47 protein-coding genes, 2 tRNA genes and 2 pseudogenes (1 of these 51 running past the window's edge) are annotated in these 57671 nt (G+C 39.1%); 18 read left to right on the top strand and 33 right to left on the bottom strand.

What is annotated here, in order from left to right; all coding sequences use genetic code 11:
* A protein-coding gene (locus H5058_RS01435) for a DNA internalization-related competence protein ComEC/Rec2 (protein ID WP_182676628.1) crosses the window boundary here: on the bottom strand, positions 1–1470 show its 5' portion. 798 nt of this gene lie to the left of the window's left edge; 1470 of the gene's 2268 nt are visible here — the first part of the coding sequence; its start codon is at positions 1468–1470; its stop codon lies beyond the left edge, outside the window.
* Between H5058_RS01435 and H5058_RS01430 the strand changes: the two genes are divergently transcribed.
* Positions 1450–1956, top strand: coding sequence for a DUF2062 domain-containing protein (locus H5058_RS01430; protein ID WP_011328341.1), 507 nt, complete (start codon positions 1450–1452; stop codon positions 1954–1956). The two genes, H5058_RS01435 and H5058_RS01430, sit on opposite strands and share 21 nt — an antisense overlap.
* Before the next feature lie 93 nt (positions 1957–2049).
* On the opposite strand, the gene H5058_RS01425 is transcribed toward H5058_RS01430, so the two are convergent.
* From H5058_RS01425 to H5058_RS01325, 21 genes are all read right to left on the bottom strand, one after another.
* Entirely contained in the window at positions 2050–3789 is a 1740-nt protein-coding gene (locus tag H5058_RS01425; protein ID WP_182676626.1) for a DUF3466 family protein, read from the bottom strand.
* Between the two features lie 11 nt (positions 3790–3800).
* The gene (locus H5058_RS01420; protein ID WP_011328343.1) at positions 3801–5717 is read right to left on the bottom strand and encodes an ABC transporter ATP-binding protein; all 1917 of its coding nucleotides are present in this window, start codon (positions 5715–5717) and stop codon (positions 3801–3803) included.
* Positions 5718–5732: 15 nt separating this feature from the next.
* The gene (locus H5058_RS01415; protein WP_041454446.1) at positions 5733–5972 is read right to left on the bottom strand and encodes a glutaredoxin family protein; all 240 of its coding nucleotides are present in this window, start codon (positions 5970–5972) and stop codon (positions 5733–5735) included.
* Complete coding sequence (gene rlmKL, locus H5058_RS01410) at positions 5965–8082, bottom strand: bifunctional 23S rRNA (guanine(2069)-N(7))-methyltransferase RlmK/23S rRNA (guanine(2445)-N(2))-methyltransferase RlmL (protein ID WP_182676624.1); 2118 nt, start codon at positions 8080–8082, stop codon at positions 5965–5967. The genes H5058_RS01415 and rlmKL overlap by 8 nt, the downstream gene beginning before the upstream one ends.
* Positions 8083–8172: 90 nt before the next feature.
* Positions 8173–8703 carry a cell division protein ZapC gene (locus H5058_RS01405; RefSeq protein ID WP_011328346.1) on the bottom strand — a complete coding sequence of 177 codons (531 nt, stop codon included), beginning with the start codon at positions 8701–8703 and terminating at the stop codon, positions 8173–8175.
* Between the two features lie 178 nt (positions 8704–8881).
* Positions 8882–9892 (bottom strand): quinone-dependent dihydroorotate dehydrogenase, encoded by a 1011-nt coding sequence (gene pyrD, locus H5058_RS01400; RefSeq protein ID WP_182676622.1) that lies wholly within the window; start codon positions 9890–9892, stop codon positions 8882–8884.
* A gap of 136 nt (positions 9893–10028) precedes the next feature.
* Entirely contained in the window at positions 10029–14858 is a 4830-nt protein-coding gene (locus H5058_RS01395) for an NAD-glutamate dehydrogenase (RefSeq protein ID WP_011328348.1), read from the bottom strand.
* A 210-nt stretch (positions 14859–15068) separates the two neighbouring features.
* Complete coding sequence (locus tag H5058_RS01390; RefSeq protein ID WP_182676620.1) at positions 15069–17390, bottom strand: RND family transporter; 2322 nt, start codon at positions 17388–17390, stop codon at positions 15069–15071.
* The gene (locus H5058_RS01385) at positions 17390–18385 is read right to left on the bottom strand and encodes a YCF48-related protein (RefSeq protein WP_182676618.1); all 996 of its coding nucleotides are present in this window, start codon (positions 18383–18385) and stop codon (positions 17390–17392) included. Before H5058_RS01385 ends, H5058_RS01390 begins: the two co-directional genes overlap by 1 nt.
* A 131-nt stretch (positions 18386–18516) precedes the next feature.
* Positions 18517–19881, bottom strand: coding sequence for a DUF1329 domain-containing protein (locus tag H5058_RS01380; protein WP_179807007.1), 1365 nt, complete (start codon positions 19879–19881; stop codon positions 18517–18519).
* A 13-nt stretch (positions 19882–19894) separates the two neighbouring features.
* A complete protein-coding gene (locus H5058_RS01375; protein ID WP_182676616.1) occupies positions 19895–21994 on the bottom strand; it encodes a DUF1302 domain-containing protein in 2100 nt (699 codons plus the stop codon).
* Positions 21995–22247: 253 nt separating this feature from the next.
* Positions 22248–22469: a DUF2835 domain-containing protein gene (locus H5058_RS01370; protein ID WP_080516811.1), complete on the bottom strand. Its 222-nt coding sequence runs from the start codon at positions 22467–22469 to the stop codon at positions 22248–22250.
* A 3-nt stretch (positions 22470–22472) separates the two neighbouring features.
* On the bottom strand, positions 22473–25067 hold the full coding sequence (gene pepN, locus H5058_RS01365) for an aminopeptidase N (protein ID WP_182676614.1): 2595 nt from the start codon (positions 25065–25067) through the stop codon (positions 22473–22475).
* Between the two features lie 48 nt (positions 25068–25115).
* A complete protein-coding gene (gene nhaC / locus H5058_RS01360; protein ID WP_011328355.1) occupies positions 25116–26600 on the bottom strand; it encodes a Na+/H+ antiporter NhaC in 1485 nt (494 codons plus the stop codon).
* A 159-nt stretch (positions 26601–26759) separates the two neighbouring features.
* Complete coding sequence (gene prc / locus H5058_RS01355) at positions 26760–28784, bottom strand: carboxy terminal-processing peptidase (protein ID WP_011328356.1); 2025 nt, start codon at positions 28782–28784, stop codon at positions 26760–26762.
* A gap of 26 nt (positions 28785–28810) precedes the next feature.
* A complete protein-coding gene (gene proQ, locus H5058_RS01350; RefSeq protein WP_086998613.1) occupies positions 28811–29449 on the bottom strand; it encodes an RNA chaperone ProQ in 639 nt (212 codons plus the stop codon).
* A 15-nt stretch (positions 29450–29464) separates the two neighbouring features.
* Complete coding sequence (locus tag H5058_RS01345) at positions 29465–29743, bottom strand: hypothetical protein (protein WP_011328358.1); 279 nt, start codon at positions 29741–29743, stop codon at positions 29465–29467.
* Positions 29743–30201: a GAF domain-containing protein gene (locus H5058_RS01340; RefSeq protein ID WP_011328359.1), complete on the bottom strand. Its 459-nt coding sequence runs from the start codon at positions 30199–30201 to the stop codon at positions 29743–29745. Before H5058_RS01340 ends, H5058_RS01345 begins: the two co-directional genes overlap by 1 nt.
* Before the next feature lie 128 nt (positions 30202–30329).
* On the bottom strand, positions 30330–30710 hold the full coding sequence (locus H5058_RS01335; RefSeq protein WP_182676611.1) for a hypothetical protein: 381 nt from the start codon (positions 30708–30710) through the stop codon (positions 30330–30332).
* Between the two features lie 167 nt (positions 30711–30877).
* Positions 30878–30968, bottom strand: a tRNA-Ser gene (locus H5058_RS01330).
* Positions 30969–31069: 101 nt separating this feature from the next.
* A tRNA-Ser gene (locus tag H5058_RS01325) sits at positions 31070–31160 on the bottom strand.
* 251 nt (positions 31161–31411) lie between these two features.
* Between H5058_RS01325 and H5058_RS01320 the strand changes: the two genes are divergently transcribed.
* The 6 genes from H5058_RS01320 to H5058_RS01295 are packed head-to-tail and all read left to right on the top strand — an operon-like array spanning position 31412 to position 34141.
* A complete protein-coding gene (locus tag H5058_RS01320; RefSeq protein WP_041454448.1) occupies positions 31412–32077 on the top strand; it encodes a Bax inhibitor-1/YccA family protein in 666 nt (221 codons plus the stop codon).
* Between the two features lie 54 nt (positions 32078–32131).
* Positions 32132–32485 carry a sulfurtransferase complex subunit TusD gene (tusD, locus tag H5058_RS01315; RefSeq protein ID WP_011328362.1) on the top strand — a complete coding sequence of 118 codons (354 nt, stop codon included), beginning with the start codon at positions 32132–32134 and terminating at the stop codon, positions 32483–32485.
* Positions 32482–32838: a sulfurtransferase complex subunit TusC gene (gene tusC / locus H5058_RS01310; protein ID WP_041454449.1), complete on the top strand. Its 357-nt coding sequence runs from the start codon at positions 32482–32484 to the stop codon at positions 32836–32838. Before tusD ends, tusC begins: the two co-directional genes overlap by 4 nt.
* Positions 32839–32858: 20 nt before the next feature.
* Complete coding sequence (tusB, locus tag H5058_RS01305; protein ID WP_041454715.1) at positions 32859–33125, top strand: sulfurtransferase complex subunit TusB; 267 nt, start codon at positions 32859–32861, stop codon at positions 33123–33125.
* A 3-nt stretch (positions 33126–33128) separates the two neighbouring features.
* Positions 33129–33458, top strand: coding sequence for a TusE/DsrC/DsvC family sulfur relay protein (locus H5058_RS01300; RefSeq protein ID WP_011328365.1), 330 nt, complete (start codon positions 33129–33131; stop codon positions 33456–33458).
* Positions 33458–34141: a pseudouridine synthase gene (locus tag H5058_RS01295; RefSeq protein ID WP_182676609.1), complete on the top strand. Its 684-nt coding sequence runs from the start codon at positions 33458–33460 to the stop codon at positions 34139–34141. Before H5058_RS01300 ends, H5058_RS01295 begins: the two co-directional genes overlap by 1 nt.
* Positions 34142–34206: 65 nt before the next feature.
* Here H5058_RS01295 and H5058_RS01290 read toward each other — a convergent pair whose 3' ends face one another.
* Positions 34207–35478 (bottom strand): sensor domain-containing diguanylate cyclase, encoded by a 1272-nt coding sequence (locus H5058_RS01290; protein WP_182676607.1) that lies wholly within the window; start codon positions 35476–35478, stop codon positions 34207–34209.
* Between the two features lie 298 nt (positions 35479–35776).
* On the opposite strand from H5058_RS01290, the gene mnmA reads away from it, so the two are divergent.
* From mnmA to H5058_RS01265, 5 genes are all read left to right on the top strand, one after another.
* Positions 35777–36877 carry a tRNA 2-thiouridine(34) synthase MnmA gene (mnmA, locus tag H5058_RS01285; protein ID WP_011328368.1) on the top strand — a complete coding sequence of 367 codons (1101 nt, stop codon included), beginning with the start codon at positions 35777–35779 and terminating at the stop codon, positions 36875–36877.
* Positions 36877–37479: a high frequency lysogenization protein HflD gene (hflD, locus tag H5058_RS01280; RefSeq protein WP_011328369.1), complete on the top strand. Its 603-nt coding sequence runs from the start codon at positions 36877–36879 to the stop codon at positions 37477–37479. The genes mnmA and hflD overlap by 1 nt, the downstream gene beginning before the upstream one ends.
* A 31-nt stretch (positions 37480–37510) precedes the next feature.
* Entirely contained in the window at positions 37511–38881 is a 1371-nt protein-coding gene (gene purB / locus H5058_RS01275) for an adenylosuccinate lyase (RefSeq protein WP_011328370.1), read from the top strand.
* A gap of 89 nt (positions 38882–38970) precedes the next feature.
* Entirely contained in the window at positions 38971–40116 is a 1146-nt protein-coding gene (locus H5058_RS01270; RefSeq protein ID WP_011328371.1) for a cupin domain-containing protein, read from the top strand.
* A gap of 9 nt (positions 40117–40125) precedes the next feature.
* Positions 40126–40593 (top strand): GNAT family N-acetyltransferase, encoded by a 468-nt coding sequence (locus H5058_RS01265; RefSeq protein ID WP_011328372.1) that lies wholly within the window; start codon positions 40126–40128, stop codon positions 40591–40593.
* Between the two features lie 61 nt (positions 40594–40654).
* Here the strand turns inward: H5058_RS01265 and H5058_RS01260 are convergent, their stop codons facing one another.
* The gene (locus tag H5058_RS01260; RefSeq protein WP_011328373.1) at positions 40655–41101 is read right to left on the bottom strand and encodes a DUF4826 family protein; all 447 of its coding nucleotides are present in this window, start codon (positions 41099–41101) and stop codon (positions 40655–40657) included.
* A 125-nt stretch (positions 41102–41226) separates the two neighbouring features.
* The gene (locus H5058_RS01255) at positions 41227–42645 is read right to left on the bottom strand and encodes a M28 family metallopeptidase (RefSeq protein ID WP_086998636.1); all 1419 of its coding nucleotides are present in this window, start codon (positions 42643–42645) and stop codon (positions 41227–41229) included.
* A gap of 200 nt (positions 42646–42845) precedes the next feature.
* On the opposite strand from H5058_RS01255, the gene H5058_RS01250 reads away from it, so the two are divergent.
* Entirely contained in the window at positions 42846–43643 is a 798-nt protein-coding gene (locus tag H5058_RS01250; RefSeq protein ID WP_179807002.1) for a spermidine synthase, read from the top strand.
* A 3-nt stretch (positions 43644–43646) separates the two neighbouring features.
* Here the strand turns inward: H5058_RS01250 and H5058_RS01245 are convergent, their stop codons facing one another.
* Positions 43647–44051, bottom strand: coding sequence for a GFA family protein (locus H5058_RS01245; protein ID WP_086998643.1), 405 nt, complete (start codon positions 44049–44051; stop codon positions 43647–43649).
* A gap of 189 nt (positions 44052–44240) precedes the next feature.
* On the opposite strand from H5058_RS01245, the gene H5058_RS01240 reads away from it, so the two are divergent.
* The gene (locus H5058_RS01240) at positions 44241–46088 is read left to right on the top strand and encodes an ABC transporter ATP-binding protein (protein ID WP_058373524.1); all 1848 of its coding nucleotides are present in this window, start codon (positions 44241–44243) and stop codon (positions 46086–46088) included.
* Positions 46089–46170: 82 nt separating this feature from the next.
* Here the strand turns inward: H5058_RS01240 and H5058_RS01235 are convergent, their stop codons facing one another.
* From H5058_RS01235 to H5058_RS01220, 4 genes are all read right to left on the bottom strand, one after another.
* Positions 46171–47547, bottom strand: coding sequence for an NAD(P)-binding domain-containing protein (locus H5058_RS01235; RefSeq protein ID WP_182676605.1), 1377 nt, complete (start codon positions 47545–47547; stop codon positions 46171–46173).
* A gap of 352 nt (positions 47548–47899) precedes the next feature.
* A complete protein-coding gene (gene nhaD, locus H5058_RS01230) occupies positions 47900–49336 on the bottom strand; it encodes a sodium:proton antiporter NhaD (protein WP_182676602.1) in 1437 nt (478 codons plus the stop codon).
* Between the two features lie 366 nt (positions 49337–49702).
* The gene (locus H5058_RS01225; protein ID WP_011328379.1) at positions 49703–50122 is read right to left on the bottom strand and encodes an MAPEG family protein; all 420 of its coding nucleotides are present in this window, start codon (positions 50120–50122) and stop codon (positions 49703–49705) included.
* Between the two features lie 240 nt (positions 50123–50362).
* Positions 50363–51445, bottom strand: coding sequence for an endonuclease/exonuclease/phosphatase family protein (locus H5058_RS01220; RefSeq protein ID WP_182676725.1), 1083 nt, complete (start codon positions 51443–51445; stop codon positions 50363–50365).
* A 532-nt stretch (positions 51446–51977) separates the two neighbouring features.
* On the opposite strand from H5058_RS01220, the gene H5058_RS01215 reads away from it, so the two are divergent.
* Both H5058_RS01215 and H5058_RS01210 read left to right on the top strand, forming a co-directional pair.
* A complete protein-coding gene (locus H5058_RS01215; protein ID WP_182676600.1) occupies positions 51978–53240 on the top strand; it encodes a valine--pyruvate transaminase in 1263 nt (420 codons plus the stop codon).
* Between the two features lie 301 nt (positions 53241–53541).
* A complete protein-coding gene (locus H5058_RS01210; protein WP_086998656.1) occupies positions 53542–54741 on the top strand; it encodes an Nramp family divalent metal transporter in 1200 nt (399 codons plus the stop codon).
* A gap of 105 nt (positions 54742–54846) precedes the next feature.
* Here H5058_RS01210 and H5058_RS01205 read toward each other — a convergent pair whose 3' ends face one another.
* Positions 54847–55287 carry a hypothetical protein gene (locus H5058_RS01205; RefSeq protein WP_058373532.1) on the bottom strand — a complete coding sequence of 147 codons (441 nt, stop codon included), beginning with the start codon at positions 55285–55287 and terminating at the stop codon, positions 54847–54849.
* Here H5058_RS01205 and H5058_RS01200 point away from each other — a divergent pair.
* Positions 55272–56462, top strand: a complete 1191-nt coding sequence (locus tag H5058_RS01200; protein ID WP_182676598.1) for a PQQ-dependent sugar dehydrogenase — start codon at positions 55272–55274, stop codon at positions 56460–56462. The two genes, H5058_RS01205 and H5058_RS01200, sit on opposite strands and share 16 nt — an antisense overlap.
* Before the next feature lie 246 nt (positions 56463–56708).
* Here H5058_RS01200 and H5058_RS01195 read toward each other — a convergent pair whose 3' ends face one another.
* Positions 56709–57143 (bottom strand): hypothetical protein, encoded by a 435-nt coding sequence (locus tag H5058_RS01195; protein ID WP_182676595.1) that lies wholly within the window; start codon positions 57141–57143, stop codon positions 56709–56711.
* A 111-nt stretch (positions 57144–57254) separates the two neighbouring features.
* Between H5058_RS01195 and H5058_RS18410 the strand changes: the two are divergent.
* A pseudogene (locus H5058_RS18410) lies at positions 57255–57389 on the top strand (IS110 family transposase); the annotation flags it as partial.
* A gap of 188 nt (positions 57390–57577) precedes the next feature.
* Here H5058_RS18410 and H5058_RS01190 read toward each other — a convergent pair.
* A pseudogene (locus H5058_RS01190) lies at positions 57578–57671 on the bottom strand (IS5/IS1182 family transposase); the annotation flags it as partial.

Genomic DNA, 57671 nt, shown 5'->3' with positions numbered 1-57671 from the left:
TTTAAATTTCACTAAATACAGTAGTAGCATGGTTACATAACTAAACATTACTATATCTAAAGTAATTGTTCCTACATTAAACCAACGCCAGCCTGGCGGTATTGCCATTAATTGTTGATACAAAAAATACAATACGGGGTCAAATAACGACACTATCAGGCTCATATCAATAACACTGCTCAATATCGCAACCACTAATAATAATGGCATAATGATAAAGGCGAGCAACGGAATAGCGATTAAGTTCAAGACTAACCCTGCCAAACTCACACCATTAAAAAAGTATAACGACAAAGGCAATAAGCCTATAAATAGTGCCCCTTGTATAGCACATAACATGCCTACTTTAGCGATAACAGAGGCTCCCTTAAAGGGTACTTTTGTAATAACAATAAAGATGATAACCACAGCTAAAAATGAAAAATACAAACCAGGATTTAATACATTAAAAGGGTTAATCATTAAAACTAAAACCAAGGCGTATAAAATACTGCGCCAACGTAGCGATTGTTTAGCTAGGTAATACAATAATAAGTAGCACCCTAACATTATTAAAGCCCGGGTCGCAGAGACAATAAAATCGCTTAAATATACATAAACAAAAGCCGCTATAAAGCCCATTAAGCTATAACAAGTTGCAAGGTTAATTGTTTGTTTTATTCTAATTCTGGCGTGGCTTACAAGTGAGCGTGTTACAAAAAAAGCAAAGCCAAAAACTAACGAAATATGCAACCCAGAAATTGCCAGTAAATGGCTTAACCCCAGCGTTTGCATGGTCAGCTTTTGTTCAAAGTTCATTAAGGACTTGTCGCCCGTCAGCAGCGTATAATAAAGCCAGTTAAGCTTAGACTCTTTAAATATGTGTTTAATATAGTGGCGATAAGCTATAACGTGTTGGTTTCTTTTTGTATCTGTAATAATTAAATTTTTATTGAGTACTTTGCCTTTAAAAAATATTTTTTGTGTAAATGCATAAAGTTGATTGTCAAAAACAGTAAAATTTTTTGTGCTTCTAAAGTTTTTTAAATGTGCGTGAGCACTGAAGGTTGCGCCTACTTCTAATATTTGCGCTGAATCAACACTTAACATAGCACTGGGGGCAGTAAAATAAGCGTAATCTTGCTCATCAAGCTTAATAATTTTTGCTTTTATATATTGCGGAGCATTAGCTGATACAACGTCTTCAACAACCAACTTTACTGAATATGCATACTTTTCACCCTGCGCTGGTAGCTCAAACGAGTAAAAAAGTGTGAAATGCACTAAGATAGCAAAAATAGCGCAAATAAAGCCTAACAAAACATTTGAAAACGGCTTAAAATAAGCGCTCGCAATTAGGATTGAAATTGTGATGAGTATAAATTCGAGGGTTTGAAAATAAAATACGGTTGCAATACTTCCGCACACAAATCCAAGACTAATCCACATTGATGTAAATGGTTGCTTTAAATGGCTAAAAAAACGATCCAACGATTTTTACCCGATCCAAATAAAATTAGGCATCACAAATCACTTAAAATATTTGGCCGTTTGTTACAAGACGCAAACCTTTGGCATTTAAATAGACGCTCTGCGCGTGGTGCATTTGCTGTCGGGTTATTTTTTGCGTTCATCCCTGTTCCTTTTCAAATGGTCCTAGCTGCAGCAACCGCTATAGTGTTTAGGGTAAACCTGCCCATTTCAGTGGCCTTAGTGTGGATAACTAACCCCGTTACCATGCCACCTATTTTTTACTGCTCTTATCTTATTGGCACCCTAGTACTAAACCAGCCAGAACAACATTTTTCCTTTGAAGCAAGCTGGCCTTGGTTTATCGAAAGCTTAACGACTATTGGTCCAGCATTTTTAGTTGGCTCCTTGGTGTCGGCATCAGTTGCCGCGATTATCGGCTATTTTGGAATAGATATTGTTTGGCGGCGTTCAGTTAGAAAAGCATGGTTAATACGTAACAAGTAGCCAATAGTTATAATGACTATAGACAAAAAAAGCCCAACTTAACAAGTTTGGGCTTTTTTAGTTTCTCGGCTTAAATTTTCGATTTAAATTCTATTAAAATCTAAATACTCGTCTAAACGCAATCAGTGGTAATAATAATAATCCATACCAAGAGAAGCTTGCAGAGCGACGCTCATACACTTCGGCATCAGGTGGTGCGCAATCCTCTATCGTGCCATTAGGTATTGGCGAAAGCTTTACTGCTACAGCAACACTTTCATATTCAGTTTTACCGTTAACATCGGTTACAACTTCACCTAATGAGTTACGCTTTTCAACAGTTTTAGTGGCCACACCAAATATTTCATTGTTTTCGTTAATCACTTTAGCTTCACTCATGCTATAGCCATAACTACTTGTACCGTCCATGTCGTAACACGGCAATAAGTCATTTAAATTAGTGATTTTATCATCACCTATTTTATAAATGAACGCAGCTGATCGACGTGAACTATCAGAAATACCAACCTCACCTTCGCCAACAATATAACCTTGATTATTTATACTGTTACCGTATGAGCTTGAGCTCGTAAAATAGCTATCTGGATAAACGGTAGTACCTGTTGCTATATCATGATAGAAAAACTTATTACGTAAGGCACCATCAACACGTCTTGTGGCATAACCTGTCACAATATTATTATCGTTAATTGCTAAAGATTTACCACCTTGCCAACCGTCTGGTTGATTTATAAATTCAACCGCTTTGCCATCTTTAAAATACACCGGCATGGTTATAATAGTAGTATCTTTATCATAATAACGCGTGTTCGATACACCTGCTGCAATACCGTTCTTATTAACCGCAAATGCATTACTAATAAACGCAAAGTCAACTTCGTCTTCATAAGGAGTAAAGGCTAAACCTAGTACCTCGGTAGACGTGATATTAAATGCGTTATCAAGCGTCCATTTAGTTGCTTGCTTATTAAATATCCCACGGGTTGTTTGATTATTAATAACTTCAATACAGGTTGAAAATGGCTGATATTTATCATCACAGTTATCAGTAATATTGGTTTGACGCGTTTGCGGTATACCAAGTGACATATTACCAACAACAATATAACCATCTGCGGTTTTTACAATATCAGAGGCTTGGCTAGTACCACCATATTCACTAAATTGGGGTACCAAAGGAACTTCCATACCGCTTTCAGATATAATAATACCGCGCTCTATAAAGTCACGAGTAAACCACGATGTAGGATCAGTTTCGTCCTCTATAGTAAACTCTATTTTATCAAATGGAGCACTGCCCCACCCAACTGTAGTGCCATCTTCTGCAACAGCGTTGTAAAAGTTAGTCACAGAGCGGGTAACGCCTGGGTAATCAGGCGTGTTTATATCAAACAAAGTTTGCTCAACAGCAGCGCCGCTATCATATTTTATTGCCGTTAGTGAGCTTAACTTTTGAAACTGATAATTAGCCGACACATTAGCTAAAAAACGAATCATGAAGCTATGCGCATCTGCATTTGTTGCTACAGCATTGTTTTTTTCTATGTCTTCTAACGTAAAAGTAATCTCTTTATCACTAAGCTCAAATGCATTAACTTCATTAGTGTAAGCGTTTTGAATTAAACTCAGTGAAAAATCAATATGCTCAATATCTACAGGTAAATTATATAAGCCATTAGCTATACCTATAATATGACCACTTTCACTTACATCGGTAACATAAGAATATTTCGCGCCTTCAAGTGCACCCAATTCCGTTAATTGATAAGTCGCACTTAATGCTGAAGTACTCATTGTTGCTAAAATACTGGCAGCGAGTAATTTATATTTCATTTTAGTCCTTACTACTGATTTTTTAATTCTTCAAGTTCTTCCCAGCGCGAAAACGCGGCCTCAAGGTCTGACTCAAGTTTTGCCAAATGGTTCAATGCCTTAGCCGTTATATCACTGTCTTGCTTAAAAAAATCAACATCACTAACTATGGCTTGTTGAATTTCAACATCGGCTTCGAGTTGTTCCATTTTATTAGGCAGTTGCTCTAATTCAAGTTTTAATTTGTAAGAGAGTTTATTACCTTTAGCCTCTGCTTTAACTACTGGCGCAGCAGGTGCTTTTTCAACTTTTTTAGTTGCTTGCTGTGGTTGATTTTTTTGTTGCTCTGCTAAGTAATTAACATAGGCTTCGTAATCACTGTAGCCGCCAACAATATCAGTAATCTTGCCATTACCTTCAAATGCCCAAACACTAGAGCAGGTATTATCAATAAACTCACGGTCATGGCTTACTATTAATACTGTGCCTTGATACTGGTTAATAATATCTTCCAAAAGCTCTAATGTTTCTATATCCAAATCATTAGTTGGCTCATCGAGTACCAATATGTTTGACGGTTTTAAAAACAGTTTCGCCAATAACAAGCGGTTTTTTTCACCACCCGAAAGCGCTTTAACTGGTGTACGGGCACGTGCTGGCGGGAACAAAAAGTCTTGTAAGTAACCTAATACATGGCGCGAGCGACCACCCATCATTACTTCTTGCTTACCTTCAGCAACGTTGTCTTGTACTGTTGCTTCTTCATCTAATTTTTCACGGTATTGGTCAAAGTAAGCAAATTCTAAATTAACACCTTGCTTAGTTTCACCGCTATCTGGGGCTAGGCTACCAAACATTAATTTTAATAACGTTGTTTTACCAATGCCATTAGGACCAACTAAACCAATACGATCGCCGCGCATAACCAAGGTTGAAAAATCATCTGCAATCACTTTATCTTTAAATGCATGACAAAGATGCTTAGCTTCAAATACCAATTTACCCGAACGATCTGCGGTTTCAATATTAAAGTCTGTTTTACCTACTTGGTCAACACGTTGTTTACGCTCGTTACGTAGTTGCTTAAGTTCACGTACGCGCCCTTCATTACGGGTTCTTCGTGCTTTAACACCTTGGCGTATCCACGTTTCTTCTTCGGCTAAACGCTTATCAAATAAAGCATTTTGGCTTTCTTCAACTTTTAAGTCGTGGGCTTTTTGCTCTAAATAAGTAGCATAGTCGCCAGGGTATGATATTAATTTACCACGGTCTAAATCTAAAATACGCGTTGCAACAGCACGAATAAAGGCACGGTCATGCGATATAAATACAATGCCGCCTTTAAATTCTTTTAAAAATTGCTCAAGCCACATAACACTTGCCATATCTAAGTGGTTAGTAGGCTCATCGAGTAATAATAAGTCTGGCTCACTAACCAGTGCACGAGCAAGTGCAACTTTACGTAACCAACCACCTGAAAGTGACTCAAGCTTAGCATCAGGTGTTAACTCTAATTGGGTTAAAACAACTTGAATGCGACTGTCAAAACGCCAGCCATCAACCGCTTCTAATTGGTTTGATAAACGCTCAAGTTTATTTAATAACTTATCGGTACATACGGTTTGTAGCTCTGTACTCACATGATGAAAATCAATCAGTAAGTTGGCAATTTCAGGCATACCTTGAGCAACATAATCAAATACAGTGCCGCTTGCGCCTTTTGGTGGATCTTGTTCTAAACGAGAAATTCTTATACCGCCAAGCTGGTTTATTTCGCCATCATCTAATAAAACCTCACCATCGAGTACTTTTAATAACGTTGACTTACCAGCACCATTTCGACCTACAACACACACACGCTCGCCACTTTCAATCACTGCATCTGCTTTATTAAGCAATGCATGAGTACCAAAGGCCAGTTGTGCTTTTAAAATTCTAATTAAATCCATAATTCTTCTTTGCTCTTATTCTGCTTGCGCTAAAAATTCACGCACGTCTAGTGCAGTAAAAGGCCAAAATAATTGTTGGCCTTGCTCACTTTTAAATACCGGAATACTAACCTGATAATCAGCAATAAGCTGATCATCAGTCATAATATCTACTAGCAATAATTCATTGTGGCTATTAACTAATCCCTTAATTAATTGCTCAGCTTGTTCACACAAATGACAACCATCTGTGTGATATAAAATCCACTTAGCCATGGGTAATTAACCAGCTATTATGAATTTTTTTATTACGCTTAAAATCAGGCGATAAGGTTTTGTCAGAAATATTAACCGCTTTTAAGCCCAAGCCAATTAAACCCACTTCATCCATAACAAAGCCACGTTTATTATTAGAAAAAATAAGCGTACCCGACGGGCTTAATATTTTTTTAACCCAAGTTAATAACTTAATATGATCGCTCTGCACATCAAATGCATCTTTCATACGCTTAGAGTTTGAAAACGTCGGGGGATCTAAAAAGATTAAATCGTACTGCGCCGTCGCATGCTCTAGCCACTTTAAGCAATCTGCTTGCTCAAAACGGTAGCGAGTATTACTAATATTATTTAAATCAAAGTTGTCTTGGCCCCATTTTAAATAGGTTTTTGACAAGTCAACCGTGGTAATTGCTTTAGCGCCACCAAGTGCTGCATGTACTGACGCTGTACCTGTGTAGGCAAATAAGTTTAAAAAGCGCTTATCTTTGGCGTTTTCTTGAATATAACGACGCATTAAACGGTGATCTAAAAACAAGCCTGTGTCTAAGTAATCAAATAAATTCACTTTAAACTTAGCGCCAAACTCTTCAACCACCATAGTGCGGTTTTGTTTAGCCATTGGCGTGTATTGCTCTTCGCCTTTTTGCTTTTTACGTACTTTTACAGCAATATTCTCTGGTGCTATTTTGAGTTGTTCAGCGGTTAAGCTGATCACATCTTGTAAGCGTTTTTCAGACGTTTTTTCATCAATTTCTTTCGGGGCTGCGTATTCAAAAATAACCGCTGAGTCACCGTAAATATCTACAGCAACGTTGTACTCAGGAATATCAGCTTCGTATACACGGTATGCTGTAATTTCGTTTTGCTTAAGCCAGTTTTTTAAACCCTGCTTGTTCTTTTTCAATCGATTAGCAAAAGACATTGAACCTTCAAAATTCAGCGCTTTTTTATCATCGGTTGTCAGGCTTACTTGTTTGTCATCAAGTTGATACAAGTTAAGTTCAACATCTAACGGGCCATTTTTAAATTTATAACGTTTCAGCCTAACCAACTTTAACAGCTTAAATAAGCTCTCATCCATACCCAGTAAAGCAAGCTTCCAATGATTGAAGTGCTTTTTAAAGCCCACGCCTAAATTACGATGTAAATCTACAAGCTCAGCCATAGAACCAATACGCTCACCATAAGGTAAGTTAGATATAACTACGCCAGGTAATTTAGCCACTGCGGTTAGTTTAGTTGCATCACTTTGTTTAAACTTAATAATATCGTCTAGCTCAGCACGTTTTGCGTTATCAATTGCTTTACCTAATACTTGAGCGTCGTAATCGTGGCCAATGAGCCATAATTTAGGGTCTATAATATTGCCCAGCAATTCTTCTTTTAGCTCTTTAAATTTCGCAGCTCTAAAACTTGGTAAGCGCTCAAATGCTAAGCCTTCGCGAAATAAGCCGGGAGCTTCGTTGCGCGCCATACCGGCAGCTTCAATTAAAATAGTACCTGCACCACAACATGGGTCAAACAAAGGCTGATTTACATTTTCAAGCCAGCCGCTGCGTTTGATTAATGCCGCTGCTAAATGCTCTTTTATAGGTGCTTTACCTTGGCCCTGTCGGTAACCACGTTCAGATAAACGCGGGCCAGAGTAATCTATATACATAGATACGCCATAACGATTTAAACGCGCAACCACACGCACATTAGCGTCTTGTTTATCAACATTAGGGCGCTGCTCGAATAAGTCGTTAAAGTAATCAACTATGGCATCTTTTATAACTAAACCAGAAAACTGTGTATTTTTTAATGAGTCGTTGGTGCCATTAAAGTCGACAGCAAACGTTTGTGTAGGCCCAAACCATTCTTGCCATGGTTGTGAGCGAGCAAAGTTATACAGGCTATTTTTGTCATCTACGCCTTCTTTTTCTTCAATAAGCATAAGCACGCGCGTAGCAAAGCGAGTCGATAAACACACCTTTTGCGCCAATAATGAGTCTGCCTCAAAGCGAACAGAACCAACAGTTTGCTTAGACACAGTTGCGCCAAGTTCTGTTAGTTCATCAACCAATAAATTTTCGATTCCGATAGAAGTAAGTGCGATAAATTGCAAAGTAGTAACCCTTAATAGCTAATTGCGCAGGATTATAACATAGGTTTGCATACAAACACGCCATAAACACGGGCTGAAAATAAAATTAGATTAAGCTATTTTGCTATGAATATGTTGATTTAAGAGAGGATGTACACGATTGTTTAAAACGCGAATGGCTTCAAACTGTACTAATGATAAATTATCATCTAATTGAAAATTTTCACTTAGGTTAATACACACAGATGCATCACTGCTGTGCTCTACAATTAAAAACTCTCCCGACTGCGCTTTAGAGGTTAAATTAATAACGGCTTCAGTACTTGGAGTGCTTCCTGTGTATTGCTCAAAAAACCAACTTTTAGCAAGTACTGGCTTTAATTGAAATTTCACTGCGGTTGCATTGAGTGATATTTGACATAATTGCGCTGGATTCCACAGCTTAAATTGCACAAGATATTGATAAACTTGTTCATAAAAAGCGGCATCTTCTAAGCTAAAATAAGGGTTTTTAAATGTACTGTCAGTAAGTTGTCTTAACTTATAAGGAGTGCAGAGCTGCATATCTTCATTTAAATCAAGTAATAAGCGGTTTTTTTTGGCGCAAGATATCCACTGCCATTGCTTTGATGCTTGTAACATATCCCCTCCACGCTTAGCATTTAAATATAATAAAAACAATAAGAACAAAGTATAGCCGCTTTTAATCATTTTTAAAATGTTTTATTAGAACATTTATTGAACGATCAAAAGCTTAGAGGGCAAGTTAGCCTTTTAGTGTTAAAACAAACTTAACTTTTAAGGCTAAGTAGCCCTATTTTTATAAACTATCAACTATCGATTTAATTAATTGCGGGCCTTTATAAATAAAGCCAGTATAAATTTGTACTAAATCGGCACCTGCGTTTATTTTTTCTTTCGCCGATGACACATCGTCAATACCGCCTACACCTATAATAGGTAACTGCCCATTAGTTAAACGCTTTAACTCGCTAACTACATGCGTCGCACGCTCCCTAACTGGCTGCCCCGATAAACCACCGGCTTCGTCAGCATATTGCTGACCCGCAACCATGCTACGCTCAAGTGTAGTATTGGTAGCAATTACCCCATCTATTTTATTACTTAGTAAAGATTCACTTACTTGAGCAATTTGGATTGGATCTAAATCTGGCGCAATTTTTACCAGCATAGGTACCTGTTTACCATGTTTAGCAACAAGATCAAGCTGCTCGTTTTTCAAACTTTGTAGTAAATCATCAAGGGCTGCACCGTATTGTAAATCACGAAGCCCTGGGGTATTTGGCGATGAAATATTAACAGTTATATACGAGGCATGTTCAAACACCTTGCGCATGCAATGTATGTAATCGTCTTTGCCTTGCTCATTCGGTGTGTCTTTATTTTTACCAATGTTAATACCTAAAATACCGGTATAGTGGGCTGCTTTAACGTTATTAACTAAATTATCAACGCCTTTGTTATTAAATCCCATGCGATTGATAATGGCATTTGACTGCGGCAATCTAAACATACGTGGTTTATCGTTACCAGCTTGTGGGCGCGGAGTAACTGTACCCACTTCAACAAAACCAAAGCCCATTTGTGCAAATGCAGTAATACACTCTGCATTTTTATCAAGCCCTGCAGCAAGACCAACGGGGTTTTTAAGTTCTAAGCCTAAAAAATTAACTGGTTTATTCACAATATTTTGTGACCAAGCAGCGCTTAATGGTGTATTGGCAAAACGACTTAAATTATTAAGAGCGAACTCATGCGCCCACTCCGCATCACGGGTAAACATAAAACGGCGAGCTAAATCGTAAAACATGAATATAATCCTCTTAAAATGCAGACAAAAAAATACCTCAGACTAGGCCGAGGTATTGTATAACAATTTTAACCATTAACTCATTATTTTCACCAAGGAAAATAATGAGTAGGCATTAATTATGGTTTTTATTCTATTACACGCAGTTATGGCTTAATAACATGAGTTCACGTAGTGCTACTGAAAACTTAGCAAAATCGTGAGTTTGTGATGTTCTAAACTCTGCAAGCATTTGCTTCCAACGTTGTAATAATAACTCTTGGCTATCCATCCATTGCTCAATTTGGCCATTAACATCTTTGTTATCATCGGCAAAACCGTTTAATACCACTTCTGCTAATGTACGTTGTTGCCAATCAAGCTCTTCGCGGTACGATGCACGCGCTAATGCCTGCCAATGGTTTGCTACTGGTTGCTTAGTAATTTGCTCTAAGAACCAATGTAAGCCCATGTTTGCACCAAGCTTGAAGTAAGTATGCGATACAGTATCGATACTTTGTTTCGAACTTGCTGAGATTTCAGCTAAGTCCATAGCAGAAAACAAGCTAGATAAACCAGTAATGCGATTAGCTAGTTCTGCAGGCACACCACTTTGTGTTAACTCTTGGGCAGCTGCAACTAAAAGCTCGCCTTCTTTATCAACCATATACGTTGTTAAATTAGCACTTAAATCTGCAAATGTTGGCGCAAAAAATTCAACTGTTTGGGTAATTGTTTGTGCTTTGTTGCGATGACGTAAGAACCAACGTGTTACACGACGAACCGTGCGACGTAATTGGTATAGCATTTCGGTTTGTACAGCAGCCGGAATTTTATTATCAAGTGCAACAACCGAGGCCCACGTATCGCTCATTTGGAACAACTCGCTGGCAATTGAATAACATAAAGCAATTTCAGCTTCATTTGCACCGGTTTCTTCATGCATACGCACCATGAAGTTAAGGCCCATATCGTTAACAATTTGATTAGCCAGTTTAGTGGCAATAATTTCTTTACGAAGTGGGTGATTATCCATCGCTTCGTTAAACTTCTCACGCAGTGGTAACGGGAACGAATTAACTAACAATTGACGGTAATATGGATTTTCCGTAATTTCATCTGTAACAAATGACTCTTTAAGCACCATTTTAGAGTACGACACTAAAATCGCTAACTCTGGACGTGTTAAGTCTTTGCCAGCTGCTGCACGTTCTGCTAATTCTTCATCACTTGGGATAAACTCAATCGCACGATTTAGCTTGCCTTCTTTTTCAAGAGCATGAATAAAGCGAATTTTCTCTTTAAGCGTTGATGAGCCTTTAGATTGAGTAATTGAAATAGTGTGTGTTTGACGATAACAATCATTCAATACCAGCTTAGACACTTCGTCTGTCATAGCGTATAAAAGTTCATCGCGTTGCTTGCGCGTTAAGTCACCTGAGGTAACTAAACCATTAAGTAAAATCTTAATATTAACTTCGTTATCTGAACAAGTAACGCCACCTACATTATCAATAAAGTCAGTATTAACACGGCCGCCTTTCGCTGCAAATTCAATACGTCCTAACTGAGTTGCACCTAAGTTACCGCCCTCGCCAAATACTTTAGCACCTAGCTCGCCACCGTTAATACGCAGTGCATCGTTTGCACGATCCCCTACATCGGCGTCAGTCTCTTTGCTGCTCTTAACATAAGTACCAATACCACCATTCCACAATAGATCGTAATCCATCATTAGCGCAGCTTTGATCAGTTCAGTTGGTGTCATGCTGGCTTTTTTAGTGCCTAACATTTTTTTCATTTCTGGGCTTAGTGTAATCGACTTAGCCGCACGAGAGAAAACACCACCACCGGCAGAAATTAAATCTTTATTAAAGTCTTCCCACGATGAACGCGGTAATTTAAATAAACGTTCACGCTCAGGGTACGTTGCTGCTGCATCTGGTGTTGGGTCAATAAAAATATGCATATGGTTAAATGCAACTTGTAAACGAGTATGTTTAGATAACAACATACCATTACCAAATACATCCCCTGCCATATCGCCAATAGCTACCACGGTAAAATCGGTTGTTTGACAATCAATATCCATTTCGCGGAAATGACGTTTAACTGATTCCCACGCGCCACGTGCTGTAATACCCATTTTCTTATGGTCATAACCCACTGAGCCACCTGATGCAAACGCATCACCTAGCCAAAAGTTATATTCATTTGCAATGCCATTAGCAATATCAGAGAAAGTTGCAGTACCTTTATCGGCTGCTACAACTAAATAAGCATCATCGCCATCGTGGCGAGTTACATCTACAGGCGCAACAATTTCACCTTGTACAATATTATCTGTGATATCTAACAAACCACGAATAAAGATTTTGTAACACTCTTGGCCTTCTTTTAAGAATGCTTCACGCTCAGTTGGCAATTGTTTACAAACAAAACCGCCTTTAGAACCTACTGGCACAATTACCGCATTTTTCACTTGTTGTGCTTTAACTAAGCCAAGTACTTCAGTACGGAAATCTTCACGGCGATCTGACCAACGCAAGCCACCACGGGCAACACTACCGTATCGTAAATGCACACCTTCAATACGCGGAGAATATACAAAAATTTCAAACGCCGGTAATGGTAATGGTACGCCAGGAATTAAGCTTGGCTTAATTTTAAACGATACATACGATTTAAATTGGCCATTGCCATCTTTTTGAAAGAAGCTAGTACGCAGTGTTGCCACTATCATATCAACGTATAAACGTATAATACGGTCATCATCAAGATTGGCTACGTTTTCAAGTTCTAAATATATTTCTGTACTAAGCTTTTCAAGTGTTTTTTCACTTGCAGGGCTTTTAACTGAGAACTTTTTAGTAAACAAGTTAACAATTTTTGCTGCAATGTGTGGATAATTTGCAAAAGTGCCTTCAATGTAAGCTTGCGAGAAGGTAACCCCAATTTGGCGCATGTATTTAGCGTACGCACGTAATATTGACGCTTCACGCCCAGTAAGACCACCCATTAATACTAAACGGTTAAAACCGTCGTTTTCTAAGCGGTTATTCCAAACACTGGTTAACGCAGCGCGAAAACGTGCTGAAATTTTATCAAAATCTGCCATCCCTTTGCTATCAATTAGCATAGAGAAATCCATGATCCAATTAATGCTACCATCGCTAGTTTTAACTGAATAAGGTGTTTCGCCAACGACGCGTAAGCCAAAGTTTTCTAGCATCGGCATCACATCAGATAAGTGAATAGGCTCATCTTTATGAAATAAGCTTAAACGCACAACATTGCTGTTAGCTTCTTCTTGCGGGCGATAAAATAACATTTCAAGTTTGTTTTCATCGTTAAGCATTTCTAGCTTTTCAATATCAACAACAGCTGCACTTGGTAATACTTCATCTTTATATGAGCGAGCAAATGCTTGAGCATACTTACGGTTTAATTCATTACCGCGTGCTTCGCCAGCTTGCTCTAGTAAGGCTGATTGTAATTTATCTTCCCAAGTACGGGCCGCTTCAACTAAATTGTTTTCAATGTCTTTCACTTTATACTCTATATTATTATCAGTCACACGCACGGTATAATGAGTACGGGCTAGTGTTGACTCAGAGAAATAGGTTGTAAATTCGACTTTTTCGTCAGAATTAAATGCATTTGCTAAAATATTTTGCGTTTCATGACGCAGTGCCGTGTTATAGCGCTCACGTGGTACATAAACCATACATGAGAAAAAACGTCCATAGGCATCTTTACGTACAAACAAGCGACACATATCACGCTCTTGTACTTGCAACACGCCCATTGCAACTTCTAGCAATTCGCTTTCGCGGGCTTGTACAAGTTCATCTCGCGGGTAGGTTTCTAAAATATTAAGCACCGCTTTATAAGCATGGGTGCCTTTGGCAAAATCACACATTTGCATAATACGGTCAATTTTACTTTTAAGAACCGGTACGTCTGCCGCACTGTAGTTATAAAAGTTTGACGAGAACAAGCCAATAAAGCGATCCTCACCAATAACATTGCCTTTGTCATCAAAACGTTTTACACCAACATAGTCGATATAAGCCGGACGATGTACGCGTGATAATGAGTTAGTTTTAGTTAAAATTAGTAAGTTACTACTACGCGCATCTTGGCGAGCAGCTTCTGGTAATTCAGAAAGTAGACGAGTGTGTTCTACACCGGCATTTTTCATCAAACCTAAACTGGTTTCCATTACGCCTTTTAACTCGTAATCACCCTGTATTGGCGATAACTCATATTGGCGATAGCCCATTAGGGTAAAGTTGTCTTTAACTAACCAGTCTAAAAACTCAACCGTTTCATCTACTTCAGCATTATTTTTGCCAGCACGACGTTTTGGTAGCTCTTTACTAACTGCAATTAGCTTTTCGCGAATTGGCTGCCAGTCTTCTACCGCTACCGACACATCTGTAAGCACAGACTCTAACTCTTGTTTGAAAGACTCAATCACAGCTGAATCTGTTTGACGGTCAATTTCAATAAAGAATACTGTTTTGGTCGAGGTTGATTCTTGCTCTGCTTTTAAACCAGATAAACCTGAGATTTTGTCATTTTCATCTCGTTGGATTTTAAGCGGGCTATGTAGTAATAAGTGAGAGGCAATATTTTCACGAGTCATGGCCATACGTACTGAATCAACTAAAAACGGCATGTCTTTAGCTATAATCTCAACAATGGTATGCGATGACTGCCAGCCATCTTTTGCCACTTCTGGGTTGAAAACGCGAATAACCGCGTCATCAGACGTGTTCTTTTCTAGCGAATTCCAAAGGCTTAGTGCAGCACCATATAAGTCACTATCGTTACGATTAGCCAAATCCTCTTTAGACATATTGCTGTACAAGGCTTTGGCGAATTTTTCAACGAGTAACACATTATCAGCGCGAACTTTTTTGTGGATAAGCTTACAAACATTATCTAAAATAACTGAGGCTTGACCTTCATTTCGTGTCATTGTTTATTCCTTAAATCTATTACTGCTTAATAGCAGAATATTTGTACAGCATTTATTAGCGTGGAGTCGAGCAAATTCTAACTCGTTTACAACTAATAAACAGCCTTTTACGATGAAAACATTTTTAGCTTTTCAGCTATTTGGTCATCTATTCACAAATTATAGATATAAATGGCCTTTACAGGCCATTTAGGAGCAAACTTATTCACTTTATTTTTTCTGGTCAGTCCAGAGCAAGCTACCAATTGCTGGTAAAAGCAGCACTGCACCCAGCATATTTACTAAAAACATGAAGGTAAGCAAAATTCCCATATCAACTTGAAATTTCAAATCAGAGAAAATCCAAGTACTCACGCCAATAGCAAGTGTAATACCGGTAAATAATACTGCACTACCGCGCTCAATTAACGCATTTCGATAAGCAACACTCAGCGGTACATTTTGTTTTAACTGCCCCATCATCGACGACAATATATAAATACCATAATCAACGCCTATACCCACACCTAATGCAATAACTGGCAGTGTAGATACGGTTAAGCCAATTTCCAGCTGTACCATTAGTGCTTGTGCAAGAGTAGATACCACATACAGAGGTAACACTACTGCAATGGTTGCTTTTACGCTTCTAAAGCTTAGTAAACACAAAGCAATTACAGCGCCGTAAACATACAGCATCATCGGAATTTGCGCCGCTGACACTGACTCGTTTGTGGCTGCCATTACACCTACTGGGCCTGATGCGAGTTTAAACGCAACTTTATCTGTGCCCTCTTCTTGTGCAAAGCGTTTAACACTTTCAATTACAAGGTCAATTGTTTGCGCTTTATGATCATCTAAAAAGATAATCACTGGCATCACTGAGCAATCGCCGTTGAGTAACCCCGTGCTGGTTTCTACCCGCGAGGTAGATTGTACTAAGCTTGCAGAGTTACGTGGCAGGCTTTGCCATTTAAGGTTACCTTCGTTATAACCGGCATTTACCGACTGCGCTACCGAGCTTAAGCTTACCGCTGATTGCACACCGGCAACATTCTCTACTTTGTATTGAAAACGGCTAATACGCTGCATCACATCATGCTCAGTACATGCTGCAGGATACGCTTCTACAATTACCTTTAAGATATCAGACGAAATGGTGTATTTGTCCGAGATTAAAAATGTGTCTTGGTTATAGCGTGCATCTTGGTGCAATGATGGTGCGCCAGCATGTAAGTCCCCAATACGCATTTTATCTGCTTGCCAATAACCAAGTGCAAATAATACTAAAGTAAAAGCAATTATCATTTTAGCAATTTTAGGATCGGTGGCTTTAACCAATAAATCTCTAATTGCATCAAGCATATTTGGTTTTTTAGCATCACCCGATTGAATATGTACACTATTTTCAAAGTGCATATACGACGCCCATACAGGGAGTAAAATTAGGTTAGTAAATATAATTACCGCAACACCTAAACTAGCAGTTATAGCAAGCTCTCTAATAATACCAATGTCAATGGTTAGCAGAGTTAAAAAGCCAACCGTATCCGATAACAACGCAATGCCGCCTGGGATCAATAATGCTCTAAAGCTTGACTGACAACATTCTCGCGTACTTTTACCCTCGCCTACTTTTTTACCTATCGCGTTAATCATCTGCACACCATGGCTCACACCAATTGCAAATACTAAAAAAGGTACCAAAATAGACATAGGATCTAAGCCAAAGCCTAAACTCGACAGTAGCCCTAATTGCCAAATTACAGCAATGATCGAACACATTATAGGTAAAATAGTCAGCTTTAAACTGCCACAAAATAGCCAAACCATAATAAAAGTAAAGGCAATCGCGATGGCAAAAAATACCACCACACCTTTTGCACCTTCGGCTATATCACCGGCCATTTTAGCAAAACCAATTATATGAATACTCACCTTGTCGGTGCTTAGCGGTTCACGTAGTTGTGTTTCGAGTTTTTGCGCAAATGCTAAGGTATCGAGCTTTTCTTGGGTTTGCGGATCGGTTTCCATTAATTGCGCTGTCACCATCGCACACGAATAGTCACTGGCAATCATGCGCCCAACTACTTTCGCTTTTTCGATATTTTCTTTAACGACCCCTAAACCCTGTTTATCGGCTTTAAAATTAGCAGGAATTATTGGCCCGCCGGCAAAACCATCTTCAACTACTTCAACAAATCGAGCGCTGGGTGAAAATATTGAATTTACTAAAGGTCGATTAACACCAGGGATAAAATATAGCTGGTCGTGTACCGCTTTTAATTGGGTAAAAAATTCAGGATTAAAAATATCGCCGCTGTCGTCACACACCGAAATTAAAATACTGTTAGCGCCACCAAACTGCTTTTCATGTTTGGTGTATACCTTCATATAATCGTGGTTTAACGGAATGTTTTTATTAAACGAGGCATCAAGTTGAATTTGTGTCGCTTTAAATGCCAATAAACAGGTTATAAGCACAAAGCTTATAAGCATAATTAAGCGATGTTTAAATATCGCATTTTCTATAAAGTCTAAAATCTTATGCATTAAGGGGTCAACTCCTTCACTTTAATGCCATCTTCTGTTGCCATGATTAGTTTATTATTTAAAATCACACCATCTAGAATTGCTTTACCGTCGGCCAACTGCTCATGTGTAAGCTCAGCGTTTTGCAAATGAAAAATCACGCCGCTATTGGCCAACATTAGCCATTGTTCATTGTTATAATTTATGATGTTGTTAATCGTTGCTGTTTTTTTATTATCAAGGTGCTGCCAATTTTGATCACCTTGCTGGCGAGTAAAAACATTGCCTCGTAATCCTGCCACTACCTCTTGCTGCGCATTGGCGCTAAATGCAAAAAATGATCCTGGGTAAATTTCGTCAACTCGCTGCCATGTTAAGCCTGCATCGGTACTTTTTGCCATTAAGCCCATTTCACCCACTAACATTAAACCGTCTGGAGTTTGCTCAATGCGGTTAAAGTGCGGCAAAATTGAGGCTGTTTCTGCTTCATAACCTTCTGGGTCGTGTTCTTTTAAATCACTCAAATATTCTCTATCGTCACTAAATAATAGCGAGTCTAAAAAAAGTTTTTGCCAGTGCTTACCACCGTCGCTGGTTTGATAAAACATGCCATAAGCCCCCACAGCATAACCATGTAGCTCATCTTTAAATAAAATATCTAAACACGGTTTATCTATCTCTGGCTTAGCTTGTTGTAAATGCCACGTTTTACCACCATTTGTAGTATTTATTATTGTTGCATCGTGCCCACAGGCCCAGCCATTGTTTTCATTAGTAAAATCAACCGCAGTTAACAATACTTGAGTTGGCACCGATTCTGCTTGTTGCCAATCAATACCATTAATACTTGTAATTACAGTGCCATGCTTACCAACAGCCACTAAACCCGCTTTAGTTTGGGTAATATCAGTCAATAACGTTTTATCGGCGTTTATTGCACTAATAGCAAATTGAGGAGTTTCTTGTGCAACACTCGCACCGCTGAGGATCAGGCTGGCATATACCAAATACTTCATAAATTTAAATCGCCTTGAACTGGGGAATTGTTTGTCTATTTAGGTGAGGAAAAGCCCTGCGCGTCAAAAAGACAAACGCGATGAGAAAGGAAAAAAGGCACCTAACCAATCGGTTAGGTGCCTACTATTAACTATCTACCTTCGCGACGTAATGCGCTTGATGTAAACTCATTGTCGTTAAACGACTGAGAAAAATCATACATTTTGTGCTGGTTATCTAAACCAATTGCTAAGTAACGACGAGAGTTTAAATCATGATAAACCTCTAACGTACTCCACTGCGTTGGTACTTCATAGTAGTTAAGGCCATAAGCCATAGCTACACGGTAAAGTTGGTCACGGTTATCGTAAATATCGGTAACCTGTACTTGCCAGCTATCTTCATCAATATAAAACACACGTTTTTTATAAATATGGCGCGTATCATCTTTTAAGTTAGCTTCAACCACCCACACACGGTGCTTTTCGTAGCGTGTATGCTCAGGGTTAATATGTCCTGGCATTAATATTTCGTCATAGCTTAGTTTATCGCTATGGAGCTTATAACTATTGTATGGAATATAAAGCTCTTGCTTACCTTTTAATGTCCAGGTGTAACGGTTTGGTGACCCGTTAAACATGTCAAAGTCATCAGTGGTACGTAAGCTGTCAGCTGCTGTACCTGGTGCATCATAAGCAACGTTAGGTGCACGACGAACACGACGTTGACCACTGTTGTAGGTCCATGCTTGGCGTGGCGTTAATATTTGGTCCATGGTTTCATGCACTAATAACGCAGTACCCGCTAGGCGTGCCGGCTCTGTTACTTTTTGTTTAAACTTAAACAAAATATTTGAGTCTTGCAGTTGCGCAGGTGTAGCACTTGGATCTGAGTATTTAACTAGTAGTTGCTCATCAAAACCAACATAGTTATACGAACCCGAAGCGTTAGGTGCTGCTTGGCCGCCAAAACGCTCAATAGACTGACCACGGTAACGTAGCAAGTGATTCCAAATTGCCTCTAAACCAGTTTTAGGAATAGGAAATGGAATACCAATTGCTGTACTTTTAATCCCATTACCGCCTTCTATTAGCTCTGCAGTGGGTGCAAATTGCTTAGTTGCATCATATACAAATTGCGGGAACGAAGCAGAGCGACGAGTTGCATATACTGGCATTTTAAAGGTATCAGGATACGCTTCAAATAACGCAATTTGGCCAGGGCTTAAGTTCGCTTTATATTTTTCAATATTGCTTTTATCAATAGTAAACAACACTTTATCCGTATTAAACGGGTCTAAGTGATGCATACCTGCTTTATAACCTGCCGGTGCTGCGGTAATACCACCATTCCACGCAGGAATAGAACCATCTGCATTGCCTGCTTTTTGAGCGCCTAGTGGCGTTAAGTCTGCACCTAAGCGCGCAACTTCTTCGCTGCTAATTTTAGCTAAAGCAGCGTGACTTGCAAACAAGCTACAAAATGCAGTAGCAATGAGGGTAGGTTTTTTAATCATAATAATATTACCCCTAAATAGAATATTTTAAGTTAAATGAAATGTAATCGCGATCAGAGAAGGTATTAATGTCGCCGCCACCCCAAAATGAGTTGTAGCTAACATCTAATGACCACGCATTTTGATAGTTAAAGTTCATGGTTGCACCTAACGATTTACGATCCTCTATAAACAAAAACATAGGATCTGGCGTGCTACCATTTACGTCATGAGAAAATACAAAACGTGGCGAAAAGTTAATACCGTTATACAGGTTATAATAATCACCTTTAGCAATTAAGCGATAACCCCACGATGTAGCCGTAGCAAATTGTTTTTGCTCTGCTCCATTTGATAACGCCATATGGAGCGCAGAATAATCAGAACTGCCTGGGCCGGTCATAATGCCACTACGCCCAGTACCAGAAACGTTTAAACGCATTTCATCGTACTCCGGCATACTATGAATACGCACGCCACCAACCTCACCTACCACAGCCCAGCTATCTGCACCCAAAGATGGGCCAAATAAATGCGTCGCGGTAAATTGTAATTGACTGGTATTACGCTCTATATAACCTTTTGCTAGCTCGCCTGGGCCAACAACACTAACTGCATTGCCTTGGCTCATTTGTGAAATACCTGCAAATTCAGGGCGTAAACCTGCCACTGCTAATTGCTCTGGCATTGCAGCGTAAAGTAGCTCTACGTCATCAATTTGTAGTGGTTCATCTTCGCGAAAAGTAAACTCACCGGCAAACGCAGTTTCACCTAAAGATGTGTTGAAGCTCAAACCATAGAGTTTAATGTCTTCTGGGTATTCATTTTTTGCTAAAGAGAAAGCTCTTAAATTATTAATATTATCTTCAGTGATTTCGGTCGTTCTAATCATTGCTAAATCTTGGGCAAGTGAAGCTTGAGTGAAATTAGACACTCGACCAGATACTAACGGGCGACGGCTATGATAATTCACATGATAAAATGCCACTTCCGTGTCATTAAATTCAGGTAAAAACACGCCTAAACGTAAACCGTATTGGCCGCCGTCATCCGGCTCTACTTTACCTTCATCGCCTTTACCTTTTAGTGCTACCTTAGTTGGATAGGCTAAATACATTTCGGCCAGTAGCGCTTTGCCTTGAGCACTTGAAGGAGCAACGCCTTTGAGTGAGGCTGCTAGGGCAAAGTCAGAGGTTAAATTATTTAAACTGTCGGTTAAAAATGCTAAATCAATATCAGGATTTGAAGTAAAACCTAACTGCACATTTTGCTGATAACCATTTTCAGAGGCAAAGTCATTGGTAGAAAAATACGTTCCCGTTGCTGGTAAGCGTGTTTCTTGCCATTGGTATTGATAAAAACCCTCTAAGGTTACGTTATCAGTAATACCTAACGACGCCCATAACATACCAACAGGTATAAAGGCTTCTTTAAGCTCTGCACCAGGCGCTTTTAAACGGTCTATGTCAACTGGGTTAACGTTAATACCATGCGATATTAATGTACTTTCACCCCAATTTATTACTTGTTGACCAACGCGAATTGATAGTGGGTTTTTTCCTTCATTTAAATCAAAGCTTGCCCATACATACGCATCTAATAAACGGATGTCTGCACAGCTTTGTGCTTTTGTATCTTTGTCATCACATGGATCGACGCCTTGGCCTGAGGTAGGGTTTACATAAGCACGATCGCCATCCATTAACTCAAAGTCATAAAAATACATAAATCGAGTAAACAAACCATAATTATCTTTACTGATAGATAGATCATGGGTGCCCTTTAATAGTTTTGAAAACGAATCACCACTATCAAAGTTTAAATCGCCTGCATCACCATTGTTTGAATATGATCCTGGTTGCGCCCACACATCTTGCGATGAGTAAACGGTATTGTTTAAGGCTGGGTTATAACCCGTCCAATCGAATGAAGGGTTGTTACTTTTACCTATTAAGCCAAAGTCTCGGTCTTCTACACGAATACTTTGCCCATAAGAAAAAGTGGAGTCGAAAGTTATATCAAAACCTCCGGCTTCAAAAACTGCCGCTTGTGCAGTCATTGCAGATAACCCTAAGCTTGCGGCTGCTAAACCTATAGCGATTTTATTTTTAACAAAAAGCGATCTTCTTATCATTTTGGTTTCCCCCCTGTCGCGGGTCATTTTGTGTGATCAAGTTATTGTTTTTAGTGTAATCGTAACGATAGAAGCGAATTAAACAAATTACAAACAGTCGCCTTCAATCAGTCATAATCTTTTTTTATTCACTGACGTTTACGCAATGGTAAGACGTCATACCAGTAATTTATACACGCAAATTAACAATAGGACAAATCGAAATTAACAAAAAGGCAATATTTATGTATATCTATAACATAAATACAAGCGCTTAGGCTACTCGTTCGAGGCGGATAAACTTATTTTCGGGGGTAAGTATCAATCTAAACCTACCTCGCACCCCTAAACTAGAAATGTAGGGGCGCAGGTAGTTTGCGGCAAATCGAATGCTTTTACCGCTGTCATCTACAACTTGTACTGAGCTATAACGTCCATGGTAGTAATCCATGCATTCGTTGTAGCTCAAATTTAATCTAAAATAATATTCAATCATGATTTAATTTAAGGCTTTTTCAACCTTCTCAAATAAATCGTCGCTCAGCGTATCTAAATCAGCTAAACGCTGCAGTTGTGTTTTCATTGCTGCAGAACGTACTTTATCGTAACGTTTCCAAGACATAAAAGGAGTTAACATGCGTGATGCATTTTGCGGATTAATAGTATTGAGCTTAATGAGTAAATCACCAAGCAAAGCATAACCTTGACCATCTAGGCGATGAAATTGCGCGGTATTAAAGTGACTAAAACTGCCAATTAAAGCACGCACTCGGTTAGGGTTTGAAAAGTCAAAACAAGGATGTTCATACAGTGCTTTAATATTGTCAATTGCATCATCACCCGACTGCATGGCTTGCAGTGCAAACCATTTGTCCATTACTAATACGTCGTGTCGCCATTGGCTATCAAAATGTGCAAGCAAGGTGTCACTTAATGTATGCGACGCTTTTATAGCACCACTGAGCGCACCGAGCACATTGGTCATATTAGTTGAGCTTGCAGCTTCTTTTATAAATTCAGCCGCTGATAAACTGTCTGTTTTTGCTAGGTAATACAAACATTGTTGTTTTAATGAACGTATTGCCACAGCAGCCGCATTAACACTGCCATCGTCTTGAAGTGCTTGGTAACAATTAATAAATTCTTGTTCAAGGGTATCAGCTATTTGCTGTTCAAACTGCTGTGTAATAGTAAGAATGGCATCAACTGGGATCGTCTCAAACTCAGCTGCTAAGGTATCAAAGCTAGGGAGTTTTAACAGTTCAGCAAGTAATGCCAAGTCACCTGCTCTACTGGCTATTAATACCTGTAATGCTGCTATTATTTCATTACTTAATGGTTCAGGTTTTTTGCTTGCAATACCACGCTTAACCGCATTAATAAATAGCTGTTGCTGTGCATCCCAACGCGAAAAATCGCTACGCGCAAAGCGCATTATGTGCAATAGGTCTTGATCGTTACTGTGCTGCTTTAATATACACGGGGCTGAAAAGTCTTCCAATAAAACGGCAACAGGTTGCTCTGCTAGCTGATCAAAATTAAATGTTTGCGTTGCTTTAGTTACATCAAGCACATGATCAACGCTCTGACCTTTATATTGTAACGGTACACTTTTTCCCTTGCTATCTAACAGCTCAATTGCAAAAGGAATATGCAAAGTATCGTTTTGTGGCTGATTAATTGGCGCAGCCTGCTCAATGGTAAGGCTAAACGTTTGCGTCTCGCTATGGTAACTTTGTTGTACATTTAAACGAGGAGTACCCGATTGGCTATACCAACGTTTAAATTGCTCTAAGTTAATATTAGATGCATCACTCATAGCACTTACAAAATCGTCACAGGTAACCGCTTGGCCATCGTGGCGTTCAAAGTAAAGTGTCATGCCCTTTTGAAAGTTAGTTTCACCAAGCAAGGTGTGCATCATACGTATAACTTCAGCACCTTTGTCGTATACAGTCACAGTGTAAAAGTTATTCATTTCAATTACTTTTTCTGGACGAATAGGATGCGCCATAGGCCCTGCATCTTCACTAAACTGGTGAGTACGCATTACTTTAACGGCATCAATACGGTTTAGCGCTCGCGAGCCCAAATCACTGCTAAATTCTTGATCTCTAAATACTGTTAAACCTTCTTTTAACGATAACTGAAACCAATCTCTACAGGTTACGCGGTTGCCGGTCCAGTTATGAAAGTATTCATGCCCAACAATAGATTCAATGGTGTGATAGTCTTTATCGGTAGCGGTTTCTTGATTTGCCAAAACGCACTTACTATTAAAAATATTAAGCCCTTTATTTTCCATCGCTCCCATGTTGAAAAAATCAACGGCAACAATCATATAAATATCAAGGTCATACTCTAAATTAAAGCGTGTTTCATCCCACTGCATCGCTTTTTTAAGTGAGCTCATTGCATGCGGTGTTTTTGACAAGTTACCTTTATCTACAAATAAGGCTAAATCGACATTCTTACCACTTTTTGTAGTATAGCTGTCATTTAATACATCAAAGTCACCCGCCACTAACGCAAATAAGTAACTTGGCTTCTTAAACGGATCTTGCCACTTAGCAAAATGACGACCGTCTTGCGTTTCACCGCTATCTACCATGTTGCCATTAGAGAGTAACTGCGGGTATTTTTTGTCTGCTATTATGGTTACATCGAATGTTGATAAAACATCTGGACGGTCCATATAGTAAGTTATTTTTCTAAAACCCTGCGCTTCACACTGAGTACAATAAGCCCCACCCGATAAATAAAGTCCTTCTAGAGAAGTATTTGTTTGCGGAGAAATTTCGGTCACTATACTAAGTTGGCAGTGATCTGGTAGGTTATTAATAATGAGTTGCTCACCCACTATTTTATAATCGCTAATATCATGAGTATCTATTGAAAGCGACACTAAGCGTAAATCAATGCCATCGAGTACTAAAGGTGCCGTTTTAGCGCCCACGCGGCTCAATGTAAGTAGCGCAGTGACTCTTGTTGTTAACGGCTGTAAATCAAAGTTAAGCTCGGTGTGGTTAATTAAAAAGTTTGGCGCTTGGTAGTCTTTTAAATATTGTGTTTGCGGTTTTTGTGTGGCAGTCATAAATACTCCAAAAAAAGCCTCTTTTATGTTTAAAAGAGGCTGTTTAAATTAAGCTGTCTGTTTAGGTTTAATACGTAATATTTTAATACCTAAATAAGCGTAAATAATTGCCAATACAGGGTTAATTAAATTAAAGAAAGCATACAGTGCATAGTCAAATGGATTGATCAGTAACACGCTTTGCATATATGCACCACAGGTATTCCATGGGATCAGCGGGCTAGTAATTGTGCCGCCATCTTCTAAGGTACGCGATAAATTAACCGGCTTTAAACCACGGTTTGCGTATTCTTCTTTAAACATCCGCCCCGGTACCACAATAGCAATATATTGATCCGCCGCAATGACGTTTGTACCAATACAAGTCGCTATAGTTGCAGTGATTAACGACCCTGTGCTTTTTGCGATTTTAAGAATACTCTTAACAAACACATCTAACAGTCCCGTTTTTTCCATAATAGCGCCAAACATCAGTGCCGTCATAATTAGCCAGGTTGTTGTAAGCATACCTGACATACCACCACCACTGAGGAGCGCATCCATATTGTCGTCTTGGGTACTAATACTAAAACCATCAAAAAAAGTGGTCCAAATTAATTTAAAGTAGCCTATTAGCTGGCCTTGGCTTATGTCTATTTGGCTGGCAATTAAATCAGATTGAAACAACACAGCCCACACAGCGCCAAGTACCGCGCCTATCGATATGGCAGGAAACGCTGGCATTTTGCGTATCGCAAGTACCAAAAGTACAATTAAAGGCACTAGCATTTCTAAACCAATATTAAAGTTTTGCTGCAAAATAGCAGTAATTTCATCAATACGCCCTGCTTCACTCGATGCAGTCGCGTTAAACCCCATAAATATAAAGATTATTAAGGCAATTACAAAGCTCGGTACTGTAGTCCATAGCATATGCTGAATATGTTCAAATAAATCTGCCCCCACAACCGCAGGCGCTAAATTAGTAGTCTCTGATAGTGGACTAAGCTTATCGCCAAAATACGCGCCCGATATAACCGCACCAGCCGTTACTGTTTGCTCTAAGCCTAAGCCTGTAGCAACGCCTAATAAAGCCACACCTATTGTAGCCGCTGTGGTCCACGAACTACCAATGCTCATTGCTACAATGCCACAAATTAAACAACTAGCTGCATAAAACCAACTCGGATTAATAACCTGTAAGCCATAGTAAATTAGCGTAGGTACTGTGCCCGAAAGCAACCAGGTGCCTATTAACGCACCTACCATAAGTAAAATTAAGATAGCACCTAACGACAAGGTGATCCCTTCAATCATCGCATCTTCTAGTTTTTTCCAATTGTAGCCATTTTTTAGACCTATTAATGCTGCTGCAAAAGTAGCAAATAACAAAGCTATTTGATTTGGCCCAGAAGAGGAATTATCACCAAATAGATAAACAGCCGCACCAAGTAAACAAATGAGAACTGAGATTGGAATGAGTGCATCAAAAAACGAGGCGGGTTTTATTGGTTTTTCTTCTAATGACTTCAAGATAAAGACTCCTACACACATCTAATGCATGTTAATTATTCTTCTTAGCACATACAGCGCATTAATCGAGCAACATTGATCTAGCTCAACTTTGTGTAATCAGCGATTATAACAATCTTGTAAATTATGGGTAGCAAAAAAGGCGCAATTGCGCCTTTTTTTATAGAGGTAAACCAATTATTACTTTTTGGCTATACGCCCGTATTTAATATAGTCTTGAGTGATCAGGGCTGCTTCCTCTAAAAATGGATCCAGCTTTTCAATTACTTCCGGCACATCATCTAGGTTTTCGATTGGTTTTTCACCTAAACGCGCTAAACGCTCATTAGTACGCACTAAAGCGCGTGCTTCATTTTCATCTTTTTCTTTAATACGCTGAGCTTCTACTAACGAAATAGTTTTGCGGTCTTTCTCTTCGTTGTAGCGAGTAATGTCTTCAAATACATAATTAAACTCTGGCTCTGACTGAATACGCTGCGCATGTTGCTTATCTAAATACGTAATAATCGGTTTTAAGTCACCCATTTCTTGGTATCTAGCGCGTACTATGCTATCCCACGGCAGTGCATTATCTTGTTTGCTTTCTCCCCACTCTGCGGGATCAATTGCAGATGGAAACGAAATATCAGGAATAACGCCTTTGTGTTGTGTGCTACCACCATTTATGCGGTAAAACTTAGCAATTGTATACTGCACACTGCCAAGCTCGTTGTCGTACAGGTCGTACGCTCGCCCTAAGCCTTTGTGCTGTTGTACAGTGCCTTTACCAAAGGTTTGCTCGCCAATCACAATACCGCGACCATAATCTTGTATCGCTGCTGCAAAAATTTCAGAAGCAGATGCACTGTATCTGTCTACTAGAACAGTTAACGGGCCATCGTAGTACGTAATACCATCGCGGTCTTTCTGCTCTTCAATACGATTATTAAGAGTGTGAATTTGTACCACTGGGCCTTGGTCGAAAAACAATCCAGAAAGCTGTGTTGCCTCGTATAAAGAACCACCACCGTTTTGACGTAAATCTATAATAACACCGTCTACTTTAGCTTCTTTTAGTTTAGCTAGTTCAACTTTTACATCTTGCGACAAGTTATTATAAAAGCCAGGAATTTCAATAACGCCTATTTTACTGGTTAAATCGGAATACTGTGCTTCAAACACTTCAGATTTAGCTGCTCTGTCTTCTAGGCGTATTTTATCTCGGGTTATTTCAACTATTTTAGGCGTACCGTGCGCATCAGCGCCTTTTAGATACTGTAAACGTACTTTTGTACCTTTAGGGCCTTTAATTAAATCAACCACGTCATCTAAGCGCCAACCTATCACATCAACAAACTCTTTACCGTCTTGGGCAACGCCAATAATGCGGTCATCGGCTTTAATTTGTTGTGATTTATCGGCAGGACCACCCGGTACTAAACTGCGAATAACGGTATAGTCTTCGTCTGGGCTTAATACTGCACCTATACCTTCAAGCTCTAGGTCCATATCCATTTTAAATTGCTCTGCACGGCGCGGCGATAAATAAGAGGTATGCGCCTCTATACTGCGTGCAAGCGAATTCATTACTATTTGAAAGGCATCTTCGGATTTTGATTGTACTAAACGCTTTTGTGCATTTTTATAGCGCTTTACAAGTACATCCTTTATACCTTCCCAATCTTTACCGGTCATTTTTAAGCGTAGTGCGTCATATTTAACGCGCTCACGCCATATTTCATCAAGTTCGTCTTGGGTGGTTACCCAATCAGCATCTTCTCGATCAAAAAAGTATTCATCTTGTTTATCAAACGTCATCTCATTTTCAAGTAATGAAAGCGAGTAATCATAACGCTCAAAGCGACGTTTAAGGCTTAGGTTAAAAATATCAAACGTAAAGCCTAACTTGCCGGTTACCAATGCGTTATCAAAGCCATTACGATATTGCTCAAATGACGCAATATCGCTGGCTAAGAATACACTTTTATTAAAATCAAGGGATTCGATATAACGATCGTACACTTTACTTGAAAGCTCATCGTTAAATCGAACCGGTGTATAGTGTGAACGAGTAAATAAGTTAACCACTCGTTTGCTGGCTGTAGCATGTTGACTTTCTTGCTTGAGCAACGGTAAGTCTTTTAACGTAACGGCTTCAACGGCAGCAAATAATGAACCTGAAAACAGGGCAGCAACTAACGGAATGAGCGTAAACTTTTTACTCATACACAACTCCTTAATTTATTTTCAGCTTAAATAATGTATAAGCTGTCAGCTTTGGTTTTAACTTGCATACCAGTCACTAATTCAACATGAACGTCGTCTTTGTTCACTTCAGTGATTATTGCATTAACAAGTGCTTGGCCAAGTTTAACCTTAACCTTATTATTAACCTTGACCTCACTTGCTGGTAAAGGTTCAATTTTTCCTGAACGCTTAACCGGTGCGGCTTTAGCTGTTTTATCTGCTGAAGTAGCATTTTTAGCGGCATGAGCAGGTTTCTTTTTGAAAGATTTTGCATCTGCATCTGGACGCGGACGTTGCTGCTTTTTGCGTTTAGCCATTTTCGCGCGGCTTTCTTCCAATGCTTTTTGTGCATGGTCGATATGCTCTTGCTCAACTTTTTCAGCTTGATTACCATCAAGATCAATACGAAACTCTGACTTAGTCACAGCTTCTAAATAACGCCAGTTAGACGTGTATTTTCTAAGCGCTTGGCGCACTTGAGTCTTGCTTACTTTTTCAGACCCTTCAATACGCTCAGCAATATCTTTAAAAATACCGACTTTAAGCGGTTTGATACCGTCTTTTTGTTTAAAACACTGCGGGAATTCTTGATATAAAAATTCCAACACTTCGTTCATATCTTTTAGCTTGTTTGTGGTTTCCATTTTAGAACCTATTTTTCACATCTTTTCATCAAGGGACGAATCAACATAGTGTATTACCCAGTCGACCAATTCTTCGAAGTCGGCCTCAATTACAGCCATATCACCACGAAGGTGTTCCCAAATACCATTAATTGTTTCATCGATAAATTCACACTCGGCTTCGTCTGGTAGACGATCCCAAGCAATATGAATCAAATCATTGAGCGTTTCCGCTACATGTTCTTCATCGCCTTCCCAATCGCCCACATCTTGTACGGCAAAAAGGTAGTCTTGAACATTTAGCAAGTCTTTCATTATAGGCTTGCCTCTAAGCATTTTACTAATGCTTCAAGACCCGCTTGATCGTCAGTATCAAATCGGCTAATACTTGGGCTATCTATATCAAGTACAGCAAATACTTTACCAGCTTTCATAATAGGTACAACTACTTCAGAATTTGACGCTGCATCACAGGCTATATGCCCATCAAAAGCGTGAACATCTTCTATTAATTGTGTTTGTCCGGTTGCAGCGGCGGTTCCACATACACCCTTTCCTACCGGAATTCGAATGCAAGCTGGGTTACCTTGAAACGGACCAAGCACTAATTCGGTAGGTGAATCCATAAAATAAAAGCCCGCCCAATTTACATCATCTAATGAAGTAAATAACAGCGCGCTTATATTTGCCATATTAGCAATTACATTCGATTCACCGCCTATCAGCGATTGCGTTTGCTTAACTAATGACTGGTAAAAATCGTGCTTTTGCATACCAAACTACTTCTTATTAAACATACAGTAGCTAAAGGTACTCTTTGTCGTGAAAAATTGAAACCTTTTGCGGCTAAAAAAAAGGAAAATGCACGCTTTATCAGCATGCTTGCTTAATAATGCTACGATTATTTTTTTGCGGTTTTACGCAGCCCAAACAAAAACAGCCCTGCAGCAAACCCAGACATCACACTATTTATTAAAAATATCTCGCCCGTAGTAGCACTAAGTAAGTAACTAAAAATAGCGCCGCCTAATAAACCAAGCGTTAAAACCCCTGAATAATTTACTTTAGCGTACTTAAACATAAGTAAGTAACCTGGCACTACAAATGCGGCCATCGTTAACCCTACAATATGTGCGTTTGCTATTGCCGTCATCAATAATTGAAAAAATATTGATAAAAAGTCACCATTCATAGCAAGGCCATAATAAACACCCAACATACCACCAATAATGATTGGGGAGAGTAATGAAAGCCCGACACTTTTTGCAAGTTGATGTTTCATCGTAAAATCCTTAAATATACAAACATAAGCCTCAATAATATAAGCATGCCCTAAGCGAGGTAGCTTATAAATAGAGACTATGGTCGTAATTTAAACTTACAAAACAAACGCGTTATTTTATATGAGGCACAAAAAAGCCCGCTAATTAAGCGGGCTGTTTTGTTATATGGTGGAGAGATAGGGATTTGAACCCTAGATGGGCTATAAACCCATGCCGGTTTTCAAGACCGGTGCATTCGACCACTCTGCCATCTCTCCGATACTGCTATAGTTAAAAATAAGAGTGTATTTTAAACTATTTTAAATAAATGCTTATTATTGATTTTAAAAACCAAAACACCATTTATTTGTTGAATAAGTGGTGGAGAGATAGGGATTTGAACCCTAGATGGGCTATAAACCCATGCCGGTTTTCAAGACCGGTGCATTCGACCACTCTGCCATCTCTCCGCACGGCCTGAATAATAGGGAAAGCGCAGAGGTTTGTGAAGCTTTATTTTAAATTAATTGTTTAAGTGATTAAAAAACAACTAATTTGTTTAAAGTTAAAGCAAAAGTGGCCTGTATTAATTGTAATTGAACTTTTATTTAAATATTTCACTCTATTGAACTACAAAGGTTTGCCCAAACATATAAGAGTTGTTAATCTAAATTTAGTTAAATTATCGGAACTACTCAGTTTCAACCACAGGAGCTCTACAATGGCGTTTAATCAATCGTACAATACCGCTAAACCGGTAATGTCTACCATTGAAACAAACAAGGTGCTTAAAAACACCTACCTATTACTTGCTATGACACTCGCATTTAGCGCTGTTACAGCGGGTATTTCAATGGCACTACAGTTACCATACTTTATGGGATTAGTGTTCACACTTGTCTCGTTCGGCTTATTATTTGTAGTAAATAAAAAAGCAGAAACTGCATCTGGTGTATTTTGGGTATTTGCTTTTACCGGCTTAATGGGCGCAGGCCTTGGCCCAATGCTTAACCACTATGCAGAAATGCCTAATGGCCCTATGCTAATTATGCAAGCGCTGGGCTCTACCGCGCTGATATTTTTTGGTTTATCGGCTTATGCACTTAACACTAAAAAAGACTTCTCATTTATGGGTGGCTTTTTAACGGTTGGTTTAATCGTTGTTATTGTGGCAAGCATTGTTAATATTTTCATCGGTAGTTCACTGATGTTTATGGTACTTAATGCTGCTGTAGTATTAATTATGTCTGGTTTAATTTTATTTGATACCAGCCGTATTATTAACGGTGGCGAAACAAATTATATTCGCGCAACTGTGTCACTTTACCTAAGTGTATATAACTTATTTACTTCATTACTTGCTCTGCTTGGCGCAAATAATGACTAATTAAAAAGTTCTGTTAAAATAGCCCCTTAATTGGGGCTTTTTTTTGGAATAATTTTGTCGCGTTTCGTCTTGTCTTTACATACTCCACCCTCTGATCACGATACTACGCAGCGTTTAGTTAAATTTGCGCACGCTTGCTTAGCGCAAGGACACACCATAGACGCTATATTTTTATATCAGCAAGGGGTTTATCATGCTTCAAACCACTTTGATCTTCCCACTGATGAGCTACAAATTCCGATGTTATGGCAGCAATTAGCAGATCAAAAAATTAATTTAATGTTATGTGTAACCGCCGCTGAAAAACGTGGTTTAGACATTAAACACACCAATGTGTTTAATGTTGCTGGGCTTGCTGAATTTGCCATGCTTGCTAGTGATGCCGACAAATGGATACAGTTTAAATGATTAACGTACTCGTAATGAGCCAATGCAGTCCTTTTGATGACTTGCATATTCGCGACGCCCTAGACATGACCCTCATATTTGCAGCTGTCGATCAGAATATCAGTTGGCTCTTTAGTGGCCCAGCTGTACTGGCACTAAAAAAGCAACAACAACCAAATATGCTTGGTATAAAAGATTTTTTTAAAAACATTAAAACATTGGAAATTTATGACGTTGAAAATATTTACGTCTGCGAAAAGTCACTACTCGATTATGGCTTAAACAAAAATGATTTATTGTTAGATGTGCAAGCACTAAACTTTGATCAGCAAAAAGCGCTAATTAAAACCCAGCAACATGTGGTGAACCTATGAGTAACCTACAAACTAATGCTTTGAGCACCTTACATATATTTTCTAAACCACTTAGCTACTACAGCGCCAATCGATTAGAAAACCTAATTCAAGCAACTGATATTGTACTTCTGGTTGGCGATGCCTGTTATGCAGCAAAGCAGTATCGACAATTTGCCGAATCATTGTTTATTTTAGCGCCTGATGCGAGTGCTCGCGCTATAAAGCTAAATAATAACGATAAAGTAATTAGCTATGACGAATTTGTAACCCTTAGCTTATCAACCAATCAATCTATTACCTGGTAACTTATGCTTGAAATTAACAACCAACAGCTTGAAACAGACAAACAAGGTTATTTACTTGACCATACTTTATGGTCAAAAGAATTAGCGCCCATTATTGCACAGCAAGAAAACATTAGTTTAACTGAGCAGCATTGGGAAGTTATTAACTTTGTTCGCAACTTTTACCTAGAATACAACACCAGCCCCGCTATTAGAATGCTGGTAAAAGCCATGGCTAAAGCACTCGGTGAAGATAAAGGTAATAGCCTATATTTATATAAATTATTTCCTAAAGGCCCGGCAAAACAAGCGACTAAAATTGCCGGCTTACCAAAACCTGCCAGGTGCATATAATGAATAATAAGTCAGCTAATAAGCAAGAGTACACAGCTAAACCCAAACGTAATACTGGCAGAACCTATTCTCGCAGCACGCTAAAAAGCGTCGCTTCAAAAAGAGAAATAAAACCAGCAATAGCTGCACAAGATATAAAAATAGTCTTATTTAATAAGCCTTTCGACGTTTTGTGCCAATTTACTGATGATGCCAACAGAAAAACCCTTGCTGAATTTATTCCTATAAAAGAAGTTTACGCTGCAGGCAGACTCGACAGAGACAGTGAAGGTTTATTACTGCTCACCAATTGCGGTAAATTACAAAACACCCTAACCGCACCGGGTAAAAAAACCAGTAAAACTTATTGGGTTCAGGTAGAAGGTGAGCCGAGCTCAGAGTCAATTGCTGCACTATGCACAGGCGTAGAATTAAAAGATGGCCTTACATTACCCGCTAAAGTGAGCATCATCAGTCAGCCAACAGTATGGACGCGTAACCCGCCAGTAAGAGAGCGAAAACTAATACCTACAACTTGGCTCAGCATAACAATAAGTGAAGGGCGTAACCGCCAAGTTAGACGCATGACAGCACATATTGGGCACCCTACTTTGCGCTTAATTCGCTATAGTATTGGTAAATATACCCTAGATGGTATTAAAAACGGCGAGTATAAAGTCATGACAGGTATAGAGCATACCTAACTGATGTAAACCAACTTACAATCGCTAATTTATAAGCCATTATTAACTTTAAATTAGCGTTTAAGCTATTTGCCAGGGCTTAGCGCAATACAATTACGCCCTTGGTTTTTTGCATAATAAAGAGCATCGTCGGCAGCTTGAATAAATGTTAAATGATCATCACACTGATGATGATTAACAGTATTAATTCCCATGCTTACTGATAAATACCCTGTAAAGCTATCTTCATGCACAATTGCCAACATTTCAATTGCTTTTTGAATTTGTTCAGCCACAAATAGCGCCCCTTGTTTATCTATTTGTGGTAGCAATACAACAAACTCTTCGCCCCCATAACGGGCAACAAAATCCTCTGGACGACTCACTGTGCCGGCAAGTTTTTGTGCCACAGCGTATAAGCACTTATCGCCTGCAATATGCCCGTAACGGTCGTTAAATTTTTTGAAGTTATCAATATCAATTATAATGAGTGAAAGCTGACAGTTTGCTAATTTAACACGGGAAAATTCATCAACAATTTTTTCATCAAAGCGGCGCCTATTGGCAATTTTGGTTAACGAATCTAAAAACGCCATTTCGCTTAAAATCTCATGTGCTTTAATCCGCTCAGTGGCGTCATTAAAAACAACCAAAAATTCATTACCAATATTAATACCCGATACTTGCATAATGACTTGCTCACCATTTTTGCAGGTTATTTGGTAGTCGTTTGCAGGAATATCGCCTTTATTACTTTCGGCTTGTGCAAGCGATGCATTCCATAATGCCCGAGCAGCATTTCTTTTATCAATATCTGGGTAGGCTTTTTCCCACCAAATATCTACATTGGGCGTATCATTTATAGTAAAACCAAATACATCAATATAACGCTGGTTAACTTTTAATATATCACCCGTTTCAACGCACACATTACAAATAGGCATAGGAAGCACTGTAAATAATTTCGCATAATGGCTCAGCTCATGATTACGCATAGGGTGATGCGTGTGAGCAATTAAATACTTTTGTTGTGGGTCGTTATGTTCGTTAAGTAATTTGGCATTCATAGTCGCTACAAAATGCCATTCAACCCACCATGTTTCTAAATGCTCTAATAATGCTTTTTCTACTTTTAGATTAGGGCTCAACGACTGTTCAATTAATTTAAATAACTCAACAATAGGATGTGGCTCTTGGAAAAAAATAGGGGGAGTTATTGTGATCAATTCATCAAACAAATAATAAGCTGTTTCTTTAAGTTCACTCAACGGGTTGTTAAGCAACTCACTTATATCGGTTTTTTTTGAGTAATCTAAAATAAAAGATTTTACTTTGTTGACGTGAGAAGCATAGTTCATATATTCATTCCATTGAGTATATTAATAATAACCTTAGTTACGCTTAAATATAACACTATAAAGCAATATAAAGCTATAACTCCTCCTACTATTACACAGCTAATATTCACACTTATTTACTATTTATATTTATTTTGCTTACTGCAAATAGCAAAAACGTTTTGCTGACGCTATAAAAATAACTACAAAAGCGCTGCATTAAGGCTAAGCCTCTTTAAGCGCTGCTTAAATACATGCTATAATCGCGGCCTTTCCAAGATGTTATTAATAACAGTAATCTGTATAAGCGAAATTATTCATGAGCGAAAATAGTCACATTAAAGTCATCGTAGGTATGTCCGGCGGTGTTGATTCTTCTGTATCTGCATATTTGTTAAAGCAACAAGGCTATCAGGTAGAAGGCCTGTTTATGAAGAACTGGGAAGAAGACGACAATGATGAATATTGCGCCGCAGCTGATGATTTAAAAGACGCGCAAGCTGTTTGCGATAAACTCGGTATTGAACTGCATACAGTTAACTTTGCCGCTGAGTATTGGGATAACGTATTTGAGTACTTTTTAGCTGAATACAAAGCAGGTCGTACACCTAACCCAGATATAATGTGCAATAAAGAAATTAAATTTAAAGCCTTTTTAGAATTTGCGGCCCAAGCATTAGGCGCCGACTTTATTGCCACCGGTCACTATGTACGCCGCGAACTACGCGATGACAAATACGTTATGTGCCGCGGGTTAGATGATAATAAAGATCAAAGCTACTTTTTATACACGCTTAGCCACGAACATATTGGCCAAACATTATTCCCTGTTGGCGATATTGCTAAGCCAGAAGTACGCCGCATAGCTGAAGAGCAAGACCTAATTACTCACGATAAAAAAGACAGCACAGGTATATGTTTTATTGGTGAGCGCAAATTTAAAGACTTTTTACAAAAGTTTTTACCTGCCCAACCTGGTGTTATCGAAGACACTGATGGTAACAATGTAGGCGAGCACGAAGGATTAATGTATCACACCCTAGGTCAACGCAAAGGCTTGCTAATTGGTGGTATGAAAGAAGGCTCAGGCGAGCCATGGTATGTAGTAGATAAAGACCTTGAGCGAAATGTACTTATTGTTGGCCAAGGTAAAGATCACCCTCGCCTATACAGTAATGGCCTTAATGCTAACCAATTGCACTGGGTTGACCGTATTGGCCCTAAAGGCACTACTCGCTGCACAGTTAAAACCCGTTACCGCCAAGAAGACTTAAGCTGTACGCTACTTGTAGGCGAAGACGGCATGGCACGCGTATTATTCGACGAGCCACAAAAAGCCGTTACTCCAGGTCAATCTGCCGTATTTTATGCAGAAGATGTGTGTTTAGGTGGTGGTATTATTGATTCGGTGATCAAATAATGAATCAACACCAAGTCATGGCGCTTGCCGCCATGTGCCAAGTTGCTAAACAAGTTCAAAAAGTTGCTCAGTACGGCAATAATAATGAACACGATTTAGAAATACTACTTTCGAGTATTATTCAAACCTCGCCGGCATCGCCAGAGGATGTATATCAAGGCACAGATAACCTACGCGATGGCTACAAAACATTATTGGCACAGCTAAGTGCTGGTGCGCAAAAAGATGTTGAAATTGTAAAATACGTCGGTGGTTTAATGCAGCTAGAACGTGCCTTGAGTGCAAACGACAAAAGCTTAAACGAATTAGGTAAACGTATTGATGACATTCATCGACGTTTAGATCATTTTGCTATAACCGACGAGAGCGTTGTCGCCGGTTTAGCGGATATATACTCAACGGTGCTAAGCCCCCTTGGGCACCGTATACAGGTTTATGGTAAACCTGAGTTACTAAAGCAGCAGCTCACTCAAAATAAAATCCGCGCATTATTATTAGCCGGTATTAGAAGTGCAGTTTTATGGCGACAAATGGGCGGTAAACGCCGTCACTTTTTCTTTGCAAAAAGAAAAATAATCGCCATTGCTAAAGCAAAAATTTAATTATCGTTCAAACTAAAATTTAGGAGTTATTATGGAGCTTTCAGCGTTAACGGCTATCTCTCCAGTGGATGGTCGCTACGGCAGCAAAACCACTGAACTACGCAGTATTTTCAGCGAATTTGGCCTAATCAAATACCGCGTAACCGTTGAAGTGCGTTGGTTGCAAGCGTTAGCTGCAGCGAGCGATATTAAAGAAGTCCCTGCATTTAGCGAACAAGCTAATGCATTACTAAACGCCATTGTTGATAACTTCAGCGAAGCTGATGCACAGCGCGTTAAAGATATTGAACGCACAACAAATCACGACGTTAAAGCGGTTGAATACCTTCTAAAAGAAAAAGTAGCCGATAACGCAGAACTACATGCAATTAACGAATTTATTCATTTTGCATGTACCTCTGAAGACATTAACAACCTATCTCATGGTTTAATGCTAACTGAAGCACGCAATAATGTATTACTACCATATTGCGATCAGTTACTTAGCGCAATTAAAGAAAAAGCGATTGAGTACAAAACAATCCCTATGATGACACGTACGCACGGACAACCTGCTACACCGTCTACTATGGGTAAAGAGTTTGCTAACGTTTACATGCGCTTAAAACGTCAACGCGACCAAATTGCACAAGTAGAAATGCTAGGTAAAGTTAACGGTGCTGTAGGTAACTACAACGCTCACCTTAGTGCATACCCAGATTACGATTGGCACACACATGCAGACAAATTTGTATCAAGCCTAGGTTTAACTCTAAACCCGTTTACTACACAAATTGAACCGCATGACTACATTGCTGAGCTTTTTGATGCTATTGCCCGTTTTAACACAATACTGCTCGATTTTGATCGTGACATGTGGGGTTACATTGCCCTTAATCACTTTAAGCAAAAAACCATTGCTGGCGAAATTGGCTCATCAACAATGCCACATAAAGTTAACCCTATTGATTTTGAAAACTCAGAAGGTAACTTAGGTTTAGCAAATGCTATTTTTTCTCACCTTGCACAAAAGCTGCCTGTTTCTCGCTGGCAACGTGATCTTACCGACTCAACGGTATTACGTAACTTAGGTGTAGGTATGGGTTATGCACTTATTGCATACCAATCAACACTTAAAGGTGTAAGTAAGCTTGAAGTAAACGAGCAACGTTTATTAGAAGAGCTTGATCAAAACTGGGAACTGCTAGCAGAGCCAATTCAAACAGTTATGCGTAAGTACGGTATCGAAAAGCCATACGAAAAGCTTAAAGACTTAACCCGTGGCAAACGTGTAAACCAAGAAATAATGGCAGACTTCATCGATGGTTTAGACCTTCCTGAACACGCTAAAGTAGAAATGAAAAAACTAACACCTGCTAATTATATTGGCCGCGCTGTTGAGTTTATTGATGATTTAGTTTAATAACTAAACTAAAATCAATGAAAAAGCGAAAGGTCTCCTTTCGCTTTTTTTGTTTTAATACCACTTGCACTAATTTGTAGGGCCACTGTATGTATCAATTAAAAATAAATGACTTATCAGAGCAAGAGTTTTTAACTCAGTTCTGGCAAAAAAAACCACTCTTAATTAAACAAGGTTTTAGTAATTTTCAGGACCCGCTTGATGCGAATGAACTTGCAGGCCTTGCAATGGAAGACAGCATAGAGTCGCGTATTGTTACTAATCATAATAATGAATGGCAATCGCACCAAGGGCCGTTTGAAGACTTTGAACAGCTTACAGAGCAACACTCTACTTTATTAGTACAAGCGGTTGATCATTGGCATAACGATGCAGCACAGCTGCTAGAGCCGTTTCGATTCATCCCAAACTGGCGCATAGATGATTTAATGATCAGCTATTCAACGCCTGGCGGTGGTGTTGGCCCGCATTTAGATCAATACGATGTATTTATTATTCAAGGTGAAGGCAAACGCCATTGGCGAGTAGGCCTACCAGATCCTAGCCTTAAACAATTCACCCAAAATAAAACATTATTGCAAGTAGAAGCGTTTACTGCGGTTATTGATTGTATTTTAGAACCCGGCGATATTTTATATATTCCACCAGGTTGCCCGCACGAAGGTTATGCCGTAGAAAACGCCCTTAATTATTCGGTGGGTTTTAGAGCGCCAAATCAACAAGATTTACTCTCTAGCTTTGCCGATCATATTATTGATACCGAAAGCGGACAAAAGCGTTACACCGACCACAACCTTACATTAAGAGAGTCTAAGGGCGAGCTGAGCGATACTGAGGTTGATAAAGTAAAAGTGCTAATGCAGGCATTACTAAACGACCACACCTTATTTAAACAATGGCTTGGCACAACTTTAAGCCAACCAAAGCACGATATGGACTTAATGCCTGTTGAGCAACCGTTTAATGCGGCGCAAATAGCCGATGCAATAAACAGTGACGACATAAGCTTTGAACGCCTAGGTGGAACGCGTGCTATATATCAGCAAACAGCTGATGAATTATTAGTAAGTGTTAACGGAGAAAACTACTCTGTACCAAATAGTGACTTGAATGCTGTTAAGTTACTTACTGATTTTACAGGTTTTAATGCGCAACAGCTAAAAAACACGGCCCCAAGCCTAGTTTTTATTGAAATATTCACTACACTAATTAATGAGGGTATTTGGTTCAATTAGAGGTGTATTATGGACTACCGGGTAGAACAGGTCGATTGGCACAGCCAAAAAGCGCTACTGCAGCAAATAAGAGAGCGTGTATTTGTTTATGAGTTACATATTCCTAAACATATTGAATTTGACAACCTAGACCCACTTGCCCAACATATTCTTGTCACCTGTATTACCAACGACACACAGTCTCCTGTAGCCACAGGCAGGCTGTGTAGCGATGGCCTTATAGGCCGTATAGCTGTATTACCCGCCCACCGCAATCGCAATGTTTACAAATCCCTACTTAACTTTATTGTTGCACTTGCTGCAGAGCAAAATATTGAAGTACTGAGTATTAACTGCATTTTAGAAGAAGTTGAATTATTTAAACAAAATGGCTTTAGCCAACAAGGCAATGTATTCATGGAGGCTGGCATTGCAAAGCTACGAATGCAATGCCCTGTTACCAGCTTTGAAACTCGTCCATTTACGTTAACGCATTAAAAAGCGAGCTACAATAAATAAAGTAGCTCGCTTTTTAATTTGTTATACAAACATATTAAACTTATTTAGGCTCGTTAGCCCACAGTTGTTCATTTTCGTGCATTTCGTATAAACCATGGGCACGATTGATCAGTAAATTGGCAAAATCAACCTTGGTTTTATCACTCGCCCCTGTTTGCATTATTTGATCAGCTTTTAACTGCCATTGCAGTGAAAAATAACGTATTGCATCGCGAGCATCTTTTGCAGCACTCACTTCAGCATGATCAGTTGGTAAACGACCGGTAATTACCCAATAGTTTTTACCATTTTGCGCCTTAAATTTCCATAGAGCACAAAATGGGGCTAAAAAACGACTGTCTTTTTCAATCAACGTTTTAGGCATAATGCCTTTTTCAGCTAAATGCTTTTGTGCGTTTTGAAAGCATTCACGCTGCCATAATATATTTTGCTGCTCTACTTGAGCTTGTTCTTGTGCTGTTAACGGTTTTTTTTCTTGTTGTGTCATTATTAATAACCTTTTACTTCTTTTTTAACACTTTAAGGGCTTAACAAATAAGGTGCAAGTACAAAAATAGTATTTTTTAGCCTCAAACCCGCTGTTTGCCTGGTTTTTAGCCAAATTTATAAGCTTTACTTAACTATTTTAATATTATGATCGAATGAGCCCACATCCCCCGGAAATACCACCGGCGACTCAATCCCTTCTTTATTAATGGCTGCAACACCAAAATAGTAATTATCAATTACTACATTGTTAAGTGTAGCTTGAGTAACCTTACCCACGGTTTTACTAAACTGCCATTGTGGCTCGCTGGTATAACGCCAATAAATACGATAACCGGTTATATTATTGTCTTTAGATGCCTGCCACGACAAACGCGTATTAGCCGTTACCGCACCCGCGATTTTCACGTCTTTAGGAGGGGCTGGTGCCCACGCCATCGACGCTAAACTTACAGCATTAAGTGCGGTTAATTTGGCCGCATAGTCAAAATCAACGCCTTTGATCGTATCGCCATATTCAATGCCGTTTTCAATGCGTAAGTCTTGATGCTGGCGATCGTAATGCTCGTTTGTTTCCATAATGCGCACTGCAGCAAAGCCCGCGTCATTAAAAGGTCTATGGTGCCCACCTCTACCAAATCGGTCTAACCGATAAACTAACATAGTATTTAAATTAGCAATGTATCTGTCGGCAATGGTATCTATGTAACGCGCCAAGTTACGACTAGCTGAGTCAACCTCGCCCCCCGTAAAGCGCCGCGTTCGTGCTTGCTCTTTAGTTTCTATTACGCGCGTACCTTCAGAAAATATCCGCGCTGTGGTGTTATCGGTTACGCCATTAACCCCGGTAATATTGCCTATCATGTCGTTGTTTAGTACTGCGTGTACTTGCCAGTCGTGTTTTTGCGCATAAGCGGTTAAAATTTTACCACCAAATAAACCCTGCTCCTCGCCCGACAGCGCCGCGTACACCACAGAGCCATTAAATTTATGTTTACTCAATACACGCGCCGCCTCTATTACGCCCGCCACACCAGAGGCGTTATCGTTAGCCCCCGGCGAGTCGCTAGTAAAATCCATCACATCGCTTACGCGTGAGTCTATATCGCCCGACATTATTACCATACGGTTAGGCTCGCTTATACCGCGCTGAATAGCGACAATATTAACCACTTCGGTTGCATCAGGAATTCGTTTTTCGCCCGATATAGTGTCTTTTACTTCAATAATCTCTAGGCATCCGCCGCATTGTGCTGATATTTTTTCGAACTCTTGTTTTATCCAGCGCCTTGCTGCACCAATGCCACGGGTTTCCGATTTAGTGTCTGATAATGTATGGCGCGTACCAAAATCCACCAGCGTTTGAATATCGCCACCAATACGCTGCGCTGAAATATCACCGGCTATAGCATGCAATTTTTGTTGATCAGTGTATTTAATCTCGCCCGCTGCCAATGCTTGCGAAGTTAAACCCACAAAACAAGCAGCTGTAAGGGTACTCACGCTAAGTAATTTTGTTGTTATTTTAAAAGGTGTTTTAAGCATCTAATGGCTCCTTATTTTTATTATAATCACCATTACGTAAGTAAGCTTAGTGCGCAATACTTTTGCGGTAGGCACCACAAAAAAGTAAGTTAAAGCACAGATTAAAAGTTTAATTAAGCCAAATAATCTGCAACTAGAATATTTAGTAATATAGTTATTTTATTTATGCCACACTAGGGTTTTTATTTATTAAAAACTTTATGCGCCAATTAAAAAACGATACCAAGCTCAGTAATCAAATCTATCATGCCGACAGTAAGTTTGGTCCGGTACGCGTTTATCAAAATGAAGATTATAGATGGCTCACTTTTAATAACGATCCGCCGCTAGGCTCTACCCTTCAAGGAGTAATGAGCAAAGCCCGGCCTGAACTATTATGTGTACCAATATATCAAAGCATGTTGTTATTTTTATTAGCCCCGGTTAGTGAGCTACGTATTTTAAATTTGGGCTTAGGCACTGCAGCAATAGAGCGCGCACTTAAACACATTGAATCTAGCCGCCGTAATTTAATTGATACGTTTGAAAGTGTAGAAATAAACCCTGATGTTATAAGTATCGCTAAGCAATTTTTTAAATTACCCAGTGATCATACTGTGCACTTGCAATGTGCTCAGCAATTTATTAGTCAATGCACTCAACAATACGACCTAATTTACATAGATATATTTAGTGGCGAGCACCACCAAACGTTTATTCAAAGCGAGTCGTTTTGGCACGCCATTAACCACTGCATTAATAAAAGCGGCCAGGCAATCATTAACCTAAATCCTAAAACAGGGCAAGAATTACAAACTACTTTAGTACTGTTACGCCATTACTTTAACTGTATTGCACTTATAGAGTTTAACGAGTACAAAAACATTGTTCTTATACTAAGTAACCTTTCGTTAAAGCATATAACGGTAGAGGCAATACAAGCCTCAACAGTAATGCAAAGCATAGCGCCAAACTTGCATAGCAATATAAATACTATTTACCATATAGCAGCAGTATAAAAATTAACGACCAGGCTCAAATGTATCGTAACAAGGTAGGCTCGTTTCTAGCAGTTCCCAATTAGCCCTAGAAGTCACAAAATTATGTGATAATGGCTTTTCTGTAATTGTTGAATCTATAAGGCCTAAGCGAATTCTGTACCGAGATTTATCATCCGCATTAGCACTATAAATAGGTGAACCACAACACTTACAGAAATAACGTGTGCGCCCTGCTTTAAAAGAATACTTACTTAGTAAATCATTGCCTGTTGAAATTGAAAATTCATGCACATTTATAAACCCGTTAGTTGCAAAAGCGGTTCCGCTATTTTTTCTGCAAAGTGAACAATGGCAATGGATAATACTCGTAATAGCACCCGTTATTTTTACTGTAACCTCACCACATAAACATGAACCTGTGTACATACAACTTCCTTATAATTAAATTATTATTTTTTAACCTAATGAATGACTAAAAACAATCTTAGTATTGTTTTAATGCTTACTAATATTAATTATACCTTAGAGTATGAGTAATTAAGCCTCTACTAAGCTGCATTTAAAAACACAAAAATGCTATGATAGCTGCAATTACTTGCCATTTAAGCTATTAAAATGTATCGACTATTTGAGCGCATTACTAAGCCGTTCCCACAAGATAAACCAACGCAGCCACCTAACACGCTGCTTGCGTTTTGTCTTCATTACACCAAAGGCATGGGGCTGTCGCTAGCACTACTCTCGTTAAGTGCCGCCTTGCTCGCTATTTTAGAAGTATCGCTATTTAGCTATATGGGGCAACTAGTTGATTGGCTGGCAATTTATACACCACAAACACTCTTTGTAGAGCAGCAGTCCGAGCTGACAAAAATGGCCCTTATGCTCCTTGTGGTGCTGCCTGTAGTGGTGTTTTTTCATTCTGCAATTTTGCACCAGGCATTACTGGGCAATTACCCCATGTCGATTCGCTGGTTAGCACATAGATATTTATTGCGCCAAAGTGTTAGTTTTTATCAAAATGAATTTGCCGGACGCATCGCCACCAAGGTATTACAAACCTCTCTGGCTGTGCGCGAAGCTGTAACAAAACTACTCGACGTATTAATGTACATAATCGTTTATTTTGGCTCTATGTTGTTTTTAGTAGCCGAGGCCGATTGGCGCTTAATGTTACCCTTACTTGTTTGGCTTGTTTTGTATATTTGCATTCAACTTTACTTTGTACCGCGTCTTAAAAAAGTGGCTACCTCACAAGCCGATGCCCGCTCAGAAATGACCGGCCGCATTGTCGACAGCTACACTAATATTGCTACCATTAAACTATTTTCGTACACCCAACGCGAAGAAGAATACGCAAAACAAAGTATGGATGTTTTTTTACAGCCGGTGTACAAGCAAATGCGTTTAGTTACCAGCCTCAACTTTGTTATTCAAACTTTAAATTACTTATTAGTGTTTTCGGTCACTGCGGTATCACTTTACTTGTGGTCGCTAAGTGCCATTAGCGCAGGAGCAATTGCCGTTGCGGTAAGTTTAGCCCTTAGATTAAACGGCATGGCGCAGTGGATCATGTGGGAAATAAGCAGCTTATTTGAAAATATTGGCACCGTAGCCGATGGCATGCAAACCCTCTCTAACCCAATTGCAGTAGCCGATAAACCCAATGCCAGCACTCTTAACGTTAGCCAAGGTGCAATTGAATTTAACAATGTGCACTTTAACTACGGCAAAGCAGCAAGTGAAACGCTGCGTGGCCCAGTTATTAACGGTTTAAACTTAAATATTAAAGCCGGTGAAAAAATTGGCTTAGTGGGTCGCTCTGGCGCGGGTAAATCAACGCTAGTTAATTTACTACTACGCTTTTACGACACCGACTCTGGCAGTATAAAAATTGACGGCCAAAACATTACCGATGTGAGCCAAGAAAGCTTACGCCGTTACATTGCCATGGTAACTCAAGACACTTCCCTGCTGCACCGCTCAGTAAAAGACAACATTTTATACGGCAGACCAGATGCCACTGAAGCCGAAATGATCGATGCCACCAAGCAAGCTAAAGCTCTAGAGTTTGTAACCGACTTAGTTGATAGCAAAGGTAATAAAGGCTTTGACGCGCAAGTAGGCGAACGTGGCGTTACCTTATCGGGTGGGCAGCGCCAACGTATTGCTATTGCGCGCGTACTGCTTAAAAACGCCCCTATTCTCATACTCGACGAAGCCACCAGCGCGCTTGATTCAGAAGTAGAAGCCGCTATTCAAGCAAGTCTTGATGATTTAATGACAGATAAAACAGTAATTGCTATTGCTCACAGGCTATCAACCATAGCGCAAATGGACAGGCTTATCGTACTTGATAACGGCGGTGTTGTTGAGCAAGGCACACATGATGAGTTAATAGCTAAGAATGGGATTTACGCTGCACTTTGGGCACATCAAACAGGTGGGTTTATTGGCGTTGAATAGTTTTTTTAAGTATTAACAACAAACTTAAAATATTAAACCATAACGAAAAATGCGTTATGGTTTAATATTGTTTTATTACGTGCTAGCTCGCTTTACTTTTTTCTATGGTGTGAGTAGCCGATAATTCTAAAAAGTATTCTAATGAATCATCAAGTACATCTAACCACGGCACAGGAAGCTCAGGTGCCAAGGTGTTTGTTAAAGTAGAGCGATACGCTTTTTCTCTAAAACACATAATGTCTTGTTGTTTATCTTTTTGCCATTCTTTGAGAATATCTGCCTGTTTTTCAACTGCAAATTCAGGGTAATCTGTGGCATTAGTTAAATCACGAATATACGCTGCTTGATAATCAATAGAGCCCTCAACATTCGTTACTTCATCGTACTTAGCTAACCAATTTTTTTCATCTTCTTGTCGTGCTGCTAATGCTGGTATTTTTATTCTGTCTAAAATTTCGTCGCGTACATACCATGCTTGCGCATCAAACATATTAAAAGTGAAGTACTGATCTTGCATGCCTAAATAAACTAACTTAGGGTTTGGCTGCCAAAAAACACCCTTATACAAGTTTGCCGGATACAAACAGTTATGTGTTTGTAAACGTAGTTCGTCAGGTAAAAATGGAAAATGAAATAAATACCCAGTACACATAATCACAGCATCAAAGCGCTTACTAGTGCCATCTATAAAATGCGCAACGTCCCCTTCAAAGTGGGTCACAAGTGGCATTTCTGCAATGCCGTCTGGCCAATTATAGCCAAGTGCTTTAGTACGGTAGCTTATAGTTACCGATTTAGCGCCATACTTATAACACTGCGTACCTATATCTTCGGCAGAATAGCTACTGCCTATAAGTAAAACTTCTGAACCTTTAAATTCTAGTGCGTCTCTAAAGTCATGAGCATGTAATACTCGACCAGAATACTCTTCTAGCCCTTCAAAATAAGGCATGTTTGGTGTAGAGAAATGACCTGTAGCAACAATAACATAATCAAACTCATTCACTTCCTGCTCGCCGGTTTTATGGTTCATAACCGTTACAGTAAACATTTGTGTTTCGTCGTCAAATGTAACCCAACGAACCGGGCACTCAAAGCGAATGTATTTACGAATATCTTGCTTGTTAATACGCCCCATTATGTAGTCTTTAAGCACTTCACGAGGGGGATACGAAGGAATAGGTCTACCAAAATGTTCTTCAAAAGAATAATCAGCAAATTCTAAGCATTCTTTTGGTCCGTTAGACCAAAGATAACGATACATACTGCCATGTACCGGCTCACCATTTCTGTCTAGCCCAGTGCGCCATGTATAGTTCCACATGCCACCAATATCATTTTGTTTTTCGTAACAAACAACTTCCGGTAAATTCTCAATACCGGCTAAACGAGCTGCTTCAAATGCACGTAATTGTGCCAAACCGCTTGGACCTGCGCCCAAAATAGCAATTTTTTTCATTATAAAAGTCGACTCCTAATAGCTAATACGAGCCTTACTATAACATTTTTTCATGCAAATTATTTGCCACAATAAAAATAAATCCTTTTTTATAACATTTACCTTTAAAAAAACATAAAATAAATCAATATTTTATTAACTAGCCGTCTATTATCACCGCAACTTATTTGGCTTAAAAAATTTAATCAGTAAGCACTCAGCCATTAGTTTATAACAGCTTAAATTTAAGTAATAAAAAAAGCGAAGATGCTGTTTATGCTCCTTCGCTTTTACTACCATTAAATACTTAAATTAAAGCTTTATAGTATTATTACTGTGATAAAAAATAGCTTATAGGCGTTTGCTGGTATCTTTAAAATAATGATGCGTTAAGCCATAAGTGCAGCATTATGCTGGCCCCGTAACCTAACGCAATCACAGGCGTCCACTTTAGGTGACCAAAAAAAGTATAGTAGCCGCGTGCTTGCCCCATTAATGCCACTCCCGCAGCCGAGCCAATCGAGAGTAAACTACCGCCTACCCCCGCAGTTAATGTGATCAGCAACCATTGCCCATGCGACATTTCAGGATCCATAGATAACACCGCAAACATAACCGGTATATTATCGATCACTGCAGAAATCACCCCAAGAAAAATATTTGCCGTTGTAGTAGACCAATTGCCGTATAGCATCTCAGACATAAAGTTTAAATAACCTAAAAACCCTAAGCCACCCACGCACATAACAATACCGTAAAAAAATAATAACGTGTCCCACTCTGCCCGTTGCACTCTACTAAATACGTCAAATGGTACAACACTGCCTAGTTTAGCTAATCGTTCTTGATCGCCCAACTGCTCTGCATGGGCTCTTTTACGTGCCAGTGATCCTGGTAAAGTCATTCTTAAAAAATAACCAAAAAACTGTAAATAGCCTAGCCCCATCATCATACCTAATACTGGTGGCAGGTTTAAAAAGCTATGGCAAGCAACGGCAGTGGCTATGGTAAGTAAAAACAACACTAATATTCGCACTGCGCCGCGTTTTGGCTCAACCGCTTCGTATTGTGCGGTTGGGTGCTTATCGGCAACATAAAAGCTCATAATGGCTGCGGGCACTAAGTAATTAACTAAAGCAGGTAAAAACAGCACTAAAAACTCGTTAAAATGCACCAATCCAGCTTGCCACACCATTAGCGTGGTTATGTCGCCAAAGGGGCTAAATGCGCCGCCCGCATTAGCCGCAATAACAATATTAATACAGCTGATGTTTATAAATGGCTTATCACCTTCGGCAACTTTCATTACCACTGCACACATTAATAACGCGGTGGTAAGGTTGTCGGCAATCGGGGAGATAAAAAATGCTAAAAAACCGGTTATCCAAAATAAATTTTTATAGTTAAAGCCTTTACGGATCATCCAAGCGCGCAATGCATCAAATACTCCTCTTTCTTCTAGCGCATTTATGTAGGTCATAGCGACTAGTAAAAAGAGCATAAGCTCAGCAAACTCAAGTAAATTATGCCTAAATGCAGTTTCGGTAAGTTCAGTAATATCATGGCTAACGTAATAGGCACCTATTAATATCCAAATTAATCCTGCTGCAACCAATACTGGTTTCGACTTTCTTAAATGTAGCTTTTCCTCGAGCATAACCACGGTATAAGCAATTAAAAATATACCAATACACAACCAACCAATACTCGATGATGTTAAATCTAACTGCCCTTGCGCAGCCCAAACTGGCGAGCAAAAAAACAACATAGCAATACATACTATGTTGAACCCCCGTAACAAACTCTTCATTTTACATTTCCTGTTTTAATTACATAAATCAGCTGGCTTTAATTACAATAAAACAATTTATCTGCTTTATTGATACGCATTTTGGTGAGTATTTATTGGTTATTATTTTTTCACCACAATAAAATAGCACAGCATTACCAAGTGGCTATTGTACTGAGGTCTATATATGCATAGGTGGTTGCTATATTGTAAATAGGGTGTGTGAATGGTGGTTGTGTAAGCTTTAATATTTACAGGTTAATTATTTAAAATTCAATTGGTTATATTATTTTTATTTAGTGCTGCGAAAGTAGTTTACAAAAAAAGCGAAGTTGCTATGTAAGCAACTTCGCTCTTGGTTAATTGTTGTTTGTTATTTAATTTGTATTAGGCAATTAACCTTAAACCTACCATTACTAGCATCACAACATTGGCAAGTACGCCAATTAAAAAGAAGTAGCTACGTGGGCTAGGATTTTTATTAGTAGCAATTGCGTAGTACAGCACCATATGAATTAATCGCGCAATAACGTATATCCATACACATAGTGCAAATATTGGGCTTTGATAATTTATTACAAAAGCAAACAACACTGTTCCTATAAATAACGCACTATTTTCAAGGGTATTGTGAAAAGTACGGTGTGCTCTAAATATAAAACTATCGTGCGATAAGTCGTCACTTATTTTACCCGGCACTGCATTAGGCTGTTTTGCTTTACTAAAAGTTGCTACCGCCCACTGTACAAGCAACATAATTAAATACAGGTAAAACGCCAAATACGCCGAAAGTGCAATATTAGTCATAGTTAATTTCCTTGTTTTTATTAAAGATTATCAATTTTTAGATGTTTAACATTAATAACAGGCAAGTTTTAGGCCGAGTTTAATTATTTGATAGTTATACAAATAATTAAAGCTATCGTTTAAACTCAGTAATTTATTCCGACGTTTTTACATAAAAGCACTTAATACTTAAATTAAAAACCGTAAAAGTAATATTGTTAAACAAATATTATTAGCAATATTAATCATTAAAATTATAGCCTACGACCTCAAAGTTAAAGTAACTATAACCACCCCATGGTCGGTACTTAAATCGTCTCGCTCAAATACTGGGTTAATTAAATGCCGATCGTAAGTGTTATAGTCACTTACTTCAAAAAAGCTATCATGGTAGCTGGCATCAAATTCACTAGACAATAAAATGTAGTCAAGCACTGAACTGCTCGCGCCATAATAATGGGTTGGCGTGCGTGGAGTTGCTGGCTTAGCCACATTATTTGTATCACCTTGCTCAATTACAGCACTCACTATATCGCCATCAACACGCAAGTCGTCTGTTGGTGCTTGTGGCTCAGCACTTGCCAATTGCGACTTTGTAAATAAGTCCCATGCATCATTTAAACAATATTTAGCAAGGTAAGTTTTAGCGTCAAAAGCAGAGGCAAAACGCAGTGTATTAGTAAGCATGTGGCTTAACACACCATCGGCTATGCTGTTATTAAAGTCGCCCATTAAAATCATAGGCTGCTGCGTAGCTTCGCGGCGCGCAATCATTTGTATCATTAATAATGTGGCTTCGCTGCCGCGCTGAATAGTTGATCCCCAGCCACCCGCTACATTCGCTTTTAAAATCTCAATTATGTTCTTTTCGGGCGAAAGTGCTTTATTGTGCTCATCAACCTCAATCATTGGGCGTTTAGATTTAAAATGCACCACATAACAATCGGTATTACCTATGTGCGGCAAAGTTACTGTGGCTCTTAATACCTTGCGGCTAAATGTAAAATCAGCACTAAGCCCAAGGGTAGCTACAAGTTCATTATCGTGCTGCACCGCAGCCACTTCAACAATAGGATATTTTGCGGCAATTGCCACTACGGGGCGTTTATAAATAAAGTCGTCAATCACCTCGGGCGTATCTACCACTGCAAAGTGCTCATAACCTTGCCCACGTACTAATTCTTGTAACGACTCAATACTAAACACTTCCTGAAAACCAATCACATCAGGTGCGTGCTCTGTTAAATAATCAATAACCCACTGCTGCTTTTTAGCCCACTGTTGCGCGGTATAAATTTTCTCAAACTCATAGTATGCATTGGGTGGCTCAAGGTAATTAAACAAGTTAAATGTGGCTATTTTTAGTTGAGTGTTTTTTATCAAAAGAGGTTCCACTGCTGTACATTTTAAAATAACAAACATCGCTGAGTTATTAGCCCTAATGCTTGCTTAAATGAATACGTAAAAGTATGTAATAGCAGTATACCCTATTGCTTATCGTTTTTAAGGCTTTAGGGGGGTGTTCAAAACCTGTGCTATTTCAGTAAATTAGTAAAAACAAGATCATACATGGTAAATCAATTCAATTTCATACATCAAACAATAGCATTACAAATTTAGCTGCTTACGTATTCGTACGCTTTATTTTTACCCTTGAGTATCGCTACGCGCTATTAAAACCAACCCCCCCCCCTCATCTTTTACAAATATCTCCAAAAAGCACAGTGCCTATTTTATTACTGCTTTATTATGCTTATATGCAATGAGGTTGCAGTAACAACCTTTAAAACTACGCATTGAATAATTCTCAACTTACTATTTTAGCCCGTTATTTAGGCTATACTGCCCTTTCCATTACCTACAAACGTTATGTATTATGAACTACTCAAACTTTGGCACTAAATTTACACAACCCAACGGCATTACTCAGTTAATGGAAGACTTAGGCAGTGCTAAAAGCAGTAACAATCCTAATATTGTTATGCTGGGTGGCGGTAACCCTGCTTTAGTACCACAAGTAAATGAGGTTTTTTTAAGTGAGTTACAAAAGCTCGTTGCCAGTAATAAAGTATCGCAAGTATTTGGCCTTTACGACGGCCCAACCGGTAACGACGAGTTTAGAGCTGCATTAGCAAGCCAACTAAGTAAAGAATATGCATGGGATATAAGTGCCAATAACGTAGCACTTGGTAATGGCAGCCAAGCTAACTTTTTTGTGCTGTTTAATATGTTTGCAGGCGAAATGCCTGATGGCAGCCATAAAAAGATTTTATTTCCCCTCGCGCCAGAATACGTAGGTTATGCCGACCAAGGTTTATCGGACGATATGTTTGTTGCCATAAAGCCCGATATCGAAATTTTAAATACCGGTAGCACATCTAAACAATTTAAATACGTTATTGATTTTAAAGCGGTTGAAAAAATATTAGCAAACGACAGCAGTATCAGTGCGCTGTGCGTATCGCGCCCTACCAATCCAACCGGTAATGTAATAACCGACGATGAAGTAAAACACCTTGATTTACTCGCTAAGCAATACAACATTCCACTCATTATAGATAACGCATATGGCGATCCATTCCCGGGCTGTATTTACACCGACGCAAACCTAACCTGGAACTCAAACATAATTTTATGTATGTCGCTTTCAAAGCTTGGCTTACCGGGTTTACGCAGCGGTATTGTGGTTGCAAACAATGAAATTATTAAAGCAATTGGCCGCGTAAATGGCAGCATGGTTTTATCGCCAAATAGTATAGGCCCAAGCTTAGTTACCCGTTTAATTAACGACGACGAACTACTGCCGCTGTGTCGTAATGTTGTGTTGCCTTTTTATCGTAATAAAGCACAAATAGCGATTGAACTGTTTGATGAAATATTTGCCGATATGAGTGTTTACTTGCATAAAGTTGAAGGCGCATTTTTTATGTGGCTGTGGTTTAAAGATGCAAAAATAACAAGCGAAACACTATACCAAAAGCTTAAAGTGCAAGATGTGTATGTAATTCCTGGACACAACTTTTTTATTGGCATTGACGATAGCTGGGCGCACAAGCACGAGTGTATTCGCATTAACTATGCAACCGATGAAGCAACACTACGCAAAGGTTTACAAACCATAAAGTATTTAATGGCGTAAATTAATGCTTATGCTATCTACGCTTTGGCTATAACTTAACATCCACTATAACGGCACGCTATTGAGCAAGTGTTGCCTTTATCCCTTATTTACCTCTGTAATTCTGTACTCTTTTTGTGCAAACGCGCGCTATACTCTTTAAATTTATATATAAACTGTTATTCTACGCGACCTTTTTTACACGCTATTTACTAGCGGGTAGCATAAAAGGTAGTTCAGGCTGCAAACGCTTACTAAGTGGCAGTAATAAAACGCGCGCCCATACAGGTGCACACTTTAAACACCAACATACAGGTAAATTATGCGATTAGGACCAGGACTACTAGTCACCGCAGCCTTTATAGGACCAGGCACCATAACGACTGCTAGCGTAGCAGGTGCAAACTTTGGCTTTGCACTTATCTGGACATTACTTTTTTCAGTAATAGCCACTATATTATTACAATCTATGGCTGCTCGCCTTGGCGTAGCAACAGGCAAAGATCTTGCTCAAGCACTGCGCGCGCATATTCATACCCCAGTGCTTAAAGTGCTCGCTAGCTTTTTGGTAATAAGCGCCATTGGCGTGGGCAGCGCCGCCTATGAAGCGGGTAACCTTAGTGGCGCTAGCATGGGTTTAATAAAGATATTTCCGACAATAAATGCGCAAATATGGACGCCGCTCATTGCTTTTATTAGCGCATTGTTACTGTACAGCGGAAAACATAAAGTGGTAGAAAACGCGCTCATTTTATTAGTGATTTTAATGAGCTTAGTGTTTATTTCTACTTTAGTTATGGCTGCTCCGCCTATAAGCCAAGTACTAGCGGGTTTTATTCCTACTATGCCTGAGGGCTCTGTTACCACTGTACTTGCACTGATTGGCACCACCATAGTACCTTATAATTTATTTTTGCATTCAGGAGTGCTCGCAGCAAAATACAACAATAATAGCGATAAACGTAAAATAATTAAGCAAACAAATATCGATACCAGCTTATCAATCACTTTAGGTGGAGTGATCACTTTGGCTATTTTATCTACCGCCTCGGTGGCTTTTTATGGTACCGACGCAGGTAAAGTTAGCGCAGCAAATATGGCTGTACAGCTTGAGCCATTATTAGGTGGCGCTGCCCATTACTTTTTTGCTATTGGTTTATTTGCTGCAGGTTTAACTAGTGCAATTACTGCTCCTTTAGCGGGAGCCTATGCAGTTTGCGGAATGCTTGGTTGGTCTAACAAAATGCAAAGTAGCCGTTTCAAATCGGTAGCATTAGTTATCTTATTGTTTGGCGCAGCTGTTGCCTCTTTGGGGTTAGATCCGGTTGCCGTGATCATTTTTGCCCAAGCTGCTAATGGCTTATTACTGCCTATTATTACTGTTTACTTACTCTGGTTGGTAAATCAAAAAGCGGTGATGGGCAATTACACCAATTCTGTGTTATTAAACCTTATCACTGTGCCTATATTACTGCTTATATTTGGCTTAAGCAGCTACAAGCTGATTAGTTTGATTTTTTAATTAAACTAAAAACATCTAATTAAAAGCCACTGTTCACTACAAACAGTGGCTTTTTTACTTATTCATTATAATAAAAACCTTTCCTGTATCCTGCAGTAATTAAAATCAGATAATATTTGTTTTTGTTAAGCGTGAAAACACATAGCCACCGGCCGCACCTGCAAGCAATTGAGTGTAAAACCCCCAACCTCTTGCACCCGCTATAATATGTATATTCATAATCGATTCAATGGCAATTAACACCATAGCAAATGCCACAATGCCAGCAATAACAAATAGCTGAGTACGGTATTTTTGAACCTTTTTATTAAGCTGCACCGTAACTAAAAAAGCGATTGCCAATGCAATGGCAATAATAGCGCCATAGGTGGGTAATAAGCCCAACCAATCATCCAGTGTTAAACTAACACGGTCGCTAAAGCCCACTACAACACCTACATTAACTAATTGATTGACAACGTATTGGCTATGAAACAAGCTAGCAAGTGTGAATGTAAATAACCAAGAAACTAAAAATGAGGGCAATATACGTGTTAAAAATGACATGGTTATCTCAACTTAAAATAAAGTTTTTTTCTTATATAAGCCATGCTAGCAAAGGCTTACCCCGTAAACAATGTATCTCTTTTTTTACTCTGCTTTCGCTTTTTGCGTTTTCTGTTAATGCAGGCGCTGCGTTACCAAAAAAGCAATACAGTACAAAAACCCTTGCTACACAATTACAGTCTCCGTGGAGCATGGTTGAACTAGCAAACGGTACATGGTTAATTACAGAGCGCGATGGCCACGTAGTTATAATTAAAAATAATGCGCAATCAAGAGTAAAACTAAACCTAGAGGGCTTATACCTTGCAGGCCAAGGTGGCTTGCTCGATATAGTATTATCGCCAGATTATAGCAATTCCAAAGAAGTAATTTTTACCTACGCCCAAGGCGATGCCAACGCAAACAGGCTTGTTGTTGCCAAAGCCATCTTTAATGGTACTCGTTTTTCAAAGCCGCAAATTATTCATAAAGTAGCTACCAATAAAAACACACCACAGCATTACGCTGGGCGCGCCCTTGTCCTACCCGACAATACGTTATTAGTTTCAACGGGCGATGGCTTTGACTTTAGAGAGCAAGCACAGGTTATTACCAGCCAGCTTGGTAAAATATTACGTATAAACTTAAACGGCAGTATTCCAACAGATAACCCATTTATTAACCATACAAATCCAAATGCCCATGCTGTTTACTCACTTGGCCACCGTAATCCTCAGGGCCTTGTATATGATTACGATACACAGCAAATTATTAGCCACGAACACGGCCCCGCAGGCGGCGACGAGCTAAACTACTTAACCGCAAGCACCAATTATGGCTGGCCAGTAATTACTTACGGTAGGGATTATTCGCAAGCGCGTATTTCACCTTTTACGCAATACCCAGGCATGCAAAAACCAAGTGTTAATTGGACGCCATCAATAGCCCTATCTGGCATGGCGTATTACGGCTCTAAGCACGCGGCTTTCCCTTCACTACAAAAACATGTGTTAATTACGACTTTGGTTGATAAAAAGCTCTACGCTGTAAATTTAGCTAATGGTGAATTTACCCAGTCTCATATATTCCCAGAGGCCACAGGCCGATTAAGGGATGTATTTGTAACCACTGAGGGTAATGTAGCAATATTAACCGATGGGGAAGATGCAAAGCTGATGTTAGTTAAATCAAATTAGTTCACAAGAGGGTTAGGGAGACTTCGCTTTTAGGGGGGATAGCACCTTTTAGTAAGCCGCTTTAATAGGTTTAATAACTCTGTGGGTGGCGCCTTCGGCTTAACCAACCTACCTTTTGACGTAAGTCGGATAAGTGGCGAAGCCACGCCATCCGACAAAAGTGATGAGTTTACTAGAAACAACCCGACTTACCGCGTTATGCAGTAACCGAAAAATGTATTAAAGGTAATTACAGGAGCTTTACACCTAGTTTTTACCCGATTCTAATTTCTGTTTTAATAATTCAATAAGTTGAATATTAAGCCCGGTAATTTCACCTTCTAGCACCCTCACTTTTGCCTGCGACTCTTCATCATCTTTACTGCGTAACAATGCAGTTTCCTGCAGTAGTTTTTCAAGCTTTTCTTGTATTTCAGCAATTAGTTCATCAAGGAGGTCACCTTCAGATTGTGATGCTTGATCTACATCTTCATTACCTAATAACTTGCGAAACGCCGCTTGATTTTTATCTTCCAGACTTTTTTCCGCCCCCTCTTCAGATATATCTACTTGAACACCTTGAGCCACTCCCTTTTGCACTGTCTCTTTTTCAGAAGCGTCATCAGCCATCACCTTTAAAATTTGTTTTTTCGGGTAAGTTTCTAAAGGTTTAGACGTTATGTTAACTGACATTTTATCCATTGTAATACCCTTATTTAATCAATTATTGGTGGCTAGAGTTCAACTATAATGTTTTGCCAACTGTTATTTATTCTTGTATATAAAAAATTGTGCCTGTCTTATTTTACTTTTAGATCACTGACATTTAAATGGATAAGGATTGTATTTAGGTGTTGGAAAACGAATACACCCTACGATGAATCGACGTATTTAGCAGCATTAAAACGCAGAGGCTCACCACTTTTAAAATTTGCAATCAATAGCTAAATTTTACTAGTCGTCCACCTCAGGGCGTGTTGTTAGTAGTTTTTACATCTTTCCTTGTTGCTTCATTCGTTCTGCACACCATTCTTCATCCGCTTTACGTTGTTTTTCACGATCTCTAGATGTATAAGTATTAACATGCAATTTTTTAGATGAAGAGCTAGGGGCTGTTGATCTTTGTAGTACATATATCAATCAGCCCACATTGGTAGCCACATCATAGTAAATGCTAAAGCGAGCATTGAATGATAATTTCGTTCAAGCTTTTCATACCGCGTGGCTATC

Origin of the sequence: Pseudoalteromonas sp. SR45-4 (assembly GCF_014163535.1) — a bacterium.
Lineage (GTDB): Bacteria > Pseudomonadota > Gammaproteobacteria > Enterobacterales > Alteromonadaceae > Pseudoalteromonas > Pseudoalteromonas nigrifaciens.
This window is presented reverse-complemented; position numbering and strand designations above follow the sequence as displayed.

What these genes read in the sequence shown, in the direction of transcription:
- H5058_RS01195 (WP_182676595.1), bottom strand. Translation starts at nt 57,143, where the DNA reads ATGGATAAAATGTCAGTTAACATAACGTCTAAACCTTTAGAAACTTAC.
- H5058_RS01245 (WP_086998643.1), bottom strand. Translation starts at nt 44,051, where the DNA reads ATGTACACAGGTTCATGTTTATGTGGTGAGGTTACAGTAAAAATAACG.
- mnmA (WP_011328368.1), top strand. Translation starts at nt 35,777, where the DNA reads ATGAGCGAAAATAGTCACATTAAAGTCATCGTAGGTATGTCCGGCGGT.
- pepN (WP_182676614.1), bottom strand. Translation starts at nt 25,067, where the DNA reads ATGACTGCCACACAAAAACCGCAAACACAATATTTAAAAGACTACCAA.
- H5058_RS01385 (WP_182676618.1), bottom strand. Translation starts at nt 18,385, where the DNA reads ATGAAGTATTTGGTATATGCCAGCCTGATCCTCAGCGGTGCGAGTGTT.
- purB (WP_011328370.1), top strand. Translation starts at nt 37,511, where the DNA reads ATGGAGCTTTCAGCGTTAACGGCTATCTCTCCAGTGGATGGTCGCTAC.
- H5058_RS01390 (WP_182676620.1), bottom strand. Translation starts at nt 17,390, where the DNA reads ATGCATAAGATTTTAGACTTTATAGAAAATGCGATATTTAAACATCGC.
- H5058_RS01420 (WP_011328343.1), bottom strand. Translation starts at nt 5,717, where the DNA reads ATGGATTTAATTAGAATTTTAAAAGCACAACTGGCCTTTGGTACTCAT.
- H5058_RS01205 (WP_058373532.1), bottom strand. Translation starts at nt 55,287, where the DNA reads ATGTCATTTTTAACACGTATATTGCCCTCATTTTTAGTTTCTTGGTTA.
- H5058_RS01240 (WP_058373524.1), top strand. Translation starts at nt 44,241, where the DNA reads ATGTATCGACTATTTGAGCGCATTACTAAGCCGTTCCCACAAGATAAA.
- hflD (WP_011328369.1), top strand. Translation starts at nt 36,877, where the DNA reads ATGAATCAACACCAAGTCATGGCGCTTGCCGCCATGTGCCAAGTTGCT.
- H5058_RS01235 (WP_182676605.1), bottom strand. Translation starts at nt 47,547, where the DNA reads ATGAAAAAAATTGCTATTTTGGGCGCAGGTCCAAGCGGTTTGGCACAA.
- pyrD (WP_182676622.1), bottom strand. Translation starts at nt 9,892, where the DNA reads ATGTTTTACGATTTAGCTCGCCGTTTTATGTTTACCCGTGATGCGGAG.
- H5058_RS01210 (WP_086998656.1), top strand. Translation starts at nt 53,542, where the DNA reads ATGCGATTAGGACCAGGACTACTAGTCACCGCAGCCTTTATAGGACCA.
- H5058_RS01415 (WP_041454446.1), bottom strand. Translation starts at nt 5,972, where the DNA reads ATGGCTAAGTGGATTTTATATCACACAGATGGTTGTCATTTGTGTGAA.
- H5058_RS01290 (WP_182676607.1), bottom strand. Translation starts at nt 35,478, where the DNA reads ATGAACTATGCTTCTCACGTCAACAAAGTAAAATCTTTTATTTTAGAT.
- H5058_RS01395 (WP_011328348.1), bottom strand. Translation starts at nt 14,858, where the DNA reads ATGACACGAAATGAAGGTCAAGCCTCAGTTATTTTAGATAATGTTTGT.
- H5058_RS01340 (WP_011328359.1), bottom strand. Translation starts at nt 30,201, where the DNA reads ATGCAAAAGCACGATTTTTACCAGTCATTAGTTAAGCAAACGCAATCG.
- H5058_RS01300 (WP_011328365.1), top strand. Translation starts at nt 33,129, where the DNA reads ATGCTTGAAATTAACAACCAACAGCTTGAAACAGACAAACAAGGTTAT.
- H5058_RS01345 (WP_011328358.1), bottom strand. Translation starts at nt 29,743, where the DNA reads ATGAAAGACTTGCTAAATGTTCAAGACTACCTTTTTGCCGTACAAGAT.
- H5058_RS01375 (WP_182676616.1), bottom strand. Translation starts at nt 21,994, where the DNA reads ATGATAAGAAGATCGCTTTTTGTTAAAAATAAAATCGCTATAGGTTTA.
- proQ (WP_086998613.1), bottom strand. Translation starts at nt 29,449, where the DNA reads ATGGAAACCACAAACAAGCTAAAAGATATGAACGAAGTGTTGGAATTT.
- H5058_RS01270 (WP_011328371.1), top strand. Translation starts at nt 38,971, where the DNA reads ATGTATCAATTAAAAATAAATGACTTATCAGAGCAAGAGTTTTTAACT.
- H5058_RS01255 (WP_086998636.1), bottom strand. Translation starts at nt 42,645, where the DNA reads ATGCTTAAAACACCTTTTAAAATAACAACAAAATTACTTAGCGTGAGT.
- H5058_RS01260 (WP_011328373.1), bottom strand. Translation starts at nt 41,101, where the DNA reads ATGACACAACAAGAAAAAAAACCGTTAACAGCACAAGAACAAGCTCAA.
- nhaD (WP_182676602.1), bottom strand. Translation starts at nt 49,336, where the DNA reads ATGAAGAGTTTGTTACGGGGGTTCAACATAGTATGTATTGCTATGTTG.
- H5058_RS01250 (WP_179807002.1), top strand. Translation starts at nt 42,846, where the DNA reads ATGCGCCAATTAAAAAACGATACCAAGCTCAGTAATCAAATCTATCAT.
- H5058_RS01320 (WP_041454448.1), top strand. Translation starts at nt 31,412, where the DNA reads ATGGCGTTTAATCAATCGTACAATACCGCTAAACCGGTAATGTCTACC.
- H5058_RS01380 (WP_179807007.1), bottom strand. Translation starts at nt 19,881, where the DNA reads ATGATTAAAAAACCTACCCTCATTGCTACTGCATTTTGTAGCTTGTTT.
- tusC (WP_041454449.1), top strand. Translation starts at nt 32,482, where the DNA reads ATGATTAACGTACTCGTAATGAGCCAATGCAGTCCTTTTGATGACTTG.
- H5058_RS01215 (WP_182676600.1), top strand. Translation starts at nt 51,978, where the DNA reads ATGAACTACTCAAACTTTGGCACTAAATTTACACAACCCAACGGCATT.
- H5058_RS01335 (WP_182676611.1), bottom strand. Translation starts at nt 30,710, where the DNA reads ATGAAACATCAACTTGCAAAAAGTGTCGGGCTTTCATTACTCTCCCCA.
- nhaC (WP_011328355.1), bottom strand. Translation starts at nt 26,600, where the DNA reads ATGTGTGTAGGAGTCTTTATCTTGAAGTCATTAGAAGAAAAACCAATA.
- H5058_RS01295 (WP_182676609.1), top strand. Translation starts at nt 33,458, where the DNA reads ATGAATAATAAGTCAGCTAATAAGCAAGAGTACACAGCTAAACCCAAA.
- H5058_RS01425 (WP_182676626.1), bottom strand. Translation starts at nt 3,789, where the DNA reads ATGAAATATAAATTACTCGCTGCCAGTATTTTAGCAACAATGAGTACT.
- H5058_RS01265 (WP_011328372.1), top strand. Translation starts at nt 40,126, where the DNA reads ATGGACTACCGGGTAGAACAGGTCGATTGGCACAGCCAAAAAGCGCTA.
- H5058_RS01430 (WP_011328341.1), top strand. Translation starts at nt 1,450, where the DNA reads ATGGCTAAAAAAACGATCCAACGATTTTTACCCGATCCAAATAAAATT.
- H5058_RS01405 (WP_011328346.1), bottom strand. Translation starts at nt 8,703, where the DNA reads ATGTTACAAGCATCAAAGCAATGGCAGTGGATATCTTGCGCCAAAAAA.
- H5058_RS01370 (WP_080516811.1), bottom strand. Translation starts at nt 22,469, where the DNA reads ATGATTGAATATTATTTTAGATTAAATTTGAGCTACAACGAATGCATG.
- prc (WP_011328356.1), bottom strand. Translation starts at nt 28,784, where the DNA reads ATGAGTAAAAAGTTTACGCTCATTCCGTTAGTTGCTGCCCTGTTTTCA.
- H5058_RS01225 (WP_011328379.1), bottom strand. Translation starts at nt 50,122, where the DNA reads ATGACTAATATTGCACTTTCGGCGTATTTGGCGTTTTACCTGTATTTA.